Origin of the sequence: Serratia sp. HMSC15F11 (genome assembly GCF_001808215.1) — a bacterium.
Classification (GTDB): Bacteria; Pseudomonadota; Gammaproteobacteria; order Enterobacterales; family Enterobacteriaceae; genus Serratia; species Serratia nevei.
This window is the reverse complement of the sequence record NZ_KV792476.1, coordinates 14,910-68,025: the sequence shown is the minus strand read 5'-3', so window position 1 is coordinate 68,025 and position 53,116 is coordinate 14,910. Positions and strand designations below refer to the sequence as shown.

The window sequence follows — 53,116 nt, the reverse complement described above, 5'->3', positions numbered from 1 at the left end:
CCGTACCAGGTGCCGCCGATCAGCTGCATGCGCTCGGTCAGGTTGAAGGCGACGAAGTTCTCCGAGTTCAGGCCTTGCTGCTGCCAGTTCGGGTTGGTGCATTTGGCGCCGTTCATCACCACGAAATCCGGCTCGAAGTCAGCCAGCTCTTCGTCGCTCGGGCGGATGAACATGTTTTTCACGAAGTGCGCCTGCCAGGCCACCTCGGTGATGAAGCGCACTTTCAGGCGCGAGTCGGCGTTGGCGCCGCAGAAGGTATCCACCACGAACAGGCGTTTGCCGGACAGTTGTTCGGTGACCAGGTGTTTCAGATCGGCCCACACTTCCGGGCTGAGGGGTTTGTTGTCGTTTTTGCCTTTGCCCTGATCGGCCCACCACACGGTATCGCGGGTGATGTCGTCGCGGACGATGTATTTGTCTTTCGGCGAGCGGCCGGTGAAGATGCCGGTATCGACGGAGACGGCACCCAGCTTGGTGACTACCCCACGCTCAAAACCTTCCAGAGATGGGTCTGTTTCTTCCTTAAACAGCAGTTCATAGCTCGGGTTGTGAACGATTTCGCTAACGTCGTGAATGCCGTAAGCGGCCAGATCCTGAGGGGTTATACCTTTAACGCGCATGTTACTACTCCTTGGTCACAGAATTTCTGGCGGCAATTGTAGGGATCTAACGGTGCGTAACCGCGATGGGTATCAAATATTTAACGTTTTAGGCGGTATTTCGTTACGATCTGAGAGATAGCACACGGAAAAAAGCAAACGTGCAAACGGCGGGCGTTGGCGGGCGCCGGGCGCGCCCACCGAGGGGTGTGACTTAGTGCAACTGGTCGCTTTCGCCGGTGTTACCCGCATACAAAGCGGCAACATCAACCGGGTCAAAGACATAGTGGCTGCCACAGTAGTCGCAGTGCATGTCGATATTGCCGTCCTGCTCCAGCATGTCCGCCACTTCGTCGGTCGGCAGGGTCAGCAGCGCGTCGGCGCAACGCTGGCGCGAACAGGTGCAACGGAACTGCACGTCCTGCGGTTCGTACAGGGTGACCTCTTCCTGGTGATACAGGCGGTACAACACTTCGTTGGCCGGCAGGCCGAACAGCTCTTCGCTTTTTACCGTGTTGGTCAGTTGCACCAGATGATCGAAATCATCGAGGTTGCCGTCCTGCGCCGGCAGCACCTGCAGCAGCATACCGGCCGCCGCGGCGTTGCCTTCCGCTTCGCCGGTGCGGATGAACAGGCGGGTTGGCAGCTGCTCGGACTGGCGGAAGTAGGCTTCCAGGCATTCAGCCAGGGTTTCACCTTCCAGACCGACCACGCCCTGATAGCGCTCGCCTTCCGTCGGCGAAATGGTGATGACCATGACGCCGTTGCCGATCATCTGATGCAAGGTGCTGTCGTCGGCGATAGGCGCCTGGGTGCGCGCAACGCCGCGCATCTCCTGACGGTTGTTGCCGTTGATCACCGCCAGCTTCAGCGGGCCGTCGCCTTGCAGCTGCACGGTGATGTCGCCGTCGAACTTCAGGGTCGCGGTCAGCAGACTGGTGGCGACCAGCAGTTCGCCCAGCAGCTTTTGCACCGGCGCCGGGTAGTCGTGGTTGTTCAGGATCTGCTGATAGGTTTCGCTGACGGTAACCAGCTCGCCGCGCACCGCGTAGTTTTCAAACAGGTAACGGTGCAATTGGTCATGGTTGGACATAATCTTCTCTCATTGCGGTGAGGGGTTATTCCGGCTCACCAAATTTAAATTTCATCAGGTCGCGCCGCTCCTTTTTGTCCGGACGACGGTCCGGATGCGGCATGGTCAACGCGTTCATCTTGCGCGCCAGCGCCATCTTTTCGCGGTTGGCGATGCTGGCTTCGGTTTCCTGATACATTTGCTGCGCCTCGCCGGCGCCGCGGCGTTGGCTGGTCAGCGCCAGCACGATCACCGTACGTTCTTCGTTGCCCTGCCGCAGCTTGAGCTCGGCGTTGAGTTCGACAATCTTGCTCGGCTTACCGCGCTGGCCGTTGTAATGCACCTTGCCGCCGTCGATCATTTCGCGTGCCAGCGCGCGGGTCTTATAGAAGCGTGCGGCCCAGAGCCACTTATCCAGCCGTACCGCGTCGTCGCGCGTCGCTTTTTCCTTCATGCTTCCCCCTTGGCCAGCGCCGGTATCAGCAGGCGATAGTCATGCATCGACGGATGGCGCTGGAAGCTTTTCTCCGCCGTACTGGAGTCTGGGTTTTGCACGCCCAGGCAGTAACGAATGCCGAAAGTGCGCGCCGCGTCGAGGATCGGCTCGCCGTCGTCGACGAACAGCGTGCGCTGCGGATTGAATCCGGTGTGCTGTTGCACCGCCTGCCACAGACGCTGATCTTCTTTCGGATAACCAAATGTGTGGGTGGAAAACAATAAATCAAGGTGCCGATCGAGGCCGGTATGCTCGATTTTCACCGCCAGGCTGTGCGGGTGGGCGTTGGTCAGCAAAATGGTTTGCAGACCGGCGTCGCGCAGCGCCCGTAAAAACGGCTCGGTGTCTTCGCGCAGCCGGGCGCGGCTGCCGACTTCGCTGGTCATGCGGTAAATATCCAGATCCAACCGCTCGCTCCAGTAATCGAAGCAATACCAGTTCATGGTGTGCTGCACCGCCTGATACTCCCGCTCAATGATATGGCGGGCTTCGTCGAAAGGAATGGCGCGCCTTTCGCTCAGCGCCTGTGGCACCAGGCTGAGCCAAAAGTGGCTGTCGAACTCCAGATCCAGCAAGGTGCCGTCCATATCCAGCAGCACGGTATCGATCTGCGGCCAATCAAACTCGGGAACCATAAAAACTCCACGGGCGGACCGACGGGCGGTCCGCAGATGAGAATAATAGCGTTAGCGTAGCATAAGCAGATGACAGGGCGGAGGCCCCGGCGTCAGGTTCAGGCCATCGGCCGCATCGACATCGGATTGAGCTGCGGATTGAAGCAGCTGTCGTAGTAACGCTGGATATCGGCGACGCGGTGCTGATTGATGCGACGACGTTGCACCAGCCGCCAGGCGTTATAGCCCAGGCTGATGACGACCGCCAGCAACAGCAGACTGGTACCGAGGTAGCGCCATAGGGTGATCATGTCCGGTTCGCTGTGCAGTGCCACATGACGGGTGCCGTTGGCGTCGACGCTGAGGCTGGTGATCACGCCCTGTGCCTGGAAGGGGGTGTGCAGCAGCAGAGTGGAAAGGCGCTGCAACTCATTCCACTGGTCGAGGGCGTTGTATTCGCTCTGCGGTGCCGACGGCTGCGGATGGCTGACCAGCTGGCGGCCTTCGTCGCTGCTGATCAGGAAACCGCCCGGCGGCGGGCTGTTGAGCGCTGCGGCGGCCAAACGCGTTTCATTGAAGATGAACGACGATGTGGCCACTTTGGTCAGGCTTTCCAGCGACTCGGCGCTCACCGGGCGCAGCAGGACGTTGACGCCTTGCAGCGCGCCGGACCTGGCGCGTTTCACCAGGCCGCTCCAGTTTTTGGCGTTGCCCAGGTTGACCAGGGCGTTCTTCAACCGCACGCAGTCGCTTTCTGCCTGGCACAAATTCTGTGTTTTCAAAACGATATCAGAGAAGTCGTCCAACAGGATCATGCCGGATTTCTCGATGGCGCTGGCCAACTGCGGGTTGACCTTCTGATCGGCGCCGCTCGGATGCAGCTGGCTGTTGACCGTGGCCAGCAGGGCCGTCGCTTTGTCAATGACTTCCGATTCCGGCTGCGGCAGTGGGGCGGCGTTGTTCCAGTAGATGCCGGAGCAGTCGAACGGCGCAAAATTGACGGCTCTGCCCCCATTGGCCGGCGGGGGCACATAGCACATGCCGCTGCCGCGCACTTTCAGCGTGTCGCCGATGCGCAGCGGCGTGGCTTCCAGCGCCTGAACGCTGGTCACTTCCACTTTTTGCGCACCCTGCAGCCAGGCCATGCTGAGGGTCAGCGGCAGGTTGAGCGGGATATAGATCAGCAGCAACAGCAGCACCAGCGCCGAGCTGGCGACCAGCACCGCGTTGCGGCCCCACTGCTGCAGCGGGAAGTTTTTCACTTCGTCATGCAGCGAGAGGAAGCGCCCCTGACGCACCACCTGCCGATTGAGATAGACGTCCACATCGGTGGTCTTGCCCAGGTCCTGCGTCAGGTAAGGCTGCCAATGCGGCGGGTAGATAAGATCGATGATGCCGAGTGAAATGTTGCTGATCTGCCCCTGGCCGGATTCGCCGAACAGGCCCCAGCGCTTCGGCGTACCGCGCAGACAGTGGATCTCTTTCAGCTCGCGTGACGCCGGACGGCGGAACAGGTTCCAGCATCCCCAGGCGATCATCAGCACCGCCACGAAAATCATCCAGGGGATCACCAGCACCGGGCTTATCAGGCTGAAGAACAGCAGCAGCAGCGCGGCGGAGATGATGACGGCTTCACGGATGCCGTTCGGCCGGTTCAGCGCATGCTCTTCCGGCGTTTCCTTGCGAATATTGATCAGCTCGACATGCTCGCTCTCTTCCTTGCGGATAGAGGCGTTTTTGGTCGGCGCGGCGCTCACCACCGGCGGTTGCGGCCGGTCGTGAATATGATCTTTCAGCGAGTGCCCGTTGAGCGAAATCACCAGCGGCAGCGTCTGGGTACGGATCACTTCCACATGGTTGTCGGCGGTGATATAGGGTTCCCAAAACGGCGGCAGGTGCACCTCTTCGGCATCGAGATAATAGCGCCATTTATTGGGATCGTCGCTGGCCAGCCCATAGCGGGTGATGGCGTGCGTGACGGGATAAACGTTATCGCTTTGCGGGGTGAGCGCCAGTTTGGCTGCGGGCAAGGTAGCGCCGCCGCCGGGTAACAGCTTGTTGCTCAGCTTGTTTTGCTGATTGAGATAGAACTCGACCGCAGCACGCTCTTCGTCGGTCAGCTTGCGGTGGGCAGGTTTGATAAACGGCAGCGCGTGCGCCAGAGCCGACGGGTTGCGCGCCTTGAACCACAGGTACAGGCCGGCGGCAATCAGGCAGACAAGCACTAAGGCCAATATCAACACTATTGTGCTCATGCAATCCCCATCTCACACCCGTGAATTTCGCCAACCTGATGAAAAGGTGAATATTATACGGAGTAAACCGTCAGGAGGCACCCAGAACTAATGAGGGAACAAACAGATTCTCGCTCTGGATCTCATTCCTTCATGACGCAAGGCCATTTTATCACTGATTCTTGCCTGCGTGATACTAGCAACCGGCCTCTGCCGTCGATATCGGTATTATCCTATTTTCATGTGTGCTGTTTGCTGAATCAGTACGGAAAATCGCCCACTGCTGGCTACGCTTGTTAAAAGAAAGTAAATTACTGCTCATGCTCGTTGCGGCGGAGCTTACCCTTAACGCACAATGTGATCAGGATCGAATTTGGTCAGCGTTTGAGCGCCAACGAGCCGTGCGTTACGCCAATCATTATTTCGGTTGCCCTGTCCGCGCCTGGGTAACCTCTTTGAGGCAATCATGGATAAACACCTGCAAAAACCTAAAATTCTGAAAGTGGAAACCGTCGCGCGTTCGCGTTTGTTCAACGTCGAGTCGGTCGATTTGGAATTCAGCAACGGTGTGCGGCGGGTGTATGAGCGCATGCGGCCTTCGGATCGCGAAGCGGTGATGATCGTGCCGGTGATTGGCGATGACCTGCTGCTGATCCGCGAATATGCGGTAGGCACCGAATCCTATGAGCTGGGGTTCCCGAAAGGGCTGATCGATCCCGGTGAGGGGGTGCTGGAGGCTGCCAACCGCGAGCTGATGGAAGAGGTGGGATACGGCGCGAAGCGCTTCGATTTTCTCAGCAAGCTGACGATGGCGCCCTCTTACTTTTCCAGCAAAATGAATATCGTGCTGGCGCACGATCTCTATCCGCAGAGCCTGGAAGGGGATGAGCCGGAGCCCCTGCCGCAGGTGCGTTGGCCGATCGCCGACATGATGGCGCTGCTGGCGGAACCGGATTTTCGTGAGGCGCGCAACGTCAGCGCGCTGTTCCTCTCAGAGGCATTTTTGCGCGCTTCGCGCTGATACGCTTCGCGCCAAACAAAAAAAGGGCCAGATTTCTCTGGCCCTTTTCGATCAGAACAGCTCGTGGCTTTCACCGCCCGGATCGGTCAACGTGGTGCCGGTATCGCGCGATGGGTAGTCCGTCGGCTGAGTTCCTTCGATGAAGTACTCGGAACGGCTACCGCCGCCACCGCCAGAGAGCTTGCCGCTGCTCTTGTCGATGGTGACGCTGATGATGCCCGGCGGCGGCGTGACTTTCTGCTCCGGGATGCCTTCCAGCGCGGTCTTCATGAAGTCGTCCCACGCCGGCTGGGCGCTCTTGGCTCCGCCTTCACCGCCGGAAATCTGATCCGGGATGGCGCCGGATACCGTCGAACGGCCCAGGTCGCGGCGATGATCGTCGAAACCGATCCATACCGACGTCACGGTATCCGGGCCATAGCCGGAGAACCAGGCGTCTTTGGAACTGTTGGTGGTGCCGGTTTTGCCACCGATATCATGACGTTTCAGATCGCGCCCGGCGCGCCAGGCCGTGCCCATCCAACCCGGTTCACCGAAGATGTTGCTGTTCAGCGCGTCGTGGATCAGGAAGGCCAGCGGCGTGCTGATTACGTGCGGCGCATACTGTTGGTCGCCGTCCTGCTGCACCTGAGCCGGGGTAACCTGCTCCAGCTGCGGCATCGGCACCGTGCTGTTGCTGCCTTCCTGCGAGGTGGCGACGTTTTCGATGTTGTCGTCGGACAGCACCGCCGAACGGTGGGTATCGCCGTAGATCACCGGCAGGTTGCAGCTGCTGCACACCACTTTCGGTTTGGCTTCGAATACCGTATTGCCGTTGTCGTCTTCAATTTTGGTGATGAAGTACGGGTCAACCAGGTAACCGCCGTTCGCCAGCACCGCGTAGCCGCGTACCAGCTGCATCGGGGTGAAGGAGGCAGAGCCCAGCGCCAGCGATTCAGTATGCACGATGTTTTGCGCCGGGAAGCCGAAGCGCTGCAGATATTCCGCCGCGTAGTCGACGCCCATCGCACGCATCGCGCGCACCATCACCACGTTCTTCGATTGCCCCAGCCCCTGCCGCAGGCGAATCGGGCCGTCGTAGGTCGGCGGCGAGTTCTTCGGCCGCCAGTCGGTGCCGGCGCCGGCATCCCAGCGGGTAATCGGCAAGTCGTTCAGAATGGTGGCCAGCGTCAGGCCTTTATCCATCGCGGCGGTGTACAGGAACGGTTTGATGTTTGACCCCACCTGGCGCAGAGCTTGCGTGACGCGGTTGAACTTGCTCTGGTTGAAATCGAAACCGCCGACCAGCGCTTTCACCGCGCCGTCGTTCGGGTTGATCGAGACCAGCGCCGAGTTGACGTCCGGGACCTGCGACAGCCACCAGGCCTCGTTCACTTTACGCACCCACACCTGCTGGCCGGCCTGCACCACGTCGGTGACGCGTTTCGGCGTTGGGCCTTGCTGCGTGTCTGAACGGTATGGGCGCGCCCAGCGCATGGTCGCCATCGGCAGGGCAATGCTGCTGCCGTCGGCCAGCATCGCCGTCGCTTCCTGCTGGTTGGCGGCGGTGATCACCGCCGGCGCCAGCGGGCCGTAGTTCGGCAGATTTTTCAGCGAATCGACAATCTGTTTGCGATCCCAGGCCGCTTCGCCGACTTTCCACAACACGTTGGACGGGCCGCGGTAGCCGTGGCGCATGTCATAGGCCAGCACGTTGTTGCGTACCGACTCTTGCGCCGCCAGCTGCAGCCGTTTGGTGACGGTGGTGTAAACCTTGTAACCGTCGGTATAGGCATTTTCACCGTAGCGCTTGATCATCTCCTGACGCACCATCTCGGAGAGATACGGCGCGGAGAAGCTGATTTCCGGCGCATGGTAGTTGGCGACCAGATCTTCGGCGCGCGCCTGATCGTACTGCGCCTGCGTGATGTAGTGTTCGTCCAGCATGCGCGACAGCACCACGTTGCGACGGGCAACGGCGCGATCGTGCGAATAGAGCGGGTTGAAGGTGGACGGCGCTTTCGGCAGGCCGGCGATGGTCGCCATTTCGCTCAGGGTCAGCTGGCTGACGTCTTTGCCGAAATAGACCTGAGCGGCGGCACCCACGCCGTAGGCGCGGTAACCCAGATAGATCTTGTTCAGATACAGCTCAAGGATTTCATCCTTGGTGAGCATCTGCTCGATGCGCACCGCCAGGAAGGCTTCCTTGATTTTACGCATCAGGGTGCGTTCCGGGCTTAAGAAGAAGTTACGCGCCAGCTGTTGGGTAATGGTACTGGCCCCCTGCGAAGCGTGGCCGGAGACCAGCGCGATGGAGGCGGCGCGGAAGATGCCGACCGGATCGACGCCGTGGTGATCGTAGAAGCGGCTGTCTTCGGTGGCGATGAATGCGTGCACCATCACCGGCGGAATTTGATCCAGCTTCAGCGGAATGCGGCGCTTCTCGCCATATTGGGCGATCAGTTCGCCATCGGCGCTGTAAACCTGCATCGGTATTTGCAGCCGCACGTCTTTCAGCGTTGCGACGTCGGGCAGCTGCGGCTCGACATATTTGTACAAGCCGAAAATCGAGGCTGCTCCCAGCACGATGCAACATACTGCAAGGATTAGTAAATACTTTACGAACTTCACCTGAGATTTCCCATTTCTAAGTCATTTGGGCAGTTTATAAACAACCGCGCGGTAGTATAAAGGCAAGCCTGCGACATGGATATGTTCTTTTATCATCTGATGTTATGGAGGCTTGCGAAACATGTTCCCTCAAGCATGGCAGGTGGGGCTGGATATACAAATCGACTGCGTGCGGGCGGTGGCGGCCCAACGCCGCCGCAACGGCTGGCAGTTGCGCCACTGGTGGCAGCAGGCGCTGCCGCAGGCAGTTTTACGCGACGGCTGCCTGGAACCTTCCGAATTCCTGATCCGGGCGCTGCGGCAATGGCGCGTCAAGCTGCCGCGACATATTTCCTTACGCATTGCCCTGCCGGCGCAGCGCGTGTTGCAGCAGCGTATGGCGCGGCCTGACGCGCGGCTGCGTGAGCCGGAACGCAGCGACTATATCGGCGGCCACGGTTTGAAGCAGTTTCCGCTCGACGGCCAGACGCTGGCGCTCGACTATCGTGCAGCCCCGGCGGATGAGGCGACGCTGCTGTTGACCGCCGCACGGCGGCAGGAGCTGCAGCAGTGGCTGCATTGTTTGCGTCAGGCTGGCCTGCACCCGCAAGCGGTCGATATCACTCCCTGCGCGCTGCGGGTTATGGCGACGGCGGCGGGCGTGCCGCCCGCCGCGGGGCTGATGCATCGCCTCGATCGAGAATGGCTGTGGGTGGCGCCGGCCGATGGCGCCTTCGCCTTTGGTCTGGTGCCGGGCGACGATGGTGCTCAGGCGCTGCGGGCGCTGCAAGCCCAGACGCCGGCGGGCGACGATCGGCCTGTCTATGCCGGCAGCGTGCTGGTGGGAGCCCTGCCTGCCGGTTGCCTTGCCTGGTCGCCGCTCAGCGCCTTCACGCAGCTGCGTCCGCCGTTGCCTGTCCATCCCTCGGCGTTCGCGTTGGCCGGTGGTCTGGCGCTGCGCGAGGAGGATCGTTGATGTATCAGGTCAACTTTCTGCCCTGGCGCCAGCGCCGCGATCGGCGACGCGCCTATTTCTGGCTGGGCGTGCTGTTGTTGCAGGTAATGGCGCTGCTGCTGGCACTGTTCCTGGTCGCCGGCCAGCTGCGTCACCAACAGGCGCAGCGGCAGGCGCGGCTGGCGATGTTGGGTGAGGAGCTGGCGGCATTGACGTCGTTTGCCCGCCAGCAGCAACAAGAGCGGGCGCAGCAAGCGATGCACAGTGCCCGCGCCGAACGGCAGGCAAATAACGCCCAACATAACCGGCGTTATTTGCAGCTGCTGCAGCAATTGTCCTCCAGCATTCCTCCGCCGCTGTGGCTTACGGCGTTGGACAGCAATGCGGCGAACGGCCTACGGCTGCGTGGATTGAGCCGCTCTCCTGCGGCCATCACGCAGTTCGAACGGCGGCTGGCGGGGATACCTGCGTTGCCACGGCTGCATTTGGCTGAGGTGGCACAACGCGAAGATGGCCTGTACTCCTTTCATCTGGCGGCGCAGTGGGGGCGTGATGGATAGCCGTTTGTCATCCGGGCTGCGCCTCTGGCTGAGCTTGCCGGGCTGGCTATTGCTGCTGTCGCAAGGGGTGGGCATCGGCACGCTGGCGCTGTTGGGCGGCGGTTGGCTGCTGCAAGACGAATGGCGTCAGCGGGAAAACGCGGCGGAGCGGCAACAGCGACTGCTGCAACAGATCGCTATGGTGCAGAGCCAGTTGGAAGAGACGCCGCAAACCGTTATCCCGGCGGCGGCGCTTGCGCCGACCACCACCGGCGATTTGGCGAGCGTGCTGCAACGGGCGGGGGGCGCTTTGCTGCGCTGGCAGCGGCAGGAAAAACCGCCGCGGCAAACGCTGAGCTTGCGCATTGATTACACCGGCTTGCTGGTGCTGCTGGAGGCGCTGCCCGCCGATTTACGCCTCGAGCAGCTGAGCGTGGAGACGCCGCCCCTTGGCATGACGGCGCGGTTGGTTTTGCAGGATGCCACCGAGGATCAGCCCGATGAGTAAAAGACCCGGCCGTGGGTGGTGGTGGCTGCTATGGCCGTGGGCCCTAAGCGCTGAGCCGCGCGACCCGTTTGCGCCGCCTCCGCTGCCTGCTTGTGCCCAAACGGCGGCATCGCCGGCGGGCTGGCGACTGAAAGGCGTCATCGGGCAACCGACGTTGCGCTATGGCTGGGTGGTGACGCCGGCGGGACAATGGTTGCGCCTGCGGCCGCAGCAGCGGGTGCTGGCCGAGCGCTGGCAGGTGACGCAGGTGCAGGCGCGCAGCCTGACGTTAACGGCGCTGGCGGCCGAACCGGATTGCCCGGCGAGCCAGGGCGACATCTCGCTGATAATGGACAACAAGGATGGTAAGCCATGAAGGGACGCGCTGGACTGGGCGTGGCGCTGTGGTGTCTGACGCTCGGCGCCGCACAGGCGCAGGATAAACAGGTTATTTCGCTGGAGTTTCAGGATGCGCCGGTCACGGTCATCCTGCAGGCGCTGGCGGATTATCGGCAGATGAACCTGATCGCCGCGCCCGGCGTAAGCGGCAACCTGACGCTACGGCTGGAGAATGTGCCCTGGCCTCAGGCGCTGGCGCTGACCCTGCGCATGGGCAAACTGGCGATGACGCGTGAGGGTAACGTGATGCTGATTGCGCCGGAGCCGGACGCGCAGGAAAAAAGGCAGCAGCGAGAGGCGCTGGCACAGCGGCAACCGCTGCACAGCCTGAGCCTGACGTTACAGAACGGCGATGCGGCGGAGATTGCCGAAAGCCTCAATGCCCAACGCGGCGCCTTGCTCAGCGAGCGGGGCAGCGTGCTGGCGGATAAGCGCACCAATACGCTGCTGCTGCGCGACACCGCGCCGATCCTGGCGCAGTTGAAAAAGCGGGTAACGGAAATGGACGCGCCGCTGGCACAGGTTCAGCTGGCTGCGCATATCGTGACCATCAACAGCGAAAGCCTGCGCGAACTCGGCGTGCGTTGGGGATTGGCGCCTGACGACAGGCCGGCGCAGCCGCTGCGGCCGGGTAATCTCGGCGTCAACCTGCCGCTGGAGCGCAGCGCGGTGAACGTCGGTTTCCACCTGGCGCGCATCAGCGGGCGTTTGCTGAGCCTCGAGCTGACGGCGCTGGAACAGGAGAATCAGGTGGAGATCATCGCCAGCCCGCGCCTGCTGACGGCGCACCTGCAAACCGCCAGCATCAAGCAGGGAACCGAGATCCCTTACGAAGTGTCAAGCGGCGCCAGCGGTGCGACCGCCATCGAGTTCAAAGAGGCGGTGCTGGGCATGGAGGTGACGCCGAAAGTGTTGCCGGACGGGCGCATCACGCTGACCTTGCACATCAGCCAAAATATGCCGGGGCGCGCCATCAGCCGAGGTGCGGGGGAAGCGCTGACCATCGATAAACAGGAGATTAAAACGCAGATCACGGTGAAAAACGGTGAAACCCTGGTGCTCGGCGGTATTTTTCAACGGCATAGCGGCAAGACGGCGGACAAGGTGCCGGGATTGGCGGACGCGCCGTTATTGGGAGGCTTATTCCGACAAAGCGGCGCACAACAGAAAAAACGCGAGCTGGTGATCTTCATTACGCCGACCCTGATTAAAGGATAAGCGGCTACCTGTCAGGCGGACGGCAAATCTCCTAAAGTTGATGAGCAGATACACTTTTTTATCTCCTTGGGGGGATCTGCGTTTGACGCTGCGGCCGATTTAGCTTACAAGGGTTACCGAATTGAGCACCGAGGTTTTTTGTTAGCGTCAAGACGCCGTTAAAAACATATGGTTTCCCTCCCGCGGCGTGGATTGCGATTTATTCGGTTGCCAAACTACCAAGAGTGTTGAGATAATTTTTCGTCTGATCTCGCACTATCGCTCATGAGGTTTCAGTTTAGGTCCCGCCGCTGATTTGATTGGCGGGGCGGGTTAACATTAACGAATTGTCTTAGTAATACCGAAAAACATGGCAGAGAAACGCAATATCTTTCTGGTTGGGCCTATGGGTGCCGGCAAAAGCACTATTGGCCGTCAGTTAGCTCAGCAACTCAATATGGAGTTCTTCGACTCCGATCAAGAAATTGAGCGACGTACCGGAGCTGACGTGGGCTGGGTATTCGACGTGGAAGGGGAAGAAGGTTTCCGCGATCGTGAAGAAAAAGTCATTAATGAACTGACGGAAAAACAAGGGATTGTGTTGGCGACCGGCGGCGGTTCGGTGAAGTCGCGCGAAACGCGCAACCGTCTGTCCGCGCGCGGCGTGGTGGTCTATCTGGAAACCACGATCGAGAAGCAGCTGGCTCGTACCCAGCGTGATAAAAAACGCCCGCTGCTGCAGGTCGATTCTCCGCCGCGTGAAGTGCTGGAAGCCTTGGCGAAAGAGCGCAATCCGTTGTATGAAGAGATTGCCGATGTCACCATCCGCACCGACGATCAGAGCGCTAAAGTGGTTGCTAACCAGATCATCAACATGCTGGAAAGCAACTGATTGCCGATTTTCGCGTTCGCCGTCGGCCAATGCGGAAAACTGATTTGTGTTCCCCGCCGCTGCGGGGATCAACCACCGCCGCACCATACAGAGAACTGAGCGCGACATGGAGAGAATTACTGTAACGCTTGGGGAGCGCAGCTACCCGATTACCATCGCCGCCGGATTGTTTAACGATCCGGCTTCTTTTATGCCGTTGAAGGCGGGTGAGCAAGCGATGTTGGTCACCAACCAGACCCTGGCGCCGCTCTATCTGGAGCGCGTCCGGCAGGTGCTGGAGCGGGGCGGCGTCGTGGTGGATCAGGTGATCCTTCCCGATGGTGAGCAGTACAAATCTCTGGCGGTGTTGGATCAGGTGTTTTCGGCGCTGCTGGAAAAACCGCACGGGCGCGACACGACGCTGATCGCGCTCGGTGGCGGCGTTGTCGGCGATCTGACCGGCTTTGCCGCCGCGTGCTATCAACGCGGCGTGCGTTTCATTCAGGTTCCCACCACGCTGTTGTCGCAGGTGGATTCTTCCGTGGGCGGCAAGACCGCCGTCAACCACCCGCTCGGCAAAAACATGATCGGCGCTTTCTATCAACCCGCTTCGGTGGTGGTTGATCTGGATTGCCTGAAAACGTTGCCGACGCGTGAACTCTCTTCCGGCCTGGCTGAAGTCATCAAATACGGGATCATCCTCGATCGCGAGTTCTTCGTCTGGCTGGAAAACAACATCGATGCGCTGATGGCGTTGGATATGCAGGCGTTGGCCTACTGTATCCGCCGCTGCTGCGAGCTGAAGGCCGAGGTCGTGGCTGCCGACGAACGCGAAAGCGGCCTGCGCGCCTTGCTGAATCTGGGCCATACTTACGGCCACGCCATCGAAGCCGAAATGGGCTACGGCGTATGGCTGCACGGCGAAGCGGTGGCTGCAGGCATGGTGATGGCGGCGGAAACCGCACACCGTCTTGGCCAGTTCTCCGTTGAAGATATCGAACGCATCAAAACGCTGCTGCTGCGCGCCGGGTTGCCGGTTTGCGGGCCGCAGGAAATGACGCCGGAGTCCTATCTGCCGCACATGCTGCGCGACAAGAAAGTGCTGGCGGGTGAACTGCGTCTGGTGCTGCCGACCGCGATCGGTGCGGCGGAAGTGCGCGGCGGCGTAGGGCATGAGCTGGTGTTGGCGTCGATCGCCGCCTGCCTGCCTGAGCAGCAGCGTAATTAAATCGGACTAAGTAACAGTGGCTTAGCCGCCATTTGCATCTATATTAATACAGTGAGCAGAGCACGACGGGTGTCGCTTTGCCATCATCGGGTTAATGTGCCCGTGCCACGGTAGGTCTACGGTGGTGGGCTTTTGCCTCTAGTTGGAGGGTTTCAGATGGACGAGTTTAAACCGGAAGACGATCTCAGACCTGATAGCAGCGATCGTCGTCCTACGCGTTCGCGCAAGCCGGCCGCCGCGCCGCGCTTCGCCGTTTCGCGCCAGCATTTGATGATTGGCATCGGCATTTTGGTGCTGTTGCTCCTGATTATCGGTATCGGTTCCGCCTTGAAGGCGCCGACCAAGCATGAGGCGGCTCAGGATAGCGGCGCACAAAACGGCGCGGCTCGCGATATCAACCTGTCCGGTTCTTCGTCGCTGACCACCGCCAACAACGGCGTGCCGGGCGGCACGACGGATACCCACGACAACAACGGCGTGAGTGCGACTCAGCCGCAGCAACCGCAGAACGTCAGCGTTCCGCCGATCTCAGGCACGCCGACCGAAGCGCAAACTCAGCCTCAGCAGGGCGGTGCGCAGCAGCGCGTCGATCTGCCGGGCAACATGGCGGATGCGCTGTCGCAGCAGCAGGGGCAAGTGGATGCCGCGACCCAGGGCATGACCGGCGCAGCCTCGACGCTGCCGACCGCACCGGCGACGGTGATGAGCGGCGCCGCAGCGCGCGAGGCGACTCGCCCTGTGCAAGGTACCGCGCAGCAACAGCATAAAACGCCGGCGAAAACTGCCGCCACCAAACCGACCGCGACGCAGCATAAATCACCGACTACGGTGTATACGCCGCCGGCCAAGCCGTCTTCCACCGCGAAAGCGGGAGCGGTCAGCAGCAGCGGCAGTTCGCTGCAGTCTGCACCGGGCAGCCATTACACGCTGCAGCTGAGCAGCGCTTCGCGTTCCGATACGCTGAACGCCTACGCCAAACAGCAGAAGCTGCAGAACTACCTCGTGTACGCCACCAAGCGTGACGGCAAACCGTGGTATGTGCTGGTAAGCGGCAACTACGCGTCTTCCGCGGAAGCGAAACGCGCCATTGCTTCGTTGCCGGCGGATGTACAGGCGAAAAAACCATGGGTCCGACCTGTACATCAGGTACAGCAAGATCTTAAAAAATAAATCATTTAAATTTGTGCGCTGATGTGCTGTCTGAAACAGAGTACAATCCGCCGCTCTGAATTGTATAAGTAGCTAATTGACGGCATGAAGAAAAACCGCGCTTTTTTAAAATGGGCTGGTGGAAAATACCCGCTGGTAGACGAGATTCGTCGCCATCTGCCGGCGGGAGACTGCTTAATCGAGCCCTTCGTGGGGGCGGGATCCGTCTTCCTGAATACGGATTACGACGCCTACATTCTCGCCGACATCAATAGCGATCTTATCAACCTGTATAACATCGTTAAGCTGCGCACGGATGACTTCGTGCGCGATGCCCGCACGCTTTTCGCCGATGAATTCAATAACTCGGATCAGTTTTACCTGCTGCGAGAAGAGTTCAATACTAGCACCGAGCCTTACCGCCGGGCGCTGCTGTTCCTGTACCTGAACCGCCACTGCTATAACGGCCTGTGCCGCTATAACCTGCGCGGCGAGTTCAACGTACCGTTCGGCCGCTACAAGAAACCGTACTTCCCGGAAGAAGAGCTCTACTGGTTTGCCGAAAAATCGCGCAATGCCACTTTTGTCTGCGAGCATTACCGCGATACCATGGCGAAGGCCGTGGCCGGCGCCGTGGTGTATTGCGATCCGCCTTATGCGCCGCTGTCGGCGACGGCGAATTTCACCGCTTACCATACCAACAGCTTCAGCATCGCCGATCAGCAGAGCCTGGCGCAATTGGCGCATCAGCTCTCGGTAGAGAGCCGGGTACCGGTATTGATCTCCAATCACGATACCGAGCTGACGCGCGACTGGTACCAGAATGCTGCGCTGTATGTGGTGAAAGCGCGCCGCACGATCAGCCGCAATATTCTCGGCCGCAGCAAAGTGAACGAGCTTTTGGCGCTGTATCGCTAAGCCGGGGTGCCCCGGCGCATAACAACTCGACCCTACGTTTGGAGAAGCGGATGAAAAAGTTTTTGATTGCCCCGTCCATTCTGTCGGCAGATTTTGCCCGGTTAGGTGAAGATACCGCCAACGTGCTGGCCGCAGGCGGCGACGTGGTGCACTTCGACGTGATGGACAACCACTACGTGCCCAATCTGACCATCGGTCCGATGGTGTGCGAAGCGCTGCGCAACTACGGCATTACCGCGCCGATTGACGTGCACCTGATGGTCAAACCGGTGGACCGCATCGTGCCTGATTTCGCCAAGGCCGGCGCGTCTTATATCTCTTTCCACCCCGAAGCTTCCGAACATGTCGATCGCACCATTCAGCTGATCAAAGAGCACGGCTGCAAAGCCGGTCTGGTGTTCAACCCGGCCACGCCGCTGAGCTATCTCGATTACGTGATGGATAAAATCGACGTGATCCTGCTGATGTCGGTTAACCCGGGCTTCGGCGGCCAGTCGTTCATCCACGGTACCCTGGACAAGCTGCGCCAGGTGCGCAAGCTGATCGACGACAGCGGTCGCGATATCCGCCTGGAAGTCGACGGTGGGGTGAAGGTGGATAACATCGCCGAAATCGCCGCTGCGGGCGCCGATATGTTCGTCGCCGGTTCCGCCATCTTTGGCCAGCCGGACTACCGCAAGGTGATCGACGAGATGCGCAGTGAGCTGGCGAAGGTTTCCCATGGCTGATTTCGGCGCTATCCGCGCACTGGCCTTCGATCTGGACGGCACGCTGGTCGACAGCGCGCCGGGCCTGGCGGCCGCCATCGATATGGCGCTGGAAGAAGCGGGCCTGCCGCAAGCGGGTGAAGAACGGGTTGGCACCTGGATCGGCAACGGCGCCGACGTGCTGGTGCAGCGCGCGCTGCGCTGGGCGGAAGCGGAAGGCACGCCGGAGCAGTGCGGCCGGCTGCGTGAACGCTTCGACCATTTCTATGCGCAGACCGTCGACAGCGGTAGCCGCCTGTTCCCGCAGGTGCAAGAGACGCTGGCCCGGCTGGCCGCGCACGGCTACCCGATGGCGCTGGTGACCAACAAGCCGACGCCGTTCGTGGCGCCGCTGCTGGCATCGTTGGGGATTGGCGACTATTTCTCGCTGGTGATCGGCGGCGACGACGTGACGGAAAAGAAACCGCACCCGGCGCCGTTGTATCTGGTGCTCGGCAAGCTTGGGCTGCGCGCGCATGAACTGCTGTTCGTCGGCGATTCACGCAACGATATTCAAGCCGCGCAGGGCGCCGGTTGCCCAAGCGTCGGCTTTACCTACGGTTATAACTACGGTGAATCGATAGCCCTGAGCCACCCCGATCGGGTGTTGGAGCGCTTTGCCGATTTGTTGCCCGCTCTTGGGCTGTCATCTTTAGAGAATCAGGAAATTTAAACATGAGTAAGCCCATCGTATTTAGCGGCGCGCAGCCGTCCGGCGAACTGACCATCGGCAACTACATGGGTGCGCTGCGTCAGTGGGTGCAGATGCAGGACGACTACGACTGCATCTACTGCATCGTCGATCTGCATGCCATCACCGTGCGCCAGGACGCCGAGAAACTGCGCAAAGCCACGCTGGATACGCTGGCGCTGTACCTGGCCTGCGGTATCGATCCGGAAAAAAGCACCATCTTCGTGCAGTCGCACGTGCCTGAGCACACGCAGCTGAGCTGGGTGCTGAACTGCTACACCTATTTCGGCGAACTGAGCCGCATGACGCAGTTCAAAGACAAATCCGCGCGCTACGCGGAGAACATCAACGCCGGGCTGTTCAGCTATCCGGTGCTGATGGCGGCGGATATCCTGCTGTATCAAACCAACCAGGTGCCGGTGGGCGAAGACCAGAAGCAGCACCTGGAACTGAGCCGCGACGTGGGCCAGCGTTTCAACGCGCTGTACGGCGACGTGTTCAAAGTGCCGGAGCCGTTTATTCCTAAATCCGGCGCGCGCGTGATGTCGCTGCAGGAACCGACCAAGAAGATGTCCAAGTCGGACGATAACCGCAACAACGTGATCGGCCTGCTGGAAGATCCGAAAGCGGTGACCAAGAAGATTAAGCGCGCAATGACCGACTCGGAAGAGCCGCCTGTCGTGCGTTACGACGTGGTCAACAAGGCGGGCGTCTCTAACCTGCTGGATATTCTCGCCGGCGTGACCGGCAAGAGCATCGCGCAGCTGGAAGCCGAGTTCGAAGGCCAGATGTACGGCCACCTGAAAGGCGCGGTGGCGGAAGCCGTCTCCGGCATGCTGGGTGAGCTGCAGGAGCGCTATCACCGCTTCCGTAACGACGAAGCCTATCTGCAGCAGGTGATGCGCGACGGCGCCGCCAAGGCCCGCGCACGCGCGCAGGAAACCCTGGCGAAGGTCTATCAGGCCGTCGGTTTCGTACCGCCGCAGGCGTAACGCCGGCGAAAATAAAAAAAGCGGCCACGGGCCGCTTTTTTTACGTCGGTATCACGCCATTTGCGCCAGGCCGGCAGGCGGTACCTCGCTGGCGAACCAGTTGAGTTTGCTGCGCAGGCTGACCACGCTGCCGACGATGATCAGACTGGGGCTGGCGGCCTGCAGTGACAGGGCGCCCAGTTGGCCGAGCTCGCCTTCGATCACCCGCTGGCGGCAGGAAGTGCCGTTTTCTACCAGCGCCACCGGCGTGGTGGCCGCCAACCCATTCACGATCAGCTGGCGCTGGATCTCCGCCGCCTGCGACAGCCCCATATAGAACACCAGCGTCTGTTGCCCGGCGGCCAGCGTCGCCCAGTCCAATCCGCCGTCGGCCTTGGCGTGGCCGGTCACCAGGCGCACGCTCTGCGCATGGTCGCGGTGGGTAAGCGGGATACCGCTGTAGGCGGAACAGCCGGAGGCGGCGGTGATGCCCGGCACCACCGAGAACGGCACGTTGGCGTCCGCCAGCGTCTCCAGCTCTTCGCCGCCGCGGCCGAAGATAAAGGGATCTCCCCCCTTCAGGCGCACCACGCGTTTGCCTTGCTGCGCCTGCTGCAGCAGGATTTGGTTGATTTGCTCTTGCGGCACGCAGTGGTGGCCGGCGCGTTTGCCGACGAAGATGCGTTCGGCGTCGCGGCGCACCAGCGTCATGATCTCTTCGGAGACCAGCCGGTCGTAAACCACCACGTCGGCCTGCTGGATCTGCTGCAGCCCTTTCAGCGTCAGCAAGCCGGCATCGCCCGGCCCGGCGCCCACCAGCACCACTTCACCGCGATCTTCCGGCTGTTCGCTGAACAGCTGCTCGAGCTGGCGTTCGGCCAGCGTGGCGTCGTCGTTGGCCAGCGACTGCGCCAGCCGATCGTGGGCGAATAACCGTTCCCAGAAGCGACGGCGCGCGCCGAGGCTGCTGAAGCGTTGTTTTACCCGCTGCCGCAGCGAGCCGCCCAGCTGGGCCAGCTTGCCGAGGTGCTGCGGCAGCATCGCTTCCAGCTTCTCGCGCAGCAGCCGCGCCAGCACCGGCGCTTTGCCGCCGGAGGACACCGCCACCATGATCGGCGAACGATCGATGATTGACGGCATAATAAAGCTGGCGCGTTTCGGATCGTCCACCACGTTGCAGAACACCCGCTGCTGGTTGGCGCACTGATACACCAGTGCGTTGACCTCCAGCCGGTCGGTGGCGGCGATCACCAGCCATTTTTCCGCCAGCAGTGCCGGGCTGAATTCGCCTTCGGCCAGCGTCAACCGGCCTTCTTCCGCCCACAGGTGGAACTGCGGGGTGAAGCCCACGGCGTTGACGGTCAGCGCTGCGCCGGCGTCCAGCAGCAGGCGCGCCTTGCGTTCGGCGATCTCGCCGCCGCCGACCAGCAGGCAGGCTTTATGTTGCAGTTGGCAGAAAATCGGCAGGTAGTCCATCGGCACTCCTCGGGATAATCAGTGTGGGGGCGAAATGCGCCCCCGAAAACTCAGGCGGTCTGACGTGCGGCGGCTTTCGCCGCCTGCGGGCGTTCGGCGCGCGGCGTGGCGTACCAATACCCCAGGCCCATCAGCACCGAGCCGGACAGGATATTGCCCAGCGTCACCCACAGCAGGTTGTGGCCGATGCCGGTGAGGGTATAGGCCTCGCTGTGGTTGCCGAACCAGGAGAGGGCGAACAGCGTCATGTTGGCGACGGAGTGTTCGTAACCCGAGGCGATAAAGGCCAGCAGGCACCACCAAATGGCGATGAACTTGGCGGCGCCTTCAACGCGGATCGCCATCCAAATCGCCAGGCAAACCAGCCAGTTGCACAGCACCCCCTTGAAGAACAGGACTTCGGCCAGCGCGGTGGTTTTCGCCAGCGCGGCGCTGTGCACCAGGCTGGTATCCACCGGCAGCAGGCTGCCGCCGCCGTAGTAATACATCAGCGCCACCAGCACCGAGCCGAGCAGGTTGCCGAGCCAGGTTTGCGGCAGCACCGCCCACATCTGGCTTTGGCGGATGGTGCCGGCCTTGACGCCGAGCGTCAGGAACATCGTATGGCCGGTGAACAGCTCGGAACCGGCGATGATCACCAGCGTCAGCGCGATGCCGAAGGTGGCGCCCATCACCAGCGGCCGAACGCTTGGGTCGACCAGGTTGCCGAGGGTGAAGATCAGGATGATGCCGAGGCCGACGTAGGCACCGGCCATCGCCGAGCTGATCCAGAAGCCGAGCGGGCTCTCCTTCGCCAGTCGGACGATGCGCGCCGCGTTGGCGGCGCATTTATTGATCGTGTCGGTAAACATGTTGCCTCCCGAAAGGTTATGCCGCGACTTGCACGATGCCGTCGACCACCCGGCTGGTGAAGCTGGCGACGGAACGGCTGTCGTCTTCCAGACAGTGGCCGTCGTACAGGCGGAAATGCTGTTTCTTCAGCGGGCTGGCGACCCACAGCTCGCCCTGATGCTCGGCGATGAGGCCGCGCGACAGCACGCTGGCCTGGGCGAACGGGTCGATATTGCTGATGGCGAACACCTGCTCGTCGGCATAGGGGCGGAACACCGCCACCTGCCGATCGCCGATCAGGGCGCACACGCCGGTGCCGGGCAGAATGTCGGCGACGGGACAAACGGTAATCCACTGGCTCATGCGTGGCTCTCCTCGGTATCGATCAGGGTGACGGGAATGCGCTCGTCCGGGCGCGCCGGGCGGTGCTGGTCGCGTTCGGCCACCACCTGCACATTCGGATCGCGCAGCGGGCTGTTGATGAAGTGGGCGAAGCGCAGCTGCGTTTCCGGATGCTCGACGGTCTCTTTCCACTCGCAAATCACCGCGTCGCGCAGGCGGGCGATCTCCGCTTCCAGTTGGTCGTTGATGCCGAGCTTGTCGTCGATGATCACCTTGCGCAGGTAGTCGATACCGCCTTCCAGGCTTTCCAGCCACACCGAGGTGCGCTGCAGTTTATCGGCGGTGCGGATATAGAACATCATGAAGCGGTCGAGATAGCGCACCAGTGTCTCGCGATCGAGGTCGGCGGCCAGCAGGTCGGCGTGGCGCGGTTTCATGCCGCCGTTGCCGCAGACGTACAGGTTCCAGCCGTTCTCGGTGGCGATGATGCCGACGTCCTTGCCCTGCGCTTCGGCGCATTCACGGGTGCAGCCCGAGACGCCGAACTTCATTTTGTGCGGGGTGCGGATGCCTTTGTAGCGATGCTCCAGCGTGACGCCGAAGCCGACGCTGTCGCCGACGCCATAGCGGCACCAGGTGCTGCCGACGCAGGTTTTCGCCATGCGCAGCGCCTTGGCGTAAGCGTGGCCGGTTTCAAAACCGGCGGCGAGCAGCTTGCGCCAGATGGCCGGCAGATCGTCTTTCTGCGCGCCGAACATGCCGATGCGCTGCGAGCCGGTCATTTTGGTATAGAGGTTGTATTCCTTGGCGATCTGGCCGATGGCCAGCAGGCCGTCCGGGGTGATTTCGCCGCCGGCGGAGCGTGGGATCACCGAGTAGGTGCCGTCTTTCTGGATATTGCCGAGGAAGTTGTCGTTGGTATCCTGCAGCGGCGTATGCTGCGGCTTGAGGATGTATTCGTTCCAGCACGAGGCCAGCAGCGAGCCGACGGTGGGTTTACACACTTCGCAGCCGTAGCCTTTGCCGTATTTGGCCAGCAGTGCCTCGAACGACTTGATGCCTTCGACGCGGATCAGGTGGAACAGCTCCTGGCGCGAATAGGCGAAGTGTTCGCACAGGTGGTGGTTGACCTCGATGCCTTGCTTGCTCAGCTCGGCGTTCAGCACTTGGGTGAGCAGCGGGATGCAGCCGCCGCAGCCGGTGCCGGCCTTGGTTTCGGCCTTCAGCGCCGCTACGGTGTGGCAGCCTTTGTTGACTGCCTGGATGATGTCACCTTTGCTGACGTCGAAGCAGGAGCAGATCTGCGCGCTTTCCGGCAGCGAATCCACGCCGATGGCCGGTTTGCTGCCCGCGTGGGCCGGCAGGATCAGGCCGTCCGGGTTCTCCGGCAGTTCGATGCCGTTCAACGCCAGCTGCAGCAGGTTGCCATAATCGCTGGTGTCGCCCACCAGCACCGCGCCGAGCAGGGTTTTGTTGTCGGCGCTGACCACGATGCGTTTGTAGACTTCTTTGCTTTCATCCAGATAAACGTAGCTGCGGGCGCCCTCGGTGCGGCCGTGGGCATCGCCGATGCCGCCGACGTCCACGCCCAGCAGCTTCAGCTTGGCGCTCATGTCGGCGCCCTGGAAGCCGTTTTCGCGGCCCAGCAGGTGATCGACGGCCACCTGCGCCATTTTGTAACCCGGCGCCACCAGGCCGAAGGTGCGATCGCGCCAGGCGGCGCACTCACCGATGGCGTACACGTCCGGATCCGACGTCTGGCAGCTGTCGTTGATGGCGATGCCGCCGCGGCGGCCAATCTCCAGCCCGCACTGACGCGCCAGCTTGTCCTGGGCGCGGATGCCGGTGGAGAACACGATGAAATCCACTTCCAGCAGGCTACCGTCGGCGAAATGCATGGTTTTGCGCGCCGTGCCGCCGCCGTTGACGATCTCCTGGGTATTTTTGCCGGTGTGTACCTTGACGCCCATGCGCTCGATCTTGCGGCGCAGCTGGTCACCGCCCATCGGGTCGAGCTGTTCGGCCATCAGCACCGGAGCGAACTCGATCACGTGCGTTTCCACCCCCAAGCTTTTCAGCGCGCCGGCGGCTTCCAGCCCCAACAGTCCGCCGCCGACTACCGCACCGCGTTTGCTGCGGCGCGCGCAGGCTTCGATGGCGTTCAGGTCTTCGATGGTGCGGTAAACGAAGCAATCCTGGCTATCCGAGCCTTTAATCGGCGGGATCCACGGATAGGAGCCGGTGGCCATGATCAGCTTGTCGTAATAGACGGTGCGGCCGGTGTTGGAGTGGATCACCTTCTCGTCGCGATTGATGGTGATAGCGCGCTCGCCGACCAGCACCTTCACGCCGTGTTTTTCGTAAAAGCCTTCGCGCACCAACGACAGCTCTTCGGCGGTGTGGTGCGAGAAGTAGGAGGAAAGGTGCACGCGATCGTAAGCGATGCGTGGCTCTTCGCAAAATACGGTGATTTCGAACTGGTCTTTGTCTGCTTTATCCAACAGATCTTCGATGAACCGGTGGCCGACCATGCCATTGCCGACGACGGCAAGTTTGACTCTGCTCATTATTGCCTCAAAATTCTGGTTTCCTAGGCTTACCTTATCTCTCCCGATGGGCAATTTATTGATGCAAATCAATCACACCCTTATATACCTCTAACGTGGTATATGGATGATTTTTCACGTTTTTTGATAAGTTGCGGATTTTATTCACCTTTAGCTGAAGCGAGTCAGTTTGCATGCAAATTACCCCACAGGGAGTAAACGCAGGGGGTAGGCAGGCAACGGCGACTTTGTCAGCGCGATCCGCTGCCAGTATGATGAAGAAAACCAGCGCAACGGCAGAGGTGAAGGGTGGCGAAACGTCCATTGAAGTTTATCGACAACCTGCGTTTAAGCGGGCATGAAGGGTTGTGGCAACTGGCGATCGAACAGGGGCGCATCGCGCATCTGGTGCCGCAGCCGGAAGGGCAGGAGTGGCGCAGCGACGTGTTGGATGCGCAGGGCGGGCTGGCGTTGCCGGCGTTCGTCGAACCGCATATTCACCTGGATACCACGCAAACCGCCGGTCAGCCGGCCTGGAACCAGTCCGGCACGCTGTTCGAGGGCATTGAGCGCTGGGCCGAACGTAAAGCGTTGCTGACCCATGAAGACGTCAAACAGCGCGCCTGGCAAACGCTCAAGTGGCAGATCGCCAACGGCGTGCAGTATGTGCGCACCCACGTCGACGTTTCCGATCCCACGCAGACCGCGCTGCGTGCCATGCTGGAGGTGAAGCAGGAGGTGGCGCCCTGGGTGACGCTGCAGATCGTCGCCTTCCCGCAGGAGGGGATCCTTTCCTATCCTAATGGCGAAGCGCTGCTTGAAGAGGCGCTGCGGCTGGGGGCCGACGTGGTGGGTGCCATTCCGCACTTCGAATTCACCCGCGAATACGGCGTGGAGTCGCTGCATAAGGCGTTCGCGCTGGCGCAAAAATACGATCGACTGGTGGACGTGCACTGCGATGAAATCGACGACGAGCAATCGCGCTTCGTCGAGACCGTGGCGGCGCTGGCGCTGAAGCTGGAGATGGGGGCGAAAGTCACCGCCAGCCACACCACGGCGATGCACTCTTACAACGGCGCTTACGCCTCGCGGCTGTTCCGCCTGCTGAAAATGTCCGGCATCAACTTCGTCGCCAACCCGCTGGTGAATATTCACCTGCAGGGGCGTTTTGACAGCTACCCGAAACGGCGCGGCGTGACGCGGGTGAAGGAGATGCTGGAGGCAGAGATCAACGTCTGCTTCGGCCATGACGACGTGTTCGATCCCTGGTACCCGCTCGGCACCGCCAACATGCTGCAGGTGCTGCATATGGGGCTGCACGTGTGCCAACTGATGGGCTATGGACAGATCGATGATGGGCTGAAGCTGATCACCCACCACAGCGCGCGCACCCTTAACCTGAGCGACTACGGCCTGGCGGCCGGCAACAGCGCCAACCTGGTGATCCTGCCGGCGGAAAGCGGCTTCGACGCGGTGCGCCGCCAGACGCCGGTGCGTTATTCTATTCGCCAAGGGGCGGTGATCGCCGAAACGCGGCCGGCGGAAACCACGCTGCATCTGCAGCAGGATGAGACGGTGGATTTTCGGCGTTAGCCGGTTCCTTTGCCCGCGACATGATGGTGAACATTATATGTCGTGGGCGGCCCTCTCGCGATAATTCCGGCAACGCGAGGTACATTATTGTTCGGCCAGTTAATGATTTTCTTTATAACCTGGAGTATCTAATAATTAATCTTTGAAATAATTTCAAGTGTGTTTTTTATCATGGAATGCGACTCATTAGTTATTTTTATCCTATATTTTCACTTCTTGTCGGATAATTGGTTTCTGATATTGATTTTAGTCAAGATTTGAGGGTTTTTATTTGATTCTGTGGATATTCATTGGGTTGTAATCTAATTTCCAGGGATTGGTGATTAACTTTATTGGTGTCTGACATGCAAGGATTGATGATGATTTTACGCCGCGTAGCATTGTTTAGTTTCCTGGTTTTTGGCGGGGCATGCTATGCGGCGCCTGCTGGCGAAGGTAGCGTTACGGATCCGACCAATGATTTTGATGACATAAACATTCAGGATCCCAATTGTGATAAGCGTGCCACAGAGAAATATTCGGCTAATGAATATAGGTATGCCATGTTCACGATGTGTGAAAAATATGTCGATGGGAAAATGGTTTTAATTCTATGGGTGAACAAGTATCAAGACTATAGTACGGGTTTTTGGTACGACTGGGAAGATCCTTATAAGTTGAGCCTGTTGGTTGGCATAAAACATGACGAAACAGGGCGAGAAAGTCAGCAGCTCTTTCAGTTATATGGATTTGGCAGGGATAAACGATTCGTCAGGGTGATACCAACACCAAGGTCTGGGAAATATACGTTTACTCTCAACGCGACCGTACATTCTGATAAAATAGGCAGCGGTAATGATATCTATGTTCGTCTAAGTAAAGTCGTAAATATTGCTCCCGATGGCGCTAATGTTTTAATGGAGCTGACGGATGCGATAGAAAAAAACAAAGATGCGCCATTCGTATACACTTTTGATAAAGACCATCAGATACCAATGCGCTCAGGCATTGACGAGTACTATGCCAATAACCAAAATGGGACACTGCTGGTTATTCCCAATGTGAGTAAATTGGTGCCGTCATTGCTGTTGGACATGAAGAAGCGGACATCGCTACGGTGCGAAAAGAATGACAATGCGTCAACGGACGATGGGGTTAAACAATCTAATGAAATTTATTACCCTGTTGGCGCATGGGGAAGGTTGGCTTTTCCTGATATTGTGCTGAACGTTAACTATTTTGATATCAGGCCGCAAAGACGTGGCAGTACCTGGATAAGTAACGGTTGTGCAACACCGCTTGGTATGTACTATGACAATGTTAAAGATGGTGCAACGCAGCCGGAGCTGGTAACCGGTGACTATTTCCCTGGGCTGCGTCATTTCGTCGATGAGCATAATAAAGCCGCGCCGGTCGACACACTTTTTTGGGAAATGAATCAGCCTGGTATTCCGTTGCACATTGTAAATAACACCGATCGGTTTAGTACTGAAGCCACGCGTTTTGCCGATAGACTAAGCAATATGAGGGCTCAGTTTGTGGCCTTTTCTGGAACCTCGCTGATTCCACGGCGTGATGACGGCTCAGAAGGTCAGCCGGATAACGGGCCGGCTCAAACGACCCGGATTGCCCTGGGTTACCATAACAAGCAGGATCGCCTCTATATTTTTCACGGCGGTGCCTACCGTGACGGCGTTGACCGCGGGGATCTGACCGCGTTGTTCCGGGCATTGGAGGCCAAGATGGCGGTAGAATTGGACGGCGGTGGTTCCGCCGCATTGGTTATCAAAAACGGCATTGCAAAATGGGGCGGTGGCGAAGCGCCCAAGAGCAGCTGCCCTAACTCTGGCGCTTGGTGCTCGCCGATAAAACAACCCGACGGGAATGCCCGACCGGTGCCTTCCTGGTTGGGAATCGAACTGAACCAGCCCTGAACAGTGATATAACTCCCGGCGGGCAGCGAGTCATCCGGGAGCGCGCCATCAGTTTAACGAAAATTCAGGTGCGGCCGAAATCATATACAATCCATAGGCGCGCAGCGCATCACGATAGATACCCAGTTTGCGTTTCCCTTCGAATTTCATCTCTTCTTCGGAGGCGTCTGGGGCCGCGACGGTTGTGATGTTATAGCGTTCTCCTTTGGCCAGGGCGAGGGATTGCAAAATGACATGGCACCTGCGCACATGGGTTGCGGAACTGACGATGACAATGTCATTTCGTTTTGCTTGTTTGATGATGTAACGTGAATAAATAAAGTTTTCTACGGTATCTGTCGCGTAGTTTTCGGCAATTATCCTGTTTTCGTCTATTCCTTGGGCAATCAGCCATTGCTTCATTTCGATACCTTCACTTTTGTCATTTCTCGGCACACCGCCCGTTACGATAATTTTAGCCTCAGGCAACATTTTCGCCATGGCTAAGGTTTTTTTCAGCCGGTTTATCAATATATTATCCATGACGCCATCCTCTTTTAATGCATAGCCTAAGGTGAGTATTAGCGCTGGCTTGTCTGTGTTGTAGCCGGCGGGGAGTGTTTCCGCTATTGGCATAGCTAATTGCTCATTGATATTGCCGATTATGGTCGCCACATCTTTTGCTCGCTGCGCACTGATTTTCTTTAGGGCCGACATTTCGTTGGTAATTGATTGCCCCAGGTAGTGTTTGTACATCACCAGATAGGTCAGCGCATCAATATCACCACCGGTTTGGGTATTTATTCCGGTGTAGACGTCCAGTGCTTTATTAATATTTCCTTGCAGTATATAGGTGTTTCCCAGGCTAAATAGGACGTCCAGGCGTTGTGGTGCACTCTGGTGAGCCGAGGATAGCGCATTTTCCAATTTTTCCAGGTTATAAATCTCATAGGCGTTTTTCGCAGTTAAGAGAAATTGGTGCGTTGCGTTACGCGCATTAATGGCTGAAGCCGTTGTGAATGGCGCATTTTTACCATAGACGGGAGCATGGCTTATCAAAGATAAGAGCAAGGCATAAAATATAATCTTCATTTATGATATTCCTTTATATATATTTGATGGTAATATTTTAGAGCCGAATGAGTGAAAATGATAAGTGAAATGGCTAAGTGAGCGATATTCGCCGGTAGGCCAGTGTTGTTTTTTATTAATCGGAGTTTTCAAATATAAAGGGTGCTGGCATTTTATACAATGCCAATTTAATCACGCTCCGTCACCCCGCGAATTGGAGATGAAATTCGGTTATGCCGCCAGCCCAGAGCGCGTTAGCCCGGCCTACGGAAAAGCGGGAGGAATAAAAAATGCCGGCCAGGGAGAAGTGGCCGGCATTTATCTAAGGAGAGAGGGCATTCTCAGTCAACGACGATGAACTCAGCCCTGTGTGCGGATCAGTGCGTCACGTGACCGTGGCTGCGGTGCTTGGTCACGAAGCCCAGCAGCAGACACATCACAAACACCGCCAGGTACAGGCCGTTGGCGGTGGTCAGCGCTGCGTGCGCGCCGCCTTTCGCCACAATCGGGCCGGTGACTACGAAGGTCAGCATGGTGCCGATGGTGCCGCAGGTCAGGATAAAGTTGACCAGCTTCGGCGAGGAGACCTTGGTCTGCAGCGAGCCGAGGGTGATCAGCGTGGTGTAGATGGCGCTGGAAACGAAGCCCAGGCCCATGATGTAGTAGCCCAGGTGCTCCGGATTGTCGGTGCTGACGAACAGGTACATCGCGCCGGTGGCCAGCGCGGCCAGCACGGTAACGATGCGCTGCAGATCGAAGAAGCGCAGGATGAAGCTGAACACCCACATGCCGACCATGTAAGAGGTCCAGAAGTCGCTCACCAGCTTACCGGCCTGGCCGATGTCCATGTTGAACGACTTGGTGGCGTACTCAGGCACCCACTGAATGAAGCCCAGCTGGCCGAGGATGTAGCACAGCGCGGCGATCGACAGGAACAGCACGCCGATGCCCCACTTTTCTTTCTCGACCGGCTGACCGGCGTCGGTGCCTTTCTTGCCCAGCACCGGGAATTCGGAGCACAGGGTCAGCACGAAGATCCCCACGTACAGCAGGCCGATGCAGGCATAAACCCAGTACCAGCCGATGTGGCGGGCCAGCAGCATCGCGGCGACGATCGGGAAGATCATCCCGGCCATGCTGAAGAAGGAGTCGGTGAACAACAGGCGTGAACCGCGCTGGCGGCCGGCATACATATGCGTGATCAGGAAGGTGCCGATAGACATGGTGATACCGCTAACCACGCCGAGGATAAACATGCACAGCGAGAACATGGTCAGGCTCTTGCCGAGCATCAGCCCTGCGACCGCCAGCACCATCAGGACAAAGCCGAAGATCAGCTGACGCTTCAGCGGGATGATTTCCATCAGCCAGGCATTGAGGAAGATCGAAATCAAAATGCCGGCGTTGAGGAAAGTAAAGGTGTTACTCATGCTGGAAACCGGCAGGTTAAAGTACTCTGCAATGTTTCCCATCACCATCCCTGTGACGATCACTAAAGCACCGGTCAGCGCGTACGAAAAGAAGCTGATCCAGGTAAGCCGTATGCGGTTACTGTCATTCATTGTATAGGCCTGAATATGTCTGTTAGAGGTTTTAACGCTGGCATAAGGCCGCTGGCTTTTCCTGGCAAACGCAGAAAAAAGTCCCGATCAGGCCACCAGGGGGCGGATCCTAGCACAGACAACGGGATTTTTTGTGATGGCTGTCGATTTTTTGATGTAACCAATGAAGGGGCGATGCGCATTATTGTGATCTATTTGCGCACCGTCACAATGGAATCACGGTTGACGATCGTCGGCTCAAACCGGTGCGCCGGGGTGGCGGGGTCGATCAGCCTGCGCGCCGCGTATTGGGCCATCTCGCTGATGGGAAAATGGACGCTGCTCAACGCCGGGCGCACGAAAGGCGCGCGTTCGCCGCTGTCGTAGCAGATCAAGGAGATATCCTGCGGCACCCGCAGGCGGTGCTCGTTGATCGCCAGCAGCGCGCCGATCGCCATCTCTTCGTTGCAGCAGTAGATGGCGCTGGGCCGCGCGGCTTGCTGCAGCAGCCGATCGGCGCAGCGGTAACCGCTTTCCAGATCGTAAACGCCCTCCAGGCAGGCCACCGGTTCGATATTCGCCGCCTGCATCGCCTCTTCAAATCCCTGCAGCCGCAGGCGGCTCGACGGGCGTTCACGCGGGCCGCTGATGCAGGCGATGCGCCGGTGCCCGGCATCGAGCAGCTGCTGCGTCGCCATGCGGCTGGCGAGCGGGTGATCGAAGGTGACGCAGCGGGCTTCCAGCCCCGGTACCAGACGATCGAGCAACACGAAATCACGTTGTTCCGCCGCCAATTGGCGCAGCCGATCGTCGCTGAGAAAACGCACGTGCAGGATCACGCCGTCGCAGCGCAGGCTAAATAGCCGCTGTATCGCCTGCCATTCGTTTTCGGCGCTGTTGCGGCCCTGGGTCACCAGCAGCTGCTTACCGTGGGATTCGGCCTCGGTCTGCACGAAGTCCATCAGTGCGCCGAAGAAGCCGCCGCGGTACGACGTGGTGACCAGCCCGAGGGTATTGCTGTGGCTGGAGGCGAGCGCGCGGGCCGCCGGGTTGGGGGTATAACCGAGCTGGGCAACGGCGCGTTCAACCTTCTCGCGGGTCGGTGCCTTGACGTTGCTGTCGCCGTTCACCACGCGCGATACGGTGGCGCGCGAAACGCCCGCCAGCGCCGCGACATCTTCCAGTGTCACCATCGTCCCACTCCTGAATTACGGCTAAAAAAATGGGTTCGGCGCGCCGAACCCCTGTCTGGCTGCGTATAGCCGCTTACCTGAACTGCGGCAAATACGGCGCGTTTATCGTCAACACCTCGTCCAGCAGCGGCTGCGCCAGATTGGCGTTGCCCACTAACGGGTTGGCGATCAGCGCCAGCAACCCGCTGTGACGATCGCCGTGCACCGCGGCTTCGATGGTCAGACGTTCGTAGGCTTTCACCTGCTGCGTCAGGGCCTGCATCGGCTCCGGCAGCGGGCCGAAGGTCAGCGGGTGTGCGCCCTGGGCATCGACGATACAGTTGATTTCTATCACAGCATCGTCCGGCAGGCCATGGATTGCGCCGCGGTTTGCGGTGTTGACCACTAATTGCGTGCCGAGATTATTATGGATAGCACGAATCAGCTCCAGCGCAACTTCGGAATAGAAAGAACCGCCGCGGAAGCTGAGCTGTTCCGGTTTCGTGTTTAACTGCGGATCGGCATACAGCTCGAACAGCTCTTTTTCTACCTGCATCACCTGCTCGGCGCGGGTGCCGCGCTCGCCGGCGGCGGCCATCTCTTCCGCCAGCATCTCGCGGGTCTGGTAAAAATAGCGGTGGTACGGGCAGGGGATTGCGCCGAGCGCGCGCAGGAAGTCCGGCTGCCAGGGCTCTTCCTTGATGTTGTTCATGGTCAGCGCCGCACCGTCGCACAGCATGTCGATCACCTTGGCGGTGACGTCGCGCCCCAGGTGCGTGACCCGATGCACCCAGACCATGTGGTTCAGGCCGGCGAACTGCAGCTGTACGTCGGCGTAAGGCGCCTGCAGCATGTTGGCGATCATGTGATGCATGCTGATCGGTACGTTGCACAGGCCGATGATCTTCGCTTTGGTACCGCGAGACACCGCCTCGGTGACGATGCCGGCCGGGTTGGTGAAGTTGATGATCCAGGCGTCCGGCGCCAGCTTTTCCACCCGGCGAGCGATATCCAGCATCACCGGGATGGTGCGCAGCGCTTTGGCGAAGCCGCCGACGCCGGTGGTCTCCTGGCCGAGCAGTTGGTATTTCAGGCCCAGCCGTTCATCGGCGGCGCGCGCCGGCAGTTGCCCGACGCGGAACTGGGTCAGCACGAAAGCGGCGCCGCGAATGGCGTCGTCCAGCGCGAAGTGCACGCTGACCTTCACCTGCTCCAGCCCGTGGCGCGCCAGCATGCGGCGGGTCAGGGCGGCGATGGTTTCCACTTTTTGCCGGCCCGGTTCGACGTCCACCAGTGCCAGTTCGGTGACCGGCAGCTCCTCGATGCGCTGGATCAGCCCGTCGACCAGTTCGGGAGTGTAGCTGCTGCCGCCGCCGATCACGGCGATTTTGAGCGTGCTCATGGGCGGCCCTCCGTCTGCGACTGACGGCGATAGAGCTCGATCATGTCGTCGGCCAGATCCTGGATCACCATGGCGTTCATCAGATGGTCCTGCGCATGCACGGTGATCAGGTTGATCGCCAGTTTGCCGCAGCCTTCGTCCAGGCCGATCAGCTCGGTCTGGATCAGGTGCGCCTTCTTCACCCACTCTTTGGACTCGGCCATGTGTTTGGCCGCGGCGGCGAAGTCGCCGGCGCGCGCTTGCCGCAGCGCCATCAACGCATTGCTGCGCGCGCTGCCGGAGAACACCAGCAGTTCCATGATGGTGCTTTCAAACTCGGGGCTGACTTCAGTCATCAATTCACTCACGTCATTTCTCCAGGGGTTGCGCGGCGACGCCGCCGTGGGATGCTTCAGTATCCGTTCTTTTTATAATGAGAGCGCTCTCATTTAAATAGAGTAACGACAATGCGTGTGCAAACTGGGAGGCAGATCGCAAAAACCGACCCAGGGTGGCGCGGGGCAAAAAATGCGTGATGCGGTTGGCAAAAAAGCCTTCTGCGCCCATACTTTCCGCAGCAAAATTCAGGGCCGCCTAGGATATGTCCCGTAATTGGGTAAATATAGGTAAATGGCTGGCACTTGCCGATACAGCTCTTTAGAATCAAAGCGCTTTTCCGTTGTTTGTCTCTCAGAGAAAGGACCCGTTAATGTTCAAACGTACTTTAGTGACCTTCGTCGCGCTGTGTTCCCTGACCGCAGTGGCGCCAGCCGCACTCGCCGCCGGTGAGACCCACGTCATGCTGACGACCTCGGCGGGGAATATCGAGTTGGCGCTCGACAGCCAGAAGGCACCGGTTTCCAGCCAGAACTTCGTCGACTACGTGAACAGCGGGTACTACAACAACACCATCTTCCACCGCGTGATCCCGGGTTTTATGATCCAGGGCGGCGGTTTCACCGCTGACATGCAGCAAAAATCCACCAAGGCGCCGATCAAGAACGAAGCCGACAACGGCCTGCGCAACCTGCGCGGCACCATCTCGATGGCGCGCACCGCCGACAAGGACAGCGCCACCAGCCAGTTCTTCCTGAACGTGGCGGATAACGCCTTCCTGGATCACGGCCAGCGTGACTTCGGCTACGCGGTGTTCGGCAAAGTGGTGAAAGGCATGGACGTGGTGGACAAAATTGCCCAGGTGCCGACCGGCAACGTTGGCCCTTACCAGAATGTGCCGACCAAACCGGTGGTGATTCTGTCGGCCAAGGTACTGCCGTAAGTTTTTTGGCCGATCCCGCCGGGGTCGGCCGCTCCTTCCTCCCGAAGCCTTGCCTTCATCACTGTTTTCTCCCGCGCCCCATGCTCTAATCGGCAGACAATAATCAGACCGGAAATCCGGCGTTCGCCCTTTGTTGTCTCTGGATGAGTTGCTGCCATGTATGAATTTAACCAGGTGCTGTTGCTGCTGCAGCAGATGTGCGTCTATCTCGTTATCGCCTATCTGCTGAGCAAAACCCCGCTGTTCATCCCGCTGATGCAGGTGACCATCCGCCTGCCGCACAAGCTGCTGTGCTACGTGATCTTCTCGGTGTTCTGCATCATGGGCACCTATTTCGGGCTGCACATTCAGGATTCGATCGCCAACACCCGCGCGATAGGCGCGGTCCTGGGCGGTCTGCTGGGCGGGCCGTCGGTGGGCTTTCTGGTCGGGCTGACCGGCGGCCTGCACCGGTATACGCTCGGCGGCATGACCGACGTGGCCTGCGCGATCTCCACGGTGTCGGAAGGCCTGGTCGGCGGCATCGTGCACAGCATCGCCATGCGCCGGGGGCGCATCGAGCTGCTGTTCAATCCGCTGTTCGTCGGCGGCGTGGCGCTGGTGGCGGAAGTGCTGCAGATGGCGATCATCCTGGCGGTGGCACGCCCCTACGACGAAGCGTTGCAGCTGGTGGAGCACATCGCGCTGCCGATGATGATCGCCAATACCGTCGGCGCGGCGATGTTCATGCAAATCCTGCTGGATAGGCGCGCGATGTTCGAAAAATACACCAGCGCCTTCTCTTCCAAGGCGCTGAAGATCGCCGAGCGCACCGAGGGTATCCTGCGGCAGGGGTTCGATCAGGAGAACAGCATGAAGGTCGCCCGGGTGATCTATCAGGAGCTGGGCATCGGCGCGGTGGCGATCACCGATCGCGACAAGCTGCTGGCGTTTATCGGCATCGGCGACGATCACCACCTGCCGGGCACGCCGATCGCCTCGGTGCATTCGCATCGCGCCATCGACAACAACGAGGTGGTGTATGCCGACGGCAATCAGCTCTCTTACTGCTGCTCGATCAATCCGGCCTGCAAGCTGGGATCGACGCTGGTGATCCCGCTGCGCGGCGAAAACCAGCGGGTGATCGGCACCATCAAACTGTACGAACCGAAAAGCCAGCTGTTCAGCACCATCAATCGTACACTGGGCGAAGGCATCGCCAGCCTGCTGTCGGCGCAGATCATGGCCGGACAGTACGAGCGCCACAAGCAGCTGCTGGCGCAGTCGGAGATCAAGCTGCTGCATGCGCAGGTCAATCCGCATTTCCTGTTCAATGCCTTGAATACCCTGGTGGCGGTGATCCGCCGCGATGGCGAGCGCGCCTGCGATCTGGTGCAGTCCCTCTCGACCTTCTTTCGTAAAAACCTCAAACGCTCGGATGACGAAGTCAGCCTGGCGGACGAGATTGAACACGTGAACGCCTACCTGCAGATCGAGAAAGCGCGCTTCGCCGATCGGCTGGAGATCGCGGTATCGCTGCCGGAGGCGCTGTTGGCGGTGCGGCTGCCGGCGTTCTCGCTGCAGCCGATCGTCGAAAACGCCATCAAGCATGGCACCTCGCATCTGTTGGGCGTGGGCCGCATCGAAATCGGCGCCTGCTGCGAAGGCGAGCATCTGCTGCTGCAGGTGACGGACAACGCCGGGCTGTTCCAGCCGAAACCGAACTGCAGCGGGCTGGGGATGAATCTGGTGGATAAACGCATTCGCGTGCGCTACGGCGAAGGCTATGGCGTGCAGGTGGATTGCCGGCCGGACGCCTACACCCGCATTACGCTCAATGTCCCCATGGAGAGGGCCGCCTGATGTTAAACGCACTGATTGTTGACGATGAACCTTCCGCGCGCGACAACCTGCGCCATCTGCTGGAGGCCGAGGCGGAGATCGCGATTATCGGCGAATGCGCCAACGCCATCGAAGCCATCAGCCAGATCCACCGGCTGCAGCCGGACGTGGTGTTTCTCGATATCCAGATGCCGCGCATCAGCGGGCTGGAAATGGTCGGCATGCTGGATCCCAACCGCATGCCGCACATCGTGTTTCTGACCGCCTACGACGAATACGCGGTGCAGGCGTTCGAGGAGCATGCCTTCGACTATCTGCTGAAGCCGGCGGAGCCGAAGCGGCTGAGCAAGACGTTGCAACGCCTGCGGCAGCGCAGTGCACCGCAGGACGTGGCGGCGCTGGATGAGAGCGCCGGTTACCTGAAATACATTCCCTGCACCGGCCACAGCCGCATCTATCTGCTGCGGTTCGACGAAGTGCTGGCGATCCGTTCCAAACTGAGCGGGGTCTTCGTGGTGCGCAGCGACGGCATGGAGTGTTTCACCGAGCTGACGCTGCGCACGCTGGAAAGCCGTACGCCGCTGGTGCGCTGCCATCGGCAGTATCTGGTCAACCTGGAACAGGTGCGCGAGATCCGCTTCGAAGAGGGCGGCGCAGCGGAGATGATCATGTCGGCCGGCGATCCGGTGCCGGTCAGCCGACGCTATTTGAAGGCGCTGAAAGAGCAACTGGGGCTGCGGGGGTGACTATGCCGGCGGCCACCGGCGGCGAGTATGCACGATGGCCAATACGATGACGCGTTGAGCCGCCCATTCATAGACCAGCAGATAGGACGGGGAGATGACCAGCTCGCGCGTGCCGGCTATCCGACCCGTTTTCCCGCTGGCGGGATGATGCACGAGGCGTGCCGCCGCGTCAGCGATTTTTGCATCATTTTCTGCGGCGGCGGCCGGATTTTTAAGTTCCAACCATTCATAAATCGCCAGACGATCGGCGATGGCGGGTTCCGTCCATGTCAGTTTCACAAAAGTCCTTTTGTGTTTTATTGCGTTGATTTGGCTCTGCGTTCGGCGAAATAAGCGGCCACCTCTTCATCGTCGGCGAACTTGCCTTCACGCAACGCCTTGCGGCTTACCTCGACCTTTTCCTTTAACCACTGGTCGTACTCTTCCTGCTGCGCCTGGCGGCTGACAAACTCGCGCATGAAATCACGCAGCAGTTGCGAAGCCGTGCGATCGGCGGCCTTTGCCGCGCTGGCGAAAGCAGTTTTTAACTCTTCATCCACGCGAATTACCACGGTAGATTCAGACATGGTATTTACCTCGTATATACAGCGTAATGATCACTATAGCACTGGTGCTTTATTGTTCAAGCAAAGACGCTCTGACGCTAAGCGCAATCTGAATTCATCAGGCTCCGACGGCGGCCATTTTGTTTGTCCTTGACGGGGTTACGCGGCGCTTATAGCTTTATTGCATCAACAGGCGCGTTTCGCGCCGCGTCAGCGTCAAAGGAACAGAAAATGAGTGAACCACGGATTATCGCCAAAGCGATGAAAGACGGAAAACCGGAGCAGGATCTGGTGATTTTGCCGGCGTTGGCCAACCGCCACGGGCTGATCACCGGGGCAACCGGCACCGGCAAGACGGTGACGCTGCAGAAAATGGCCGAACAGTTCTCGCGCATCGGCGTGCCGGTGTTCCTGTCCGACGTGAAGGGCGATCTGTCCGGCATCGGCGCCGAGGGCGTGCCTTCCGAGAAACTGCAGGCGCGCCTGGCGGCGATCGGCGTCACCGACTGGCAGCCGCAGGCCTGCACCATTATCCCTTGGGATATTTACGGCGAAAAGGGCCACCCGATCCGTGCCACGATTTCCGATCTCGGGCCGCTGCTGCTGGGGCGCCTGTTGGATCTGAACGAGGTGCAAAGCGGCGTGCTGCAGCTGGTGTTCAAGATCGCCGATGACAACGCGCTGCTGTTGCTGGACATGAAGGACCTGCGCGCCATGGTGCAGTTCGTCGGCGACAACGCCAAACAATTCCAGACTCAGTACGGCAATATCTCTGCCGCGTCGATCGGCGCCATCCAGCGCGGGTTGCTGACGCTGGAAGAACAGGGCGCCAACCAGTTCTTTGGCGAGCCGATGCTGGACATCAACGATCTGATGAAAACCGACGCCAACGGTCACGGCGTGATCAACCTGCTGGCGGCGGACAAGCTGATCAATCAGCCGAAGCTGTATTCGGTGTTCCTGCTGTGGCTGCTGGCCGAGCTGTTTGAGCACCTGCCGGAAGTGGGCGACCCTGAACAGCCGAAGCTGGTGTTCTTCTTCGATGAGGCGCACCTGCTGTTCAACGATGCGCCGGCGGCGCTGTTGACCAAGATCGAACAGGTGGTGCGCCTGATCCGCTCCAAAGGCGTCGGCATTTACTTCGTCACCCAGAACCCGCTGGACATTCCGGACAGCGTACTGGGCCAGCTGGGCAACCGCGTACAGCATGCGCTGCGCGCCTTTACCCCGCGCGATCAGAAGGCGGTGAAGACGGCGGCGCAAACCCTGCGCGCCAATCCGGCCTTCGATGCCGAAACGGCGATCACCGAGCTGGGTGTGGGCGAAGCGCTGGTGTCATTCCTCGATGAGAAGGGCCGGCCGAACGTGGTGGAGCGGGCGATGGTGATCGCGCCGGAATCCAAAATGGGCATGCTTGGCGCGGAAGGGCTGAACAGCGCGATCAACAAGTCGCCGCTGTATGGCCGCTATGAGGATATGATCGACCGCGAATCCGCCTACGAGAAGCTGTCGTCGGGTGGCTTCGCCACCGTCGGCACCCCGCAGCAGGGGCAGCAACCGCAGGCGCAACAGCAACAACAACAGCAGGCGGGCGGCGGCCTGATGGACGGCCTGAACGAGCTGCTGTTCGGTTCCACCGGCCCGCGCGGCGGCAAGCGCGACGGCATCGTCCAGACCGCCGCCAAGAGCATGGCGCGCGATCTCGGCCGCCAGATCCTGCGCGGTGTGCTGGGGTCGATCACCGGCGGCCGTAAAAAGTAAGCGGAAATTATCGTCGGCAGCGGCGGGTTAAATCAGTAAACTGTGGCGGCATTTTTCTCTGCCGGACCTAACATGCTGCTGCTGATCGATAACTACGACTCCTTTACCTATAACCTTTACCAGTACTTCTGCGAATTGGGCGCCGAGGTGCTGGTGAAGCGCAACGATGAGCTGCAGCTGGCCGATATCGAGCGGCTGGCGCCGCAGCATCTGGTGATTTCCCCTGGCCCCTGTACCCCGAACGAAGCGGGTATCTCGCTGGCCGCCATTCGTCATTTCGCCGGCAAGCTGCCGATCCTCGGCGTGTGCCTGGGGCACCAGGCGCTGGGGCAGGCGTTCGGTGCCGAGGTGGTGCGCGCCCGCGCGGTGATGCACGGCAAAACTTCGGCGATTCGTCACCTGGGCGTCGGCGTGTTTCATGGCCTGAGCGATCCGCTGACCGTGACCCGCTATCACTCGCTGGTGCTGAAAGCCGATACGCTGCCGGACTGTTTTGAAGTGACCGCCTGGAGCGAGCGCGACGGCGTGCGCGACGAAATCATGGGCATCCGCCACCGCACTTTGGCGCTGGAAGGTGTGCAGTTCCATCCGGAAAGCGTGCTCAGCGAGCAGGGCCACCAGCTGCTGGATAATTTCCTCAAGCGTTAATTCCGGTGCGTTTTTTTCGCCCGTCAGGCGTTTTGCGTTTGCGCTTGATTGGTTTTTTATGCATATTTCGTGATTATGTTTTCAATCTGACATTACGATAGCGCTGAAAAACTTTCAGGGTGGAGCCGAAAATGACTGAAAAATCCGCAGTGAGCCGCAGTACCTTTGACCAGGTGATCCTGCCTGTTTATGCGCCTGCCCAGTTTGTGCCGGTGCGCGGCCAAGGCAGCCGGGTCTGGGATCAGCAGGGAAAAGAGTACATCGATTTTTCCGGCGGCATCGCGGTGACGGCGCTGGGGCACTGCCATCCGGCGCTGGTCGAGGCGCTTAAACGCCAGGGCGAAACCCTGTGGCATACCAGCAACGTCTTCACCAATGAGCCCGCGCTGCGCCTGGCAAGCAAACTGATCGACGCCACCTTCGCCGATCGGGTGTTCTTCGCCAACTCCGGCGCTGAGGCCAACGAGGCGGCTTTCAAACTGGCGCGCCATTACGCCATTACCCGTCACAGCCCGTACAAAACCAAAATCATCGCTTTCTATAACGCGTTTCACGGCCGCACGCTGTTCACCGTGTCGGTGGGCGGGCAGGCCAAATACTCCGACGGGTTCGGGCCGAAGCCGGCCGACATCGTGCACGTGCCGTTCAACGATTTGGCGGCGGTGAAGGCGGTGATGGACGACCACACCTGCGCGGTGGTGATGGAGCCGATTCAGGGCGAGGGCGGTATTACGCCGGTCGACGCCGGTTTCCTCAAAGGCGTGCGCGAGTTGTGCGACCAACATCAGGCGCTGCTGGTGTTCGACGAAGTGCAAAGCGGCATGGGGCGCAGCGGCAAGCTGTTCGCCTATATGCATTATGGCGTGACGCCGGACATTCTCACCACCGCCAAGGCGCTGGGCGGCGGTTTCCCGGTCAGCGCCATGCTGACCACCGAAGACATTGCTTCGGTGATGCAGGTGGGCACCCACGGCACCACCTACGGCGGCAACCCGCTGGCCTGCGCGGTGGCAGAGGCGGCGCTGGACGTGATCAATACGCCGGAGGTGCTGAGCGGCATTGAGCAGCGTCATGCGCTGTATGTGCAGGCTTTGCAGCATATCGGCGATAAATACGGTATTTTCACCGCGATTCGCGGCATGGGGCTGCTGATTGGCGCCGAGCTGAAGCCGCATTATCACGGCAGGGCGCGTGACTTCCTCACCGCCGCCGCTGCGCGTGGGTTGATGATCCTCAACGCCGGGCCGAACGTGATCCGTTTCGCGCCGTCGCTGGTGGTGGAGCTGCAGGATATCGAGGCCGGCATGGCGCTGTTCGAGCTGGCGGTGCAGGATGTGATCAACGCCTGAAGCCCGGCGGCATATAACGGGGTGCGGCATGCCGCGCCCTTATTGATCGCGCAGTTTGCGCTTGAGCCAGATACCGTGGTGCGGGCGCTGGCGCCAGGCCAGCGACGAAATGGTGTGCATCACGCTCAGGTGCGACAAAATGCGCCGCAGATGGCGCTCCATCTCGGTGACGGGCATCTCCGGATGCAGATCCGGTGGTTGCATGATGCCGCTGTTGCCGCTGCTCGGGCCGTCGTATTCCAACCGCTGCTGGCAGCTTTGCAGCGCGATTTCACAGGCCTGCAGATACTCTTCCGCCAGCTTCGGCGTCAGCATGTAGTGCTCGCGCGCCAGAATGGTCATGGCGTTCAGGTGTTCGACGATGAATTGGCTATGAGTGACCCACAGCCGCATGTCCGCCAGATAGTTTGAGGCGAACCCCGGTTCCTGCATCGCCTGATTGAGCGAGGTGAACAGCGCGTTGTGCGCTTGGTTGACCTGCATGCGGGTATAGGCCAACGCGGTGGCGTCCGGTTCCGGTTGCTTCAGCATCAGCCGCAGCGCGGCTTGATCGTTCTCCAGCGCCTGATGGGCATTCTTGCGCAGCAGCCCGCTTTGCCACTGCGGCCACAGCCAAATGGTGCCGCCGAACGCCAGCACGCAGCCTATCAGCGTATCGATCAGGCGCGGTACCAGAAAATGCGAGCCGTTCAGCGCCAGCAGCTGCAGGGTGTAAACCGCCGTGACCGTAAAGCCAATCACCGACAACCCGTAGTTCTTGCGCGAAACCAGGTAGGCCAACAGCGTGATCACCAGCATGATGCTCAGCGTTTCTCCCTCCGGCAACTGCAGCTGCAGCAGCCCGGCCGCCAGCAATAGCCCGGCAATCGTGCCCAGCGCACGGTGCTGAATACGCACCCGGGTGGCGTTATACCCGTTTTGGCTCACCAGCATGATGGTGAGCAGGATCCAGTAAGGCTTCGGCAGGTTGAATACCGCACCCAGGCTGCTGCCGACCGCCAGCGTCACGCCCAGCCGCGCGGCGTTGCGCAGGGCGGTGGATTTGAACGACAGATAGCTGAGCAGCGCCGGCCAAAACGGCAGGCGGTGCTGGCCGGGCATCAGGTCGCGGCGGTACAGCGGATGCTGGGTGCGCAGCAGGCGGGCGATGCGGCTGAAGTGGTAATAACAAAACTGGCCGACCGGATTATCGGGATGCTGCGCCGCCATTTTTTCCAGCGCCGCCAGCTCGTGGGTCATGGAGAAGCGCTTCGAATGTTGATGGTAGAGAATATCGTGCGCCACCACGCGCAGCCGGCCGGCGATCACCTGAGCATTGCGGCGAATGATCGCTTCGGCCTGGCTCTGCTCCACCAGTTTTTGCACCTCTTCCGGCAGATGCAGGCTGACGGTGATGTGCTCCTGCAGGTCCATCGCCACCTGAAAGGCGCGCTGCAGGCGCTTTTGCTCGAGGTTGTTGGTGTGCGGCAGGAAATTAAGCTGTTGGTACAACAGGCTGATCAGATCCATCACCTTTTGCTGGCGCACCAGCAGCGGCGGCAGCGCGGTCTGCGGATCGGTGTGCTGGGTCAGCAGTGAGTATTTGGCTTCGAAATAGTCCGCCAGTTCCAGGTAGAGTTGGCTCAGCGTCTCGCGCATCGGCTGCTCTTTCCACAGCTTGAACCAGAACCAGGTGAATAAGCCGTACCAGGCGGTGCCGATCGCGTACAGCAGCGGCGCCTGCCAGATAGGCACCGTGCCGGCCGTGCTGAGGGCGAAGATGGCGGCTACCAGCGCCGCCGGCAACAGCCGGGCGTGCAGCGGGCTGATTTCGCCGGTGACGCCGAGCAGCAGCGCCAGGCCCAACATCAGCGCCGGCAGCGGCACGTGCCACAGCAGGGCCTGTTGCAGCAGCACGCCGCTGAAGGCGAACAGCGAACCGCCGACGATCAGTCGTTTAAAGAAGCGCTTATGCGGCGTATCCAGCCCGGCGATATTGCAGCAGGCGGGCACGAGGGAGAACATCAGGCCGAGCTGCAGCTGGCCTATCAGCAAGCCGAACAGCACCGGCAGGCACAACACCAGCGTTTGTCGCAGTGCGTAGTTGATTTCCGGGTGGTAGATCAGGCGGCGCCACATGGCAGAGAGCAGACAAAAAAACGGCGCAGACTGCGCCGTTTCTTCAGGGATTAACGGGTGCCGTAGACGACAATGGTTTTGCCGTGGGCGGAAATCAGGTTTTGATCTTCCAGCATTTTCAGAATACGGCCAACGGTCTCACGCGAGCAGCCGACGATCTGGCCGATCTCCTGACGGGTGATCTTGATCTGCATGCCGTCCGGGTGAGTCATGGCGTCGGGTTGCTTCGCCAGATTCAGCAGGGTTTGCGCGATGCGGCCGGTAACGTCCAGGAAGGCGAGGTTGCCCACTTTTTCGGAGGTGACCTGCAGGCGGCTCGCCATTTGGGCGGACAGACGCATCAGGATGTCCGGGTTCACCTGGATCAGCTGGCGGAATTTCTTGTAGGAAATTTCAGCCACTTCACAGGCGGTTTTCGCGCGAACCCAGGCGCTGCGCTCCTGGCCTTCTTCGAACAATCCGAGCTCGCCGATGAAATCCCCCTGGTTGAGGTAGGACAGGATCATCTCTTTACCTTCTTCATCCTTGATCAGCACCGCGACGGAGCCTTTCACGATGTAGTAAAGCGTTTCGGCCTTTTCACCTTGGTGAATCAGCGTACTCTTCGATGGATATTTGTGGATATGGCAATGAGACAGGAACCATTCGAGAGTAGGGTCTGTTTGCGGTTTGCCGAGAACCATTCGCTGTTATCCTCTGTTGTTATCGCTGCCTTGTGTCACAGGGGTCAGAGTTCCCTGTAAAACCCGCCTGTAGCCGCAGTCATGAGCGAGGGCTACCGGCAAGTTTTGAGGCGTGTCATAAAAATACGCTGTCGCTCTAGCATATTAACTTGCCGTAAGCGCTGCAAGCTACATTCTGTTAACATACCGGTAAAGGAGCCTTTCTCTGGGCGTTTCCCTGAAATTCAGTGTCCCGGAAAGATTTATTGCGGCTCTGTTTGTAGCACAGAGTAAGGCGGGTGTCTCGTGTTGTCTCGCTTCAGCATGATTAGCATCAGGTTACGTTGCCTGTTTCTATGCGAAAGCGTACTCTGATTTTAAGCAATCAACCGGAGTGACCAGAATGCAGGCAAGAGTTAAATGGGTGGAAGGGTTAACGTTTTTGGGTGAATCGGCTTCCGGCCACCAGGTGCTGATGGACGGCAACGCCGGTGATAAAGCGCCCAGCCCGATGGAGATGGTGCTGATGTCGGTGGGCGGCTGCAGCGCGATCGACGTGGTGTCCATCCTGCAAAAAGGGCGCAACGACGTGCGCGACTGCGAGGTGAAGTTGACCTCCGAGCGCCGCGAAGAAGCCCCGCGGCTGTTCACCCATATCAACCTGCACTTCATCGTTACCGGCCAGGACCTGACCGACAAGATCGTCGAGCGTGCGGTGAACCTGTCGGCGGAGAAGTACTGCTCGGTGGCGCTGATGCTCAACAAGGCCGCCACGGTGACCCACAGCTTCGAGATCCGCCAACCGGCGTAATCGAAACGGAGCGCGGCCCGGCGCCGCGCTCAACGCATTTATTCGATCTTCTTGCCTTCCAGCAACCGCTGCACCAGCGGCGCCATGATCAGCTCCATCGCCAGCCCCATCTTGCCGCCCGGCACCACTAACGTATTGATGTGCGAGATAAACGAGCCCTGCAGCATCGCCAGCAAATAGGGGAAGTCAATTTGATCCAGCCCGCGGAAGTGGATCACCACGAAGCTTTCGTCCAGTGAGGGAATCGCCTTGGCGGCGAACGGGTTGGAGGTGTCCACCGTCGGCACGCGCTGGAAGTTGATGTGGGTGCGCGAGAACTGCGGCGTGATGTAGTTGATGTAATCTTCCATCGAACGCACCACCGAATCCATCACTGCTTCGCGAGAGTGGCCGCGCTCGCCGGTGTCGCGGATCAGTTTCTGAATCCACTCCAGGTTGACGATCGGCACCACGCCGACCAGCAGATCGACGTGTTTGGCCACGTCATGGTGATCGGTGACCACGCCGCCGTGCAGCCCCTCGTAGAACAGCACGTCGGTCGGCGCCGGCAGCGGCTCCCACGGGGTGAAGGTACCCGGCACCTGATTGTAGGGCACCGCTTCGTCGTAGGTGTGCAGATACTTGCGCGAGCGCCCGGTGCCGTTCTTGCCATAGTCGATAAAGCTCTGCTGCAGCAGGCCGAAGTCGTTGGCCTCGGGGCCGAAATAGCTGATGTGTCTGCCCAGATCGCGCGCCTTGCGGATCGCCGCGTCCATTTCCGGCCGGGTGTAGCGATGGAAGCTGTCGCCCTCCAGCTCGGCGGCGCGGATGTTGAGCTGTTGGAAGATCTTACGGAACGCCACGCTGGTGGTGGTGGTGCCGGCGCCGCTGGAACCGGTCACCGCGATAACGGGATGTTTGGCAGACATGATGATTGTCACTCCGTGTTGAATGCGCCGGCGTCAGGGGATTATTGTGGTTCTTGTTGACGCTCTTTATCTCAGGAAAAATGGCGCGCGCTGGTTTGCAATGCCCCATTGTTACCTGATTTTTTCCGTCAGTCATAGAACCGAGCGCCACTAAATTTCTTCCTGCCCGGCGCGGAACTGGCCGCGCGGCATGATGTTGACGCTCTCGTGCAGTTCCGACCACACCAGCACCACTTCGCCGTTTTTCAGCTGGCGGCGCACGTCCTCCACCTTCTGTTCCAGCGAGCGTTCGTGTTCGCCGTAATCGGTGCCTTCGCGCAGTACAAAGGATTCGATCAGGCTGTTCAGGGTGTCGGTTGCCAGTTCTTGCCAGGGAATGATCACGTAGGGATGTCCAGATAAGGGGAAAGCCAGGCCGGAATGCGATGTTCCAGCCACATGTGCGGTTTTTTCAGCGTGCCGCCGACGAAGCCGACGTGGCCGCCGTACTCGGTCAGTTGATATTCGATATTGCGCGGCAGGCCGGCGACGTCGGGGATCACCTCATGGGTCATGAAGGGATCGTCCTTCGCATGGATGATCAGCAGCGGCGTCTGAATAGCCGGCAACAGCGGCAGGGCGCTGCAGCGGCGATAGTAGTCGATAGCGTCGCTAAAGCCGTGAATGCGCGAGGTGATGGCGTCGTCGAATTCGCGGATGCGCCGCAACCCGTTCAGCTGTGACAGCTTGAGCGGCAGAGTGTCCGGGTAGTGCAACAGCTTGCGGGTGGCGTTTTGTTTCAGCTGCCCCAACAGGTAGCGCTGATAAACGCGGGAGAAACCTTGCTCCATGCGGTAGGCGCAGGGCTCCAGCATCAGCGGCGCCGAGACCACCACCGCCGCCTGCAGCAGGCTGTCGGCGCCTTGCTGCGCCAGATAGCAGGCCAGCATGTTGCCGCCGAGCGAAACGCCTACCGCCGCGGTTGGCACCTCGCCGTAGCGGTCGCGCAGCCAGCGCAGGAAGAAGCGCGCATCTTCGGTTTCACCGGAGTGGTAGATGCGTTGCTTGCGGTTGGGCACGCCGCTGCAGCCGCGAAAGTGCATCACCACGCCGAGCCAGCCGCGCTCACGCCAGGCGTTGAGCAGGCCGTGCGCGTAGGGGCTGTAGAAGCTGCCTTCCAGGCCGTGGAACAGCACCGCGCGCGGTTTGTCGCGCGCCTGCGCCGGATCTTCGCTCCAGGCGAGATCGACGAAATCGCCGTCGGGCAATTCCAGCCGTTGCCAATGCGGTTTCAATAACACGCGGCGGCGCACCAACCGCGGCAACAGCGTTTGCAGGTGCGGGTTACTGGCCCCGGTCAGAGGGCGAAAGTTGTTAGGCATAGGCTGAGTAAAAATGTTGTGGGCGGCTATTGTGAGATCCCTAGCGCACTGTTAGCTTCAATACCAAGAACTAACAATGATACTGCAAAAAAGCGCCTTGGGTGAGGAGCACCCGTGCCATGGAACCGAGTTTATTCCTTTCGATGCTGGGCTTCCTGTGGGTTGCCGCCATCACGCCTGGCCCCAATAACCTGCTGTTGACCACCTCTGGCGCTAACTTCGGCTTTATGCGATCGCTGTGGCTGATGGTCGGTATCATGCTCGGCATGCAAAGCATTTTGCTGCTGGTGGCCTTCGGCGTCGGCAGCCTGATCCTGGTCTACCCGTCGTTGCACCTGATCCTGAAAATCCTCGGCAGTCTGTACCTGCTGTGGCTGGCGTGGAAAGTCGCCACCGCCGCCTATGAAAAACTGGAAACCGACGTGGCGCCGCCGCAGCCGGTGCGGCTGTATCAGGGCTGGCTGTTGCAGTTCCTCAACCCGAAAGCCTGGCTGATGGCGCTGGGGGCGGTGGCCAGCTTCAGCCTGGCGGGCGATAAGTACAACGGGTCCATTGCGGCGATCGCGCTGGGCATTTTGGTGGTCAACATCGTCGCCGGCATTATCTGGCTGGCGTTCGGCACCGTGATCGGCCGCCTGCTGCGCAGCAAAAAGGCCTGGGTTATCTTCAACGTTTCCATGGGGTTGTTGACCGCAGCCTGTGTGTTACTGATCTGGCATTAAGGAGCGAACGATGGCGGAAAATTATTATCACGTGGTTGCCTTTACCGGCAAAGGGCTGCGTGGCAACCCAGCCGGGGTTTGCCTGCTGGCGCAGCCGCTGCCGCCGGAGCGGCTGCAGGCGATCGCCAACGAGATCGGCCTGCCGGAAACCAGCTTTGTCTGGGATGACGGCGATATGACCGCCATCCGCTGGTTTACCCCAGAACGCGAGGTCGATCTTTGCGGCCACGGCACCCTGGCGGCGGCACATGTGATGTTCAGTGCGGTCAATCCGGCGCGGCAGGATATCCGCTTCCGTTCGGCCGGCGGCGAGCTGTTCGTCAAGCGCGATGCGCAGGACGGGGAACGACTGGTGCTCGACTTCCCCGCCCGGCCGCCGCAGAAGGTGGCTGAGCCGGCGGGCCTCGCGGCGCTGCTGGGCGTGCAGCCGCTGGAGGTGTGGCAGGCGAAAGCGCTGATGGTGGTGCTGGAAAATGAGGCGCAGGTACGCGCGCTGCGGCCGGACATCCCGGCGCTGATCGCGCTGGCCGGGTGTGCGGTAATCGTTACCGCGCCGGGTGACACCGTGGACTTCGTGTCGCGCTATTTCACGCTCGACGGCGGTGAAGATCCGGTTACCGGCTCTGCGCACTGCACGCTGATGCCTTATTGGACGGCGCGTCTCGGCCGCCATCGGCTGCAGGCGCAGCAGGTTTCGGCTCGCGGCGGCGAACTGTTCTGCGAACTGCACGGGGATCGCACGCTGCTCGGCGGCTATGCTCATGTGTTCCTGCGCGGAAGTCTCGCGCTGTAACCCGCGTTTATATTACTCACGGTAATAAAGAAGACTTTTTTATTCTTTTATCGCTCGCCATCGCTCAGATAAAACTGTCAGCAACTGAACAGATTTTTATCAACGGAGCGGAACATGGCGGGCAAACTCTTTTCCTTACGCAACGCGGCGCTGTTGGCGCTGTCGCTCAGCGCAGCCAGCGCCTACGCGGTGGACGTGACCGTGGCGTACCAGACGTCGGCAGAACCGGCCAAGGTGGCGCAGGCGGAAAACAGCTTCGCCAAACGGTCCGGCGCGACCGTCGACTGGCGTAAGTTCGACAGCGGCTCCAGCGTGCTGCGTGCGTTGGCCTCCGGCGACGTGCAGATCGGCAATATCGGCTCCAGCCCGCTGGCGGTGGCCGCCAGCCAGAAACTCCCCATCGAAGTGTTCCTCATCGCCTCGCAGCTCGGCAGCTCCGAAGCGCTGGTGGTGAAGAATGACATCAAAAGCCCGCAGGATCTGATCGGCAAGCGCATTGCGGTGCCGTTTATCTCCACCACCCATTACAGCCTGCTGGCCTCGCTCAAGCATTGGGGCATCAAGCCTGAGCAGGTGAAGATCCTCAATCTGCAGCCGCCGGCCATCGCCGCCGCCTGGCAGCGCGGCGACATCGACGGCGCCTACGTCTGGGCGCCGGTGGTCAACGAACTGGCCAAACAGGGCAAGGTATTGACCGACTCCGCGCAAGTGGGCGAATGGGGCTCGCCGACGCTGGACGTGTGGGTGGTGCGCAAAGATTTTGCCGAGAAACATCCCGACGTGGTGACCGCCTTTGCCGCCAGCGCCCTGCAGGCGCAAAAGGCCTACCTGGCGGCGCCGGAGCAGTGGCTGAAAGATCCGAGCCATCTCAGCACGCTGGCGCGCCTGAGCGGGGTGCCGGAAGCGCAGGTGCCGGAGCTGGTGAAGGGGAACCGTTATCTGCCGGTGGCGGATCAGGTTGCCCAACTCGGCCAGCCGGTGGACAAGGCGATCCGCGATACCGCCGAATTCCTCAAGCAGCAGGGCAAGATCCCGCAGGTCGACAGCGACTACAGCGCTTATGTGACCGACCGTTTTGTGAAACAGGTGCAGGCTGCGCCGCAGTCGTAAGGAAGCAGGATGCTAAACGTCAATCATCTTTCAGCAGAGTATCAGGGGCGGCCCGCGCTGCGTGACGTGTCGTTCCAGATCGCCGCCGGGCAACTGGTGGTGGTGCTCGGCCCGTCGGGCTGCGGCAAGACCACGCTGCTGAATTTGATCGCCGGGTTTATCGAGCCTTCAGCTGGCAGCATCACGCTGGATGGAACGCCCGTTCACGGCCCAAGCGCCGAACGGGGCGTGGTGTTCCAGCATGAGGGCTTACTGCCGTGGCGCAACGTGGTGGACAACGTCGAGTTCGGCCTGCAGCTGGCCGGCGTCGGCAAGGCGCAGCGCCGCCAGGTGGCGGAGCAGATGCTGCAGCGCGTGGGGCTGGCGGGCTATGAACAGCACTTTATCTGGCAGCTTTCCGGCGGCATGCGCCAACGCGTCGGCATCGCCCGCGCTCTGGCCGCCGATCCGCGGCTGTTGTTGTTGGACGAGCCGTTCGGCGCCCTGGACGCGTTCACCCGCGAGCAGATGCAGGAGCTGTTGCTGACCATTTGGCGTGATACCGGCAAGCAGGTGTTGCTGATCACCCACGATATCGAAGAGGCGGTGTTCCTCGCCAGCGAACTGCTGCTGCTGTCGCCGGGGCCTGGGCAGGTGGTGGAGCGGCTGTCGCTGAACTTCGGCCAACGCTATGCCGACGGCGAAGCCTGCCGCGCTATCAAATCCGATCCTGAATTTATCGCGCAGCGCGAATACGTGCTGGGCAAAGTTTTCCAACAGCGCGAGGCCTTGCTATGAGCCTGCATTCCACTCTGAAGGCCGCGGCGCAGCCGCAGGGCAAAGCGACGCGCCGTTTCAGCGTGCCGCGCAACGTTTGGCTGAGCGGCGCCACGCTGTTGACGGTGTTGATCGTCTGGTGGGGCGTGACGGCGCTGCAGCTGATCAGCCCGCTGTTTCTGCCGGCGCCGCAGCAGGTACTGCACCAACTGATCACCATCGCCAGCCCGCAAGGTTTTATGGACGCCACGCTGTGGCAACATCTGGTGGCCAGCCTGGGGCGCATTCTGGTGGCGCTGTTGGCGGCGGTGATCGTCGGCATTCCGGTGGGCATCGCCATGGGGCTGAACGACACGGTGCGCGGCATCCTCGATCCGCTGATTGAGATCTATCGCCCGGTGCCGCCGCTGGCCTATCTGCCGCTGATGGTGATTTGGTTCGGCATCGGTGAAACCTCAAAGATCTTGCTGATTTATCTGGCGATCTTCGCGCCGGTGACGCTGTCTGCCGTGGCCGGCGTGCGCAGCGTGGCGCAGGTGAGGGTGCGTGCCGCCCGCGCGCTGGGCGCCACGCGTTGGCAGGTGCTGCGTTTTGTGGTGCTGCCGAGCGCGCTGCCGGAGATCCTGACCGGCATTCGCATCGGGCTGGGCGTCGGCTGGTCGACGCTGGTGGCCGCCGAACTGATCGCCGCCACGCGCGGCCTGGGATTTATGGTGCAATCCGCCGGTGAGTTTCTGGCGACCGACGTGGTGTTGGCCGGCATCGGCGTGATTGCGGTGATTGCATTTGGGCTGGAGCTGGGGCTGCGTGCCCTGCAGCGCCGATTGACCCCGTGGCATGGAGTACAGCAATGAACGAACGTCTGAATATCACCCCGCTGGGGCCTTACATCGGGGTGCTGGTGGAAAACGTCGAGTTGGCCCGGCCGCTGGGCGACGGCCAGTTTGAACAGCTTTATCACGCCTTGCTGAAGCATCAGGTGCTGTTCTTCCGCAATCAGCCGATCACGCCGCTGCAGCAGCGCGATCTGGCCGGCCGCTTCGGCGATCTGCATATCCATCCGGTCTATCCGCACGCCACCGACGTGGAAGAGATCATCGTGCTCGATACCCACGACGACAACCCGCCGGACAACGATAACTGGCATACCGACGTGACCTTTATAGAGAACCCGCCGCTGGGGGCGATCCTGGCGGCCAAGACCTTGCCTTCCACCGGCGGCGATACGCTGTGGGCCAGCGGCATCGCGGCCTACGAGGCGCTGTCGGCGCCGTTCAGAACGCTGCTCGCAGGGCTGCGTGCGGAGCATGACTTCACCAAGTCGTTCCCGGAACACAAACATCGCGGCAGTGAAGAGGAGCATCAGCGCTGGCAGCTGGCGGTGCAGAAAAACCCGCCGCTGCTGCATCCGGTGGTGCGCACCCACCCGGTCAGCGGCCGGCAGGCGCTGTTCGTCAATGAAGGCTTCACCACGCGGATCGTCGACCTGGCGCCGAAAGAGAGCGACGCTTTGCTGAACTTCCTGTTTGCTCACATCACCAAACCGGAGTTTCAGGTGCGCTGGCGCTGGCAGGAAAATGACGTGGCGATCTGGGATAACCGCGTGACGCAGCACTACGCCAACGCGGATTATCTGCCGCAGCGGCGCATCATGCACCGCGCGACCATTCTGGGGGATAGGCCTTTTTACAAGGCCTGAGGCTTAGGCTTCGAAAGCCTGCGTTAACTGTTCCAGCTGTTCCTGTGCATCCAGCCAGGTCATTTCCGTCTCTTCCAGCGCGGATTTGGCCTGGCTTTGCTTTTGCAGGCAGTCGGTCAACTCGGCCTTGCGGCTGATGTCGTACAGTGCGGAATCCGCCAACTGTTCCTCCACCGCCGCCAGTTCGGCGCCCAGTTTTTCCATCTGCTGTTCCAGCTTGGCGATCTGCTTGCGCAGCGGTTGGGTCTGCGTACGGAACTCCGCTTCGCGGCGTTTTTGATCCTTGCGCGCTTGCGCGCTGTTGCCGCCGCTCTCTTTTTCCGGTGCGTCCTGCTGGCTTTCCTGGCGCTGCAGGTCGACAAGCCACTGCTGGTAGTCGTCGAGATCGCCCTCGAAAGGCTCGACCTGGCCGTCGTGCACCAGGTACAGATCGTCGGTGGTGGAACGCAGCAGGTGACGGTCGTGCGAGACCACCACCAACGCGCCTTCGAAATCGATCAGCGCCTCGGTCAGCGCCTGACGCATGTCGAGATCCAGGTGGTTGGTCGGTTCATCGAGCAGCAGCAGGTTAGGGCGCTGCCAGACGATCAGCGCCAGCACCAGCCGCGCCTTCTCGCCGCCGGAGAAACGTTCGGTCACTTCGCTGACCTTGTCGCCCTGGAAGCCGAAACCGCCCAGATAGTCGCGCAGCTGCTGCTCCAGCACCCGTGGTGCGATGCGGCTCAGGTGCTGCAGCGGCGATTCGTCGGCACGCAGGAATTCCAGCTGGTGCTGGGCGAAGTAACCCAGCTTGATGCCTTTCGCCAGGCCTATCTCGCCGCTCAGCGGTGCCAGGGTGCCGGCCAGCAGTTTGATCAGCGTCGATTTACCGGCGCCGTTGCGGCCGAGCAGGCCAATGCGCGAGCCGGGCACCAGGTTCAGCTTGATTGACTTCAGGATAACCTTGTCGCCATACCCGGCGCTGACTTTGTCCATGCGCAGCAGCGGGTTCGGCAGGCTTTCCGGCGGACGGAAGCTGAAGGTGAACGGGTTGTCGACGTGCGCCGGGGCGATCAGCTCCATGCGCTCCAGCATCTTGATGCGGCTCTGCGCCTGCTTGGCCTTGGAGGCCTTTGCCCGAAAACGGTCGATATAACTTTGCAGGTGCGCCACTTTTTCTTGCTGATGCTGATAAAGCGACTGTTGCTGCGCCAATTTGGTGGCGCGCTGGCGTTCGAACGACGAGTAGTTGCCGGTGTATTCGTTCAGGGTCTGCTGTTCGATATGCAGGATCTTGTCGACAATCGGATCGAGGAAGTCGCGATCGTGCGAGATCAGCACCAGCGTGCCGGGATAGCTTTTCAGCCAGCGCTCCAGCCAGATCACCGCATCGAGATCCAGGTGGTTGGTCGGTTCGTCGAGCAGCA

General features: G+C 60.3%; 51 protein-coding genes. 28 read left to right on the top strand and 23 right to left on the bottom strand.

What is annotated here, in order from left to right; all coding sequences use genetic code 11:
• The 5 genes from HMPREF3138_RS27195 to HMPREF3138_RS16470 form a co-directional block, all read right to left on the bottom strand.
• The coding region (locus HMPREF3138_RS27195) for a phosphoenolpyruvate carboxykinase (ATP) (protein WP_246828730.1) at positions 1-620 on the bottom strand (620 nt) is incomplete at its 3' end.
• Positions 621-813: 193 nt separating this feature from the next.
• Positions 814-1,692, bottom strand: coding sequence for an Hsp33 family molecular chaperone HslO (gene hslO, locus HMPREF3138_RS16485; RefSeq protein WP_015379307.1), 879 nt, complete (start codon positions 1,690-1,692; stop codon positions 814-816).
• Between the two features lie 25 nt (positions 1,693-1,717).
• Complete coding sequence (hslR, locus tag HMPREF3138_RS16480) at positions 1,718-2,125, bottom strand: ribosome-associated heat shock protein Hsp15 (protein ID WP_015379306.1); 408 nt, start codon at positions 2,123-2,125, stop codon at positions 1,718-1,720.
• The gene (yrfG, locus tag HMPREF3138_RS16475) at positions 2,122-2,802 is read right to left on the bottom strand and encodes a GMP/IMP nucleotidase (RefSeq protein ID WP_038878160.1); all 681 of its coding nucleotides are present in this window, start codon (positions 2,800-2,802) and stop codon (positions 2,122-2,124) included. The genes hslR and yrfG overlap by 4 nt, the downstream gene beginning before the upstream one ends.
• 98 nt (positions 2,803-2,900) lie before the next feature.
• On the bottom strand, positions 2,901-5,036 hold the full coding sequence (locus HMPREF3138_RS16470; RefSeq protein ID WP_049193823.1) for an intracellular growth attenuator family protein: 2,136 nt from the start codon (positions 5,034-5,036) through the stop codon (positions 2,901-2,903).
• Positions 5,037-5,481: 445 nt separating this feature from the next.
• Between HMPREF3138_RS16470 and nudE the strand changes: the two genes are divergently transcribed.
• Positions 5,482-6,036, top strand: a complete 555-nt coding sequence (nudE, locus tag HMPREF3138_RS16465) for an ADP compounds hydrolase NudE (protein ID WP_038878156.1) — start codon at positions 5,482-5,484, stop codon at positions 6,034-6,036.
• 51 nt (positions 6,037-6,087) lie between these two features.
• Here the strand turns inward: nudE and mrcA are convergent, their stop codons facing one another.
• On the bottom strand, positions 6,088-8,646 hold the full coding sequence (gene mrcA / locus HMPREF3138_RS16460) for a peptidoglycan glycosyltransferase/peptidoglycan DD-transpeptidase MrcA (RefSeq protein ID WP_038878154.1): 2,559 nt from the start codon (positions 8,644-8,646) through the stop codon (positions 6,088-6,090).
• A gap of 121 nt (positions 8,647-8,767) precedes the next feature.
• Between mrcA and pilM the strand changes: the two genes are divergently transcribed.
• From pilM to trpS, 12 genes are all read left to right on the top strand, one after another.
• On the top strand, positions 8,768-9,601 hold the full coding sequence (gene pilM / locus HMPREF3138_RS16455) for a type IV pilus biogenesis protein PilM (protein WP_038878153.1): 834 nt from the start codon (positions 8,768-8,770) through the stop codon (positions 9,599-9,601).
• On the top strand, positions 9,601-10,140 hold the full coding sequence (locus tag HMPREF3138_RS16450) for a PilN domain-containing protein (protein ID WP_038878152.1): 540 nt from the start codon (positions 9,601-9,603) through the stop codon (positions 10,138-10,140). Before pilM ends, HMPREF3138_RS16450 begins: the two co-directional genes overlap by 1 nt.
• Positions 10,133-10,627, top strand: a complete 495-nt coding sequence (locus HMPREF3138_RS16445) for a hypothetical protein (RefSeq protein ID WP_038878151.1) — start codon at positions 10,133-10,135, stop codon at positions 10,625-10,627. The genes HMPREF3138_RS16450 and HMPREF3138_RS16445 overlap by 8 nt, the downstream gene beginning before the upstream one ends.
• On the top strand, positions 10,620-10,982 hold the full coding sequence (locus HMPREF3138_RS16440; protein WP_038878149.1) for a HofP DNA utilization family protein: 363 nt from the start codon (positions 10,620-10,622) through the stop codon (positions 10,980-10,982). The genes HMPREF3138_RS16445 and HMPREF3138_RS16440 overlap by 8 nt, the downstream gene beginning before the upstream one ends.
• Complete coding sequence (hofQ, locus tag HMPREF3138_RS16435; RefSeq protein ID WP_049193826.1) at positions 10,979-12,223, top strand: DNA uptake porin HofQ; 1,245 nt, start codon at positions 10,979-10,981, stop codon at positions 12,221-12,223. Before HMPREF3138_RS16440 ends, hofQ begins: the two co-directional genes overlap by 4 nt.
• Before the next feature lie 349 nt (positions 12,224-12,572).
• Positions 12,573-13,094, top strand: coding sequence for a shikimate kinase AroK (aroK, locus tag HMPREF3138_RS16430; protein ID WP_004391482.1), 522 nt, complete (start codon positions 12,573-12,575; stop codon positions 13,092-13,094).
• 106 nt (positions 13,095-13,200) lie between these two features.
• Positions 13,201-14,301 carry a 3-dehydroquinate synthase gene (gene aroB / locus HMPREF3138_RS16425; protein WP_038878145.1) on the top strand — a complete coding sequence of 367 codons (1,101 nt, stop codon included), beginning with the start codon at positions 13,201-13,203 and terminating at the stop codon, positions 14,299-14,301.
• 156 nt (positions 14,302-14,457) lie between these two features.
• Positions 14,458-15,471, top strand: a complete 1,014-nt coding sequence (locus HMPREF3138_RS16420; RefSeq protein ID WP_038878142.1) for an SPOR domain-containing protein — start codon at positions 14,458-14,460, stop codon at positions 15,469-15,471.
• An 84-nt stretch (positions 15,472-15,555) separates the two neighbouring features.
• Entirely contained in the window at positions 15,556-16,368 is an 813-nt protein-coding gene (gene dam / locus HMPREF3138_RS16415) for an adenine-specific DNA-methyltransferase (RefSeq protein ID WP_038878140.1), read from the top strand.
• Positions 16,369-16,418: 50 nt separating this feature from the next.
• The gene (rpe, locus tag HMPREF3138_RS16410) at positions 16,419-17,096 is read left to right on the top strand and encodes a ribulose-phosphate 3-epimerase (protein WP_019456160.1); all 678 of its coding nucleotides are present in this window, start codon (positions 16,419-16,421) and stop codon (positions 17,094-17,096) included.
• Positions 17,089-17,787: a phosphoglycolate phosphatase gene (locus HMPREF3138_RS16405; protein WP_038878137.1), complete on the top strand. Its 699-nt coding sequence runs from the start codon at positions 17,089-17,091 to the stop codon at positions 17,785-17,787. The genes rpe and HMPREF3138_RS16405 overlap by 8 nt, the downstream gene beginning before the upstream one ends.
• Positions 17,788-17,789: 2 nt before the next feature.
• Positions 17,790-18,797: a tryptophan--tRNA ligase gene (gene trpS / locus HMPREF3138_RS16400; protein WP_025304534.1), complete on the top strand. Its 1,008-nt coding sequence runs from the start codon at positions 17,790-17,792 to the stop codon at positions 18,795-18,797.
• A gap of 51 nt (positions 18,798-18,848) precedes the next feature.
• Here the strand turns inward: trpS and cysG are convergent, their stop codons facing one another.
• From cysG to nirB, 4 genes are read right to left on the bottom strand one after another with little or no spacing between them, the layout of a single operon-like run.
• Positions 18,849-20,252, bottom strand: a complete 1,404-nt coding sequence (gene cysG, locus HMPREF3138_RS16395) for a siroheme synthase CysG (protein WP_038878134.1) — start codon at positions 20,250-20,252, stop codon at positions 18,849-18,851.
• Between the two features lie 50 nt (positions 20,253-20,302).
• Entirely contained in the window at positions 20,303-21,103 is an 801-nt protein-coding gene (nirC, locus tag HMPREF3138_RS16390; RefSeq protein WP_038878131.1) for a nitrite transporter NirC, read from the bottom strand.
• Between the two features lie 16 nt (positions 21,104-21,119).
• The gene (gene nirD / locus HMPREF3138_RS16385; RefSeq protein ID WP_038878129.1) at positions 21,120-21,446 is read right to left on the bottom strand and encodes a nitrite reductase small subunit NirD; all 327 of its coding nucleotides are present in this window, start codon (positions 21,444-21,446) and stop codon (positions 21,120-21,122) included.
• Entirely contained in the window at positions 21,443-23,992 is a 2,550-nt protein-coding gene (gene nirB / locus HMPREF3138_RS16380; protein ID WP_038878127.1) for a nitrite reductase large subunit NirB, read from the bottom strand. The genes nirD and nirB overlap by 4 nt, the downstream gene beginning before the upstream one ends.
• A 303-nt stretch (positions 23,993-24,295) precedes the next feature.
• Here nirB and HMPREF3138_RS16370 point away from each other — a divergent pair, with 303 nt between their 5' ends.
• Both HMPREF3138_RS16370 and HMPREF3138_RS16365 read left to right on the top strand, forming a co-directional pair.
• Positions 24,296-25,564, top strand: coding sequence for a cytosine deaminase (locus tag HMPREF3138_RS16370; protein WP_038878123.1), 1,269 nt, complete (start codon positions 24,296-24,298; stop codon positions 25,562-25,564).
• Positions 25,565-25,908: 344 nt separating this feature from the next.
• On the top strand, positions 25,909-27,477 hold the full coding sequence (locus HMPREF3138_RS16365) for a phosphodiester glycosidase family protein (protein ID WP_080213328.1): 1,569 nt from the start codon (positions 25,909-25,911) through the stop codon (positions 27,475-27,477).
• Between the two features lie 48 nt (positions 27,478-27,525).
• Here HMPREF3138_RS16365 and HMPREF3138_RS16360 read toward each other — a convergent pair whose 3' ends face one another.
• The 5 genes from HMPREF3138_RS16360 to HMPREF3138_RS16340 form a co-directional block, all read right to left on the bottom strand.
• A complete protein-coding gene (locus HMPREF3138_RS16360; RefSeq protein ID WP_049193837.1) occupies positions 27,526-28,548 on the bottom strand; it encodes a YdcF family protein in 1,023 nt (340 codons plus the stop codon).
• 356 nt (positions 28,549-28,904) lie between these two features.
• Positions 28,905-30,089, bottom strand: coding sequence for an MFS transporter TsgA (gene tsgA / locus HMPREF3138_RS16355; protein WP_038878120.1), 1,185 nt, complete (start codon positions 30,087-30,089; stop codon positions 28,905-28,907).
• A 191-nt stretch (positions 30,090-30,280) separates the two neighbouring features.
• A complete protein-coding gene (locus HMPREF3138_RS16350) occupies positions 30,281-31,261 on the bottom strand; it encodes a LacI family DNA-binding transcriptional regulator (RefSeq protein WP_038878117.1) in 981 nt (326 codons plus the stop codon).
• Positions 31,262-31,334: 73 nt separating this feature from the next.
• A complete protein-coding gene (locus tag HMPREF3138_RS16345; protein WP_049193839.1) occupies positions 31,335-32,642 on the bottom strand; it encodes a 6-phospho-beta-glucosidase in 1,308 nt (435 codons plus the stop codon).
• A complete protein-coding gene (locus HMPREF3138_RS16340) occupies positions 32,639-32,977 on the bottom strand; it encodes a PTS lactose/cellobiose transporter subunit IIA (RefSeq protein ID WP_038878111.1) in 339 nt (112 codons plus the stop codon). The genes HMPREF3138_RS16345 and HMPREF3138_RS16340 overlap by 4 nt, the downstream gene beginning before the upstream one ends.
• A gap of 353 nt (positions 32,978-33,330) precedes the next feature.
• Here HMPREF3138_RS16340 and ppiA point away from each other — a divergent pair, with 353 nt between their 5' ends.
• The 3 genes from ppiA to btsR all read left to right on the top strand — a co-directional run bounded on the left by ppiA (position 33,331) and on the right by btsR (position 36,467).
• On the top strand, positions 33,331-33,900 hold the full coding sequence (gene ppiA, locus HMPREF3138_RS16335) for a peptidylprolyl isomerase A (RefSeq protein ID WP_038878108.1): 570 nt from the start codon (positions 33,331-33,333) through the stop codon (positions 33,898-33,900).
• A 156-nt stretch (positions 33,901-34,056) separates the two neighbouring features.
• Complete coding sequence (locus HMPREF3138_RS16330) at positions 34,057-35,742, top strand: sensor histidine kinase (RefSeq protein ID WP_033636285.1); 1,686 nt, start codon at positions 34,057-34,059, stop codon at positions 35,740-35,742.
• Entirely contained in the window at positions 35,742-36,467 is a 726-nt protein-coding gene (gene btsR / locus HMPREF3138_RS16325) for a two-component system response regulator BtsR (protein ID WP_038878105.1), read from the top strand. The genes HMPREF3138_RS16330 and btsR overlap by 1 nt, the downstream gene beginning before the upstream one ends.
• On the opposite strand, the gene HMPREF3138_RS16320 is transcribed toward btsR, so the two are convergent.
• Positions 36,468-36,746: a type II toxin-antitoxin system RelE/ParE family toxin gene (locus HMPREF3138_RS16320; protein WP_038878101.1), complete on the bottom strand. Its 279-nt coding sequence runs from the start codon at positions 36,744-36,746 to the stop codon at positions 36,468-36,470.
• Between the two features lie 17 nt (positions 36,747-36,763).
• Positions 36,764-37,033 carry a hypothetical protein gene (locus HMPREF3138_RS16315; protein ID WP_033636282.1) on the bottom strand — a complete coding sequence of 90 codons (270 nt, stop codon included), beginning with the start codon at positions 37,031-37,033 and terminating at the stop codon, positions 36,764-36,766.
• Positions 37,034-37,243: 210 nt separating this feature from the next.
• On the opposite strand from HMPREF3138_RS16315, the gene HMPREF3138_RS16310 reads away from it, so the two are divergent.
• The 3 genes from HMPREF3138_RS16310 (at position 37,244) to HMPREF3138_RS16300 (ending at position 40,770) form a co-directional block, all read left to right on the top strand.
• Positions 37,244-38,773 (top strand): helicase HerA-like domain-containing protein, encoded by a 1,530-nt coding sequence (locus HMPREF3138_RS16310; protein ID WP_038878098.1) that lies wholly within the window; start codon positions 37,244-37,246, stop codon positions 38,771-38,773.
• 72 nt (positions 38,774-38,845) lie between these two features.
• Positions 38,846-39,421, top strand: coding sequence for an aminodeoxychorismate synthase component II (locus tag HMPREF3138_RS16305; protein ID WP_038878095.1), 576 nt, complete (start codon positions 38,846-38,848; stop codon positions 39,419-39,421).
• Between the two features lie 131 nt (positions 39,422-39,552).
• Positions 39,553-40,770, top strand: coding sequence for a bifunctional acetylornithine/succinyldiaminopimelate transaminase (locus HMPREF3138_RS16300; protein WP_038878092.1), 1,218 nt, complete (start codon positions 39,553-39,555; stop codon positions 40,768-40,770).
• A gap of 39 nt (positions 40,771-40,809) precedes the next feature.
• Here the strand turns inward: HMPREF3138_RS16300 and HMPREF3138_RS16295 are convergent, their stop codons facing one another.
• Positions 40,810-42,888, bottom strand: a complete 2,079-nt coding sequence (locus tag HMPREF3138_RS16295) for a YccS/YhfK family putative transporter (protein ID WP_038878089.1) — start codon at positions 42,886-42,888, stop codon at positions 40,810-40,812.
• A 50-nt stretch (positions 42,889-42,938) separates the two neighbouring features.
• Positions 42,939-43,571: a cAMP-activated global transcriptional regulator CRP gene (gene crp, locus HMPREF3138_RS16290; RefSeq protein ID WP_004090925.1), complete on the bottom strand. Its 633-nt coding sequence runs from the start codon at positions 43,569-43,571 to the stop codon at positions 42,939-42,941.
• 382 nt (positions 43,572-43,953) lie between these two features.
• On the opposite strand from crp, the gene HMPREF3138_RS16285 reads away from it, so the two are divergent.
• Complete coding sequence (locus HMPREF3138_RS16285; protein ID WP_004930372.1) at positions 43,954-44,361, top strand: OsmC family protein; 408 nt, start codon at positions 43,954-43,956, stop codon at positions 44,359-44,361.
• Between the two features lie 38 nt (positions 44,362-44,399).
• On the opposite strand, the gene HMPREF3138_RS16280 is transcribed toward HMPREF3138_RS16285, so the two are convergent.
• From HMPREF3138_RS16280 to HMPREF3138_RS16270, 3 genes are all read right to left on the bottom strand, one after another.
• A complete protein-coding gene (locus HMPREF3138_RS16280; protein ID WP_038878085.1) occupies positions 44,400-45,269 on the bottom strand; it encodes a phosphoribulokinase in 870 nt (289 codons plus the stop codon).
• A gap of 150 nt (positions 45,270-45,419) precedes the next feature.
• Positions 45,420-45,653, bottom strand: coding sequence for a YheU family protein (locus HMPREF3138_RS16275; RefSeq protein ID WP_004930376.1), 234 nt, complete (start codon positions 45,651-45,653; stop codon positions 45,420-45,422).
• Positions 45,650-46,630 carry a hydrolase gene (locus HMPREF3138_RS16270; protein ID WP_038878082.1) on the bottom strand — a complete coding sequence of 327 codons (981 nt, stop codon included), beginning with the start codon at positions 46,628-46,630 and terminating at the stop codon, positions 45,650-45,652. The genes HMPREF3138_RS16275 and HMPREF3138_RS16270 overlap by 4 nt, the downstream gene beginning before the upstream one ends.
• A 119-nt stretch (positions 46,631-46,749) precedes the next feature.
• On the opposite strand from HMPREF3138_RS16270, the gene HMPREF3138_RS16265 reads away from it, so the two are divergent.
• The 6 genes from HMPREF3138_RS16265 to tauD all read left to right on the top strand — a co-directional run bounded on the left by HMPREF3138_RS16265 (position 46,750) and on the right by tauD (position 51,710).
• Positions 46,750-47,352: a LysE family translocator gene (locus HMPREF3138_RS16265; protein WP_038878079.1), complete on the top strand. Its 603-nt coding sequence runs from the start codon at positions 46,750-46,752 to the stop codon at positions 47,350-47,352.
• Positions 47,353-47,362: 10 nt separating this feature from the next.
• Positions 47,363-48,145, top strand: a complete 783-nt coding sequence (locus HMPREF3138_RS16260) for a PhzF family phenazine biosynthesis protein (protein ID WP_038878076.1) — start codon at positions 47,363-47,365, stop codon at positions 48,143-48,145.
• Positions 48,146-48,259: 114 nt separating this feature from the next.
• Positions 48,260-49,255: a taurine ABC transporter substrate-binding protein gene (gene tauA, locus HMPREF3138_RS16255; RefSeq protein ID WP_038878073.1), complete on the top strand. Its 996-nt coding sequence runs from the start codon at positions 48,260-48,262 to the stop codon at positions 49,253-49,255.
• A 9-nt stretch (positions 49,256-49,264) separates the two neighbouring features.
• Positions 49,265-50,032, top strand: a complete 768-nt coding sequence (tauB, locus tag HMPREF3138_RS16250; protein ID WP_038878069.1) for a taurine ABC transporter ATP-binding subunit — start codon at positions 49,265-49,267, stop codon at positions 50,030-50,032.
• Positions 50,029-50,865 carry a taurine ABC transporter permease TauC gene (tauC, locus tag HMPREF3138_RS16245; RefSeq protein WP_038878068.1) on the top strand — a complete coding sequence of 279 codons (837 nt, stop codon included), beginning with the start codon at positions 50,029-50,031 and terminating at the stop codon, positions 50,863-50,865. Before tauB ends, tauC begins: the two co-directional genes overlap by 4 nt.
• The gene (gene tauD, locus HMPREF3138_RS16240) at positions 50,862-51,710 is read left to right on the top strand and encodes a taurine dioxygenase (protein ID WP_038878067.1); all 849 of its coding nucleotides are present in this window, start codon (positions 50,862-50,864) and stop codon (positions 51,708-51,710) included. The genes tauC and tauD overlap by 4 nt, the downstream gene beginning before the upstream one ends.
• Before the next feature lie 3 nt (positions 51,711-51,713).
• Here the strand turns inward: tauD and HMPREF3138_RS16235 are convergent.
• The coding region (locus tag HMPREF3138_RS16235) for an ABC transporter ATP-binding protein (RefSeq protein WP_246828729.1) at positions 51,714-53,116 on the bottom strand (1,403 nt) is incomplete at its 5' end.

Coding starts and splice junctions, on each gene's coding strand:
- HMPREF3138_RS16360 (WP_049193837.1), bottom strand. CDS start 28,548: ATGAAGATTATATTTTATGCCTTGCTCTTATCTTTGATAAGCCATGCT.
- HMPREF3138_RS16265 (WP_038878079.1), top strand. CDS start 46,750: ATGGAACCGAGTTTATTCCTTTCGATGCTGGGCTTCCTGTGGGTTGCC.
- btsR (WP_038878105.1), top strand. CDS start 35,742: ATGTTAAACGCACTGATTGTTGACGATGAACCTTCCGCGCGCGACAAC.
- HMPREF3138_RS16445 (WP_038878151.1), top strand. CDS start 10,133: ATGGATAGCCGTTTGTCATCCGGGCTGCGCCTCTGGCTGAGCTTGCCG.
- HMPREF3138_RS16350 (WP_038878117.1), bottom strand. CDS start 31,261: ATGGTGACACTGGAAGATGTCGCGGCGCTGGCGGGCGTTTCGCGCGCC.
- aroK (WP_004391482.1), top strand. CDS start 12,573: ATGGCAGAGAAACGCAATATCTTTCTGGTTGGGCCTATGGGTGCCGGC.
- HMPREF3138_RS16345 (WP_049193839.1), bottom strand. CDS start 32,642: ATGAGCACGCTCAAAATCGCCGTGATCGGCGGCGGCAGCAGCTACACT.
- HMPREF3138_RS16330 (WP_033636285.1), top strand. CDS start 34,057: ATGTATGAATTTAACCAGGTGCTGTTGCTGCTGCAGCAGATGTGCGTC.
- ppiA (WP_038878108.1), top strand. CDS start 33,331: ATGTTCAAACGTACTTTAGTGACCTTCGTCGCGCTGTGTTCCCTGACC.
- HMPREF3138_RS16420 (WP_038878142.1), top strand. CDS start 14,458: ATGGACGAGTTTAAACCGGAAGACGATCTCAGACCTGATAGCAGCGAT.
- tauC (WP_038878068.1), top strand. CDS start 50,029: ATGAGCCTGCATTCCACTCTGAAGGCCGCGGCGCAGCCGCAGGGCAAA.
- HMPREF3138_RS16450 (WP_038878152.1), top strand. CDS start 9,601: ATGTATCAGGTCAACTTTCTGCCCTGGCGCCAGCGCCGCGATCGGCGA.
- nirD (WP_038878129.1), bottom strand. CDS start 21,446: ATGAGCCAGTGGATTACCGTTTGTCCCGTCGCCGACATTCTGCCCGGC.
- nirB (WP_038878127.1), bottom strand. CDS start 23,992: ATGAGCAGAGTCAAACTTGCCGTCGTCGGCAATGGCATGGTCGGCCAC.
- tsgA (WP_038878120.1), bottom strand. CDS start 30,089: ATGAATGACAGTAACCGCATACGGCTTACCTGGATCAGCTTCTTTTCG.
- HMPREF3138_RS16285 (WP_004930372.1), top strand. CDS start 43,954: ATGCAGGCAAGAGTTAAATGGGTGGAAGGGTTAACGTTTTTGGGTGAA.
- HMPREF3138_RS16365 (WP_080213328.1), top strand. CDS start 25,909: ATGCAAGGATTGATGATGATTTTACGCCGCGTAGCATTGTTTAGTTTC.
- HMPREF3138_RS16270 (WP_038878082.1), bottom strand. CDS start 46,630: ATGCCTAACAACTTTCGCCCTCTGACCGGGGCCAGTAACCCGCACCTG.
- HMPREF3138_RS16305 (WP_038878095.1), top strand. CDS start 38,846: ATGCTGCTGCTGATCGATAACTACGACTCCTTTACCTATAACCTTTAC.
- tauA (WP_038878073.1), top strand. CDS start 48,260: ATGGCGGGCAAACTCTTTTCCTTACGCAACGCGGCGCTGTTGGCGCTG.
- HMPREF3138_RS16310 (WP_038878098.1), top strand. CDS start 37,244: ATGAGTGAACCACGGATTATCGCCAAAGCGATGAAAGACGGAAAACCG.
- HMPREF3138_RS16280 (WP_038878085.1), bottom strand. CDS start 45,269: ATGTCTGCCAAACATCCCGTTATCGCGGTGACCGGTTCCAGCGGCGCC.
- HMPREF3138_RS16405 (WP_038878137.1), top strand. CDS start 17,089: ATGGCTGATTTCGGCGCTATCCGCGCACTGGCCTTCGATCTGGACGGC.
- HMPREF3138_RS16470 (WP_049193823.1), bottom strand. CDS start 5,036: ATGAGCACAATAGTGTTGATATTGGCCTTAGTGCTTGTCTGCCTGATT.
- tauD (WP_038878067.1), top strand. CDS start 50,862: ATGAACGAACGTCTGAATATCACCCCGCTGGGGCCTTACATCGGGGTG.
- trpS (WP_025304534.1), top strand. CDS start 17,790: ATGAGTAAGCCCATCGTATTTAGCGGCGCGCAGCCGTCCGGCGAACTG.
- HMPREF3138_RS16340 (WP_038878111.1), bottom strand. CDS start 32,977: ATGACTGAAGTCAGCCCCGAGTTTGAAAGCACCATCATGGAACTGCTG.
- tauB (WP_038878069.1), top strand. CDS start 49,265: ATGCTAAACGTCAATCATCTTTCAGCAGAGTATCAGGGGCGGCCCGCG.
- HMPREF3138_RS16260 (WP_038878076.1), top strand. CDS start 47,363: ATGGCGGAAAATTATTATCACGTGGTTGCCTTTACCGGCAAAGGGCTG.
- hofQ (WP_049193826.1), top strand. CDS start 10,979: ATGAAGGGACGCGCTGGACTGGGCGTGGCGCTGTGGTGTCTGACGCTC.
- crp (WP_004090925.1), bottom strand. CDS start 43,571: ATGGTTCTCGGCAAACCGCAAACAGACCCTACTCTCGAATGGTTCCTG.
- rpe (WP_019456160.1), top strand. CDS start 16,419: ATGAAAAAGTTTTTGATTGCCCCGTCCATTCTGTCGGCAGATTTTGCC.
- aroB (WP_038878145.1), top strand. CDS start 13,201: ATGGAGAGAATTACTGTAACGCTTGGGGAGCGCAGCTACCCGATTACC.
- HMPREF3138_RS16300 (WP_038878092.1), top strand. CDS start 39,553: ATGACTGAAAAATCCGCAGTGAGCCGCAGTACCTTTGACCAGGTGATC.
- HMPREF3138_RS16315 (WP_033636282.1), bottom strand. CDS start 37,033: ATGTCTGAATCTACCGTGGTAATTCGCGTGGATGAAGAGTTAAAAACT.
- hslO (WP_015379307.1), bottom strand. CDS start 1,692: ATGTCCAACCATGACCAATTGCACCGTTACCTGTTTGAAAACTACGCG.
- dam (WP_038878140.1), top strand. CDS start 15,556: ATGAAGAAAAACCGCGCTTTTTTAAAATGGGCTGGTGGAAAATACCCG.
- HMPREF3138_RS16440 (WP_038878149.1), top strand. CDS start 10,620: ATGAGTAAAAGACCCGGCCGTGGGTGGTGGTGGCTGCTATGGCCGTGG.
- cysG (WP_038878134.1), bottom strand. CDS start 20,252: ATGGACTACCTGCCGATTTTCTGCCAACTGCAACATAAAGCCTGCCTG.
- pilM (WP_038878153.1), top strand. CDS start 8,768: ATGTTCCCTCAAGCATGGCAGGTGGGGCTGGATATACAAATCGACTGC.
- nirC (WP_038878131.1), bottom strand. CDS start 21,103: ATGTTTACCGACACGATCAATAAATGCGCCGCCAACGCGGCGCGCATC.
- yrfG (WP_038878160.1), bottom strand. CDS start 2,802: ATGGTTCCCGAGTTTGATTGGCCGCAGATCGATACCGTGCTGCTGGAT.
- HMPREF3138_RS16295 (WP_038878089.1), bottom strand. CDS start 42,888: ATGTGGCGCCGCCTGATCTACCACCCGGAAATCAACTACGCACTGCGA.
- nudE (WP_038878156.1), top strand. CDS start 5,482: ATGGATAAACACCTGCAAAAACCTAAAATTCTGAAAGTGGAAACCGTC.
- hslR (WP_015379306.1), bottom strand. CDS start 2,125: ATGAAGGAAAAAGCGACGCGCGACGACGCGGTACGGCTGGATAAGTGG.